The organism is Kitasatospora sp. NPDC058406 (assembly GCF_042722765.1).
GTDB lineage: Bacteria > Actinomycetota > Actinomycetes > Streptomycetales > Streptomycetaceae > Kitasatospora.
In genome coordinates, this window is the sequence record NZ_JBHXKE010000011.1 from 1 (window position 1) to 57,107 (window position 57,107).

The following is a 57,107-nucleotide window of genomic DNA, read 5'->3' on the forward strand; positions in this document are numbered from 1 at the left end:
GTGGTCGGGGGGGGGCGCCCGTCGGGGCCGGGCCGTGTCCGCTTCCCGTCGCCGGGCGCCCTTCCCCGGGGAATCGCGCCCGGCGTCCTCCCCCGACCACCGTGATCCCTGGACCGAGCAGTTCCCACCGAGTGCGCCGGAGAGCAGACCATGACAGCCGCCGCCGAGCCCGCGGCACCGTTCGCCGAGGCTCCACGCCAGCCCGACCCCGACGTACCCCGCACCATCACCGCCCCCGCCACGCCCGGCGACCGGGTGTTCCGCGGCATGCTGCGGACCGCGGGCCTCTCGGTCTTCGTGATCATGGGGCTGATCGCGTTCTTCCTGATCCTGCGCGGCGCCGATGCCCTGCGCGTGGTCGGTTTCGACTTCTTCACGGAACAGAAGTGGCAGACCCAGGCCGGTAACTTCGGCATCGCGGCCGTTCTGCCGAACGGCATCCTGATCGCCGTGATCGCGCTGGCGATCGCCGTTCCGGTCGCCATTACCACGGCGGTCTTCATCTCCGAGTACGCACCGGTGCGGCTGCGCGCGACGCTGATCTCGCTGGTCGACCTGATGGCGGCGATCCCCAGCATCGTCTACGGGCTCTGGGGGCTGTTCTTCCTCCAGCCGCAGATCATCGGGCTCGCGCGCTGGGCCTCCAACCACCTCGGTGACGTGATCCCCTTCCTCAAGGTGCGCACCGGCGACATCGCCACCTCCTACACCTCGTCGACCTTCGTCGCGGGCGTGGTGGTCTCCCTGATGATCATTCCGATCATCATCTCGCTCAGCCGTGAGGTGTTCTCGCAGGCCCCGCAGGGCGAACGCGAGGGCGCGTACGCGCTCGGCTCCACCCGCTGGGGGATGGTGCGCACGGTGGTCCTGCCGTTCGGGCGCGGGGGTGTGATCGGGGCCGTGATGCTCGGCTTCGGCCGCGCGATGGGCGAGACCATCGCCGTCGCGCTGATCATCTCGCCGAGCTTCAAGACCATGACCCACGTGCTGGAGAACGGGGGCAACTCGATCTCCGCGCTGATCGCGCTGCGGTTCGGCGAGTCGGACAGGCTGGCCCTCTCCGCGCTGATGCTGGCCGGCCTGGTCCTGTTCGGGATCACCCTGCTGGTCAACGTGGCGGCGAGCTTCGTGATCTCGCGCTCCCGTTCCGGCTCGGCGACGGTGGACTGAGCCGTGGCCGACCAGAGAAGCACGACCGACCGGGGGCGGCCGCCCCGAAAGGGCGCCGCGGCCGACCAGGACCCCGGGGCGGGCCGGAGCACCCGCCGCCGGGCCCGCCGACCGCTTCCGCTCCGCCGTGAAGGGACGCACCGATGACCACCCTCGACAGGCCGCCCGCCGTGGCACCCGCGACGCCCCTGCCGGACGAGCCGCACGCCGAACCGGACCGGAAGGACCCGCGTCCGGAGCGGAAACTGAAGCTCGGCGGGACCACCCGCGACGACTTCTTCACGATCGCCGGCGCGCTGGTCGGCGCGCTGGGACTGGACTGGGTGCTGTACGAGCGGGTGCTCCCGTTCAGCGGCGCCCTGGGCTTCCTGTTCTGCTGGTACGTGCTCTTCCTCGTCGGCTACTTCCTCCTCGGCCGGATGCAGTGGGGCCCGCTCCTGGTCCGTGAGCGACTGGTGGCCGTGGTCGCCTGGAGCTCCGGCCTGTTCGTCGTCGGGCTGATCGCCGACCAGATCGGCTACGTCGCCTCGAAGGGGTTCGAGGCGGCCCAGCACAGCAACTTCTTCACCGAGACGATGGTGAGCACGGCCTCGCTCTCCCCGATCACCTCCGGCGGCGCACTCCACGCGGTCGTCGGGTCGCTCGAACAGCTCGGCCTGGCCACGCTGTTCGCCGTCCCGCTGGGCATCGCCGCAGCCGTCTTCATGTCGGAGATCGGCGGCCGGCTGGCCCGTCCGGTCCGGACGCTGGTGGAGGCGATGACGGCGCTGCCGTCGATCGTCGCGGGCCTCTTCATCCTGGGCGTCGTCATCCTCACCTTCGGGTTCGAGAAGAGCGGTTTCGCGGCCTCCCTGGCGCTGATGGTGATGATGATGCCGATCGTCACCCGGGCCGCCGAGGTCGTCATCCGCCTGGTGCCGGGCACCCTGCGGGAGGCCTCGTACGCGCTCGGCGGCAGCCAGTGGCGGACCGTCTGGAACGTCGTGCTGCCGACCGCGCGGCGCGGTCTGGTGACCGCCGTCGTGCTGGGCATGGCGCGCGCGGTGGGCGAGACCTCGCCGGTCCTGCTGACGGCCGGTTTCACCTCGCGCCTCAACGCCAACCCCCTGGAGGGGCAGCAGATCTCGCTGCCGCTCTACATCTGGAGCTACGTCAAGCTGCCGGTCCCCGAGATGACCGCGCGCGCCTTCGCCGCCGGTCTGACCCTGATGGCGGTGGTGATGATCCTCTTCGTCACCGCGCGTCTGCTCGGCGGTCGCGGCCCCGGAGAGATGAGCCGGCGCCAGAAGCGCAAGCTCGCCCGCGCCGCCCAACCCGCTCGGGCCCCCCGGCCGGAGCAGCCCACCCCCGCCCACCTCGGCGGTCCCGTCGTCGCCACCGTGGAGCACTGATGTTCCGATCGACCACCCTCAGTACCGGAGGAGTTCCCATGTCGCGGGAGGCCGAACGCCGCCCCCTGGCACGCCCGTTGGCCGTGCTGATGTCCACCCTGCTCGCGGCCGGTTCGCTGCTGCTGGGGCAGGCCACCCCGGCGCACGCGGCCGTCGCGCTGACCGCCAGCGGCTCCAGCTGGGCGTACCCGGCGATCGACCAGTGGCGCCAGGACGTCGGGCCCCAGGGCATCCAGATCGACTTCAGCGCCGTCGGCTCGGCCCGCGGCCGCCAGGAGTGGTCCATCGGCCAGAACGACTTCACCGCCTCCGACGTGCCGTTCCGCACCAAGATCGACACCGGTGCGAGCGAGGAGGTCCTGCGCAGCGGCGGCGGCGGCGTGGAGAACCCGGTGTACGGCTACTCCTACGTCCCGATCACCGCCGGTGGCACGGCGCTGATGTACAACCTGAAGATCGGTGGCAAGCAGGTCCGCGACCTGCGGCTCTCGCCCCAGACCATCATGGACATCTTCACCAGCAAGATCACCAACTGGAACGACCCGAAGGTCACCGCCGACTACGGCCGGACGCTGCCCAACCTGCCGATCACCCCGGTGATCCGTTCGGACGGCTCCGGCGCGACGGCCCAGTTCACCCGGTGGATGAGCCACACCTTCCCCGCCCAGTGGGAGGAGTACTGCAAGTCCGTCAACAAGGTCTCCTGCGGTGAGTTCACCGAGTTCTTCCCGCCGTCCGGCCGGATGACGGCCCAGAACGGCTCGGACACGGTGGCCGGCTACATCAAGGCCAGCTCGGGCGACGGCACCATCGGCTACGACGAGTACGCGTTCGCCAAGCGCAGCGACTGGCCGGTGGTGAAGGTCCTCAACCCGGCCGGCTACTACGTCCTGCCGACCGCCCCCAACGTCGCCATCGCGCTCACCGCCGCGAAGATCCGCGGTGTCGACGACAACACCTCGCCGGACGACCCGAACTACCTCCAGCAGAACCTGGACGAGGTCTACACCAACTCGGACGCACGCTCCTACCCGCTCTCCAGCTACAGCTACCTGGTGGTGCCGCGGGCCAACTCCCTCAAGGCGCTCCCGCGTTTCAGCAACGACAAGGGCGGCGCACTGAGCAAGTTCCTCTCCTACGTGCTCTGCCAGGGCCAGGGCGAGGCCGACGACCTCGGCTACTCGCCCATCCCGCGCGGCCTGGTCCGCGGCGGACTGCTCCAGGCCCAGCACATCCCCGGCAACGCCAGCCCGGTCGACCCCAACACCCTCTCCAACTGCAACAACCCGACCTTCAACGCCGCCGGCCGGCTGACCATCCTGGACAGCGCCCCGCAGCCCAGCGCCTGTGACGCCAAGGGCCAGCCGCTGGACTGCAAGATCGTGGACGGCAAGCCGTCGACGGGCGGCGCCGGCAGCTCGGGCGGCAGCTCCGGCGGGGCCGCGGCCACCGGCGGCGGCGCGGCAGCGGGTGGCACCGCCGCCTCGGGCGGCGCGGCGGCGACCGGCGGCGGCGCGGCGGCCACCGGCTCCACCGGGACCACCGGCAACAAGGCCGGCACCGGCAAGACAGGCAACACCCAGACGCCCGGCTCCACCGGCGCGGGCGGTGCGGCAGCGGGCGGTGCGGCAGCCGGCGGCGCCGCGGCCACCGGCGGTGCGGCGGCCACCGGCGGCACGGGCGAGGTCGCGCCCGGCGATCCCGCCGCGGCCGCCGACCCGAACGGCGCTCCGGCCGACGGCGAGGCCGCGGCCGAGGACGTCGTCGACCCGCAGACCGGTCAGGTGGTCGCGCGCGGCCGCGGCGGTGCCGCCACCGAGGTCGCGGCCAACGTCGTAGAGGTCGGCGGACGCCCCGAGGACTGGACGCTGAGCACCCTCACCGCGCTCGAACTGCTCGCCGTGGTCATCGTCCCGCCGCTGCTCGGACGGCGCCTGCTGCGCCGTCGCGCGAACAACGGCGGCCGGTCATGACGGCCCCGGCGCTGGAGAAGCCGACGGCCCCGGCGCAGCCCGCGCCGGCCCCGGCCGTCGAGCCGGACACCCCCGGGACCGCGCCCAAGCCGGACGGGCCGGACGGGCCGTCCGGCCCCGGGCGGACCGCAGGGCGGATCCGGTTCCTCCAGGGGGCCTGGGCGGTGAGCCTGCTGGCGGCGCTCACCCTGGGCTTCGTCGGCTACCTCTTCACCCTCTCGCACGTCCAGGAGAAGCACTTCCAGTCGACCGCCTACAAGTCCTTCCGGGACCAGCTGGCCAAGGCCACCGCCCCGACCGGCGCGGCCGGGAGCGGCGATCCGGTCGCGCTGCTGGACATCCCGGCGATCGGGCTGCACCACGTGGTCGTGGTGGAGGGCACCACCGGCCGGGACCTCATGCGCGGTCCCGGCCACCGGCGGGACACCGCGCTGCCCGGGCAGACCGGCGTCGCGGTGCTCTTCGGCCGCGGCGCGACCTTCGGGGCGCCGTTCGCCGAACTGACCAAGCTCCGGGTCGGGGACAAGATCGAAGCCACCACCGGGCAGGGCAAGTTCACCTACACCGTCAACGTGTACGGCGACGAGGACCACCCGATCGCGGACCCGGCCCGCAACCGGATGGTGCTGGTCACCGGGGACTCCGACTGGATCCCGCGTTCGACGGTGATGATCGGCGCCCGGCTGGACGGCGAGCCGCAGGCCAACCCGGGCGGCCGGCCCCGCACCGTGCCCTACGACAAGGCGCTGGCCGCCGACAAGGGCGCGCTGGCCACGCTGCAGCTGTGGACGCTCGGCCTGCTCGGCGCGGTGGTCGCCGCGATCGTGCTGGCCCGGTACTGGCACCGCTCGGCGGCCTACCTCAGCCTCGCGCCGGTGGTCGGCGCGCTGCTCTGGGCGGTCTACGAGAACGCCGCCGCCCTGCTGCCCAACCTCTACTGACGCGCGCCCGGAGGACCGTACCGATGACGGATGCACCGATGACCGACGTACCGCCCGGCCAGGCCACGGGGGCCGGACCGTCCGAGACCACGATCACCCTTCCCGCCGTCCCGCCCGGCCCCGGCGCGTACGCCGGGTACGAGGGGCAGCAGCTGCTGTACCCGCAGGACGCGCACTACGAGACCCACGGCGAGGAGCCCGTGCTGGCCGGGCTGGAGACCCGTGACGTCTCCGCCTGGTTCGGCTCCCACAAGGTGCTGGAGCGGGTCTCGCTCGCCATGCCGGCCGGTGAGGTGACCGCGCTGATCGGCCCGTCCGGCTGCGGCAAGTCCACCTACCTGCGCATCCTCAACCGGATGCACGAGATGATCCGCGGCGCCGCGCTCTCCGGCGAGGTGCTGCTGGACGGCGACGACGTCTACCGGCCCGGCCGGCGCCCGACCGAGGTCCGCCGCCGGATCGGCATGGTGTTCCAGCGGCCGAACCCGTTCCCGGCGATGTCCATCCAGGACAACGTCTCCAGCGGGCTGAAGCTGGCCGGCATCAAGGTCGCCAGGGACGAGCGCGAGCACCTGGTGGAGACGAGCCTGCGCCGGGCCGGCCTCTGGGACGAGGTCGCCAGCCGGCTGCACACCCCCGGCGGTTCGCTCTCCGGCGGACAGCAGCAGCGCCTCTGCATCGCACGGTCGCTGGCCGTCTCGCCGGACATCCTGCTGATGGACGAGCCGTGCTCGGCGCTCGACCCGACCTCCACCCGGCGCGTCGAGGAGACCATCGCGGAGCTGCGCGGGCGGCTCACCATCGTGATCGTCACCCACAACATGCAGCAGGCGCAGCGGGTTTCGCAGTCCTGCGCGTTCTTCCTGGCCACCCACGACACGCCCGGCCGGATCGTGGAGGCCGGTCCGACCGAGCAGGTGTTCCAGAACCCGCGCGACCAGCGGACCTCGGACTACGTCAACGGGCGCTTCGGGTAGTCCCCCGGAGCCCTGCGGAAGTCCCCTGCGGGGGGCTTCCCGCGGGAGTCGCTCGTGCACCGGCCGGCGGGCCCCCTCCGCCGGCCGGTGCGGTCGTTCGGGGGCCCGGACGACCGCTCGGCGGACCGGGGCCGGTGGACCGGTGACGGTGACGGTGGCCGGGGCCGGCGGTGGGGGCGGTCGGGCCGGGGTCAGCGTCGGGGGTGGTCGAGCAGCTGCTCCAGCACCGCCGCCACACCGTCCTGCTCGTTGCTCACGGTGTGCAGCGGCACCGCCGCCAGCACCTGCGGATGGGCGTTGGCCACGGCGTACGCGGTGCCGGCCCAGGCGAGCATCTCCAGGTCGTTCGGCATGTCGCCGAAAGCCACCACCTCGCTCCGGTCGATCCCGCGCGCCGCGCACCAACGAGCCAGCGTGCTGGCCTTGGTGACGCCGGGCGCACTGATCTCCAGCAGCGGGATCGGCGCCGAGCGGGTGATCTCGGCCAGGTGGCCGGCCGCCTCCCGGGCCTCGCCGAGCAGCTTGTCCGGGTCCAGGTCCGGGTGCTTGGCGAGCAGCTTGAACAGCCCCTGCACCGCCCCGCCCGTGCCCAGCAGCTCCTCCGCCGGACCGATCGGGTGGTTCTCGTCCTGGCCCCACATCCGGACCTCGTACCCGGGCTCGCGGGCGAACCCGGCCGGGTACTCGAAGGCGAACGCGGTGCCCGGGAGCTTCTTCCGCAGCCGCTCGACCACGGCGAGCGCGGCCTCGGCCGCCAGCGGGAACGACTCCAGCAGCTCGCCGCGCCGCACGTCCACCACCGCGCCGCCGTTCGAGCAGATCGCCACCCCATGGCCGCCGATGTGCGTGCTCACCTGCTTCATCCAGCGCGGCGGGCGGCCGGTCACGAACACCACCTGGACCCCGGCCGCCTCCGCGGCTGCCAGGGCGGCGGCGGTGCGCTCGGTGACGGTTCCGCCCGAGCAGAGCAGGGTGCCGTCCAGGTCGGTGGCTATCAGCCGGGGAGCGGTGCGCGGTGTGGTCACCGGTCCATCTTCGCCCACCGGTGCCGGGAGGTCACCGGCGCGGGGGCCGATGTGGCCCTCGTCGCGGTGACCTCCCGGCGTCCGGGTGTCCGGCCGTGCGGTGGGTGGCGCCGTGCTGCCGTGGCGCCGTGGTGCCGTGGCGCCGTGGTGCCGTGCGGTGCCGCGGTGGTGCTACGCCACGGTGAGGGTCAGGCCGGCGGTGTGCAGCTGCCCGCCGGTCCGGAACTGCAGGAAGAGCCGCCAGTCCCCGGCGGCCGGCATCTCGGCGTGGAACGTCAGCGTCGGGCCGCCGGTGCCGTTCGCCTCCGCCCTCGTCTCCGGGTGGAGGTGGGCGAAGGCCTGGTCACCGGCGCGGAACGCGGTCAGGTGGGCGAAGGTCTCCAGGTACGGCTGGAGGTCGGTGACCGGGGCGCCGTCCCTGGCGAAGGCCACCTTCAGCTCGCCCGCCCTGCCCGCGACCGGGGAGCCCTCGACCGTGACGGTGTACCCGTCCACCGTCGTGGTGCCGGTCGCGGCGGGCAGCCTGGCGGCGGCGTCGGCGCCCTCGCCGGGGACGGTCACCGTCCGGCTGAGCACCAGGCCGCTGCCGCTGCCGGGGCCGCTGTCCGGGACGAACGAGGCGTACGTCCGCCAGGTGCCGGGGGTGAGCGCGGCCAGCGGGGCGGTCCAGGTGCCGTCGGCGGCCATCTCGGGGTGGAGGTGCTGGAAGCCGGTCAGGTCCGACCGGACGGCGTAGAAGTGCATCCGCTCGGTCTGCTCGGTCCGGTAGGCGGTGAGCCGGGTGCCGTCCGGCGCGGTGACGGCGAACCGGTACGCGGCGGGGGTCCCCGCAGCGAGCGTCCCGGTGTCGGAGGTGAGGCGGTAGCCGTTCCGCTCGGCGGACGGGGCGGCCGTCGTGGGGGTGGAGGAGGCGGCCGGCTCCGGCACGGCGGGCACGCCGTGGCCTTGGTGGGCGCCGGTGGGGGCGGCGGCGGCCGTGGTGGTGGTACCGGCGGTGGGGGCGGCGGCGGCCGTGGTGGTGCCGTGCGCCGCCCCGCCGTGGTCGGTCCCGCTCGTCGCGGCGGAGCCGCAGGCGGTCAGCGTGACCGCCAGGGCGGCGGCGCCTGCGGCGAGCGCCAGGGCGCGTGCGCGGGGGTGGGCGTGCGGACGGGAGTGGTGAGTCATCGTTCGAGGTGTCTTCCGGTGTGTGCGGGCAGGACGCGGCGCGCCCGGGCCCCGTCGACGGGGAGCCCGGCGCGGGCCCGGTCAGGTCCGGGAGACGCACACCTGGGAGAGCAGCCGCCGTCCGGCGGGCGGAGCACGCGGACCGTCGGCCCGCCGCCCGCGCGGCCCGTCCGGCGGGCGCAGCGCGATCAGCACGACGGCCGCCCCGGCCGACAGCGGGGCGGCGGGCAGCCCGGCGCCGTCCCGGTCGCGGGCGGTGACGCAGGACGCCGCCTGCGGCGCGTCCCCGTGAGCCGTTCGCGGCCCGGCCGCCCGGGGGTCGCTCCCGGGCGGCCCGTCGGGCGCGTCCGGCGCGTGGTGGTGCCCGGCGACCGCCGGCACCGAGGGCACGGCCGGCGCGTGGCAGCCCCCGGCCGCCGTCGGCGAGCCGTGCATCAGGAACAGCCCGGCGAGCAGCGCGCAGAGCAGCAGCGACCGGGCCACGGCCCCGTGCCGCACCCCCGCCCGCACCCGCGCCCGCCCACCGTCTGCCGTCACGCGCCCGAGAATACCCCCGGCCGGTATTCGGCCCCCGTAAGCACGCGCGGCGCGGCCACGTTTCGGTCCCCGCTGCGCCAGTTCCGGCCGATTCGCCTGTTCCCGGGGTGTCCCGCCCCCGCTGACCGGGCAGGACTCTCCTCGGCCACCCCGTCGGCAGGAAGAGCCATGCCAACTCGCCAGCTTCGAGACGAGCGCCCACCGACCACTCCCGAGGAGGACCCGTCGCCGTCCCGCGAACCGGTCCTGATCGGCGACATCCTCTTCGAGACCCTCACCGACCTCGCCCGCCGCGGCACCCCGACCACCCCCGTCCGCCTCCCCGCCCAGCGCCCCCACCCCTGACCCCGCAGGCCCGACTCGGCGGTGGCGACCACCTCACGTCGCACTGGCATCGGGCTCGCCGGCATTTCACCCCGACGAGGGCGTCGAGGGGCGCCGCGCCCTGGTGAACCTCTGCCGTCCGGTGCCGGCGGCGAGCTCGCCGAGGCGCTCGCCGATCACTGAGACGCCAGGACGGGGCTCCCGTTCGTAGTACCAGGGCTTGCGTCGGCGCAACAGGTCCTCACCGTGCTCGCTCCAGGTGAACCCGGGCTTTCGCAGCAGCTTCCGGAACACCGCGTCGACCGTCTCCGGGTGGGCAGCGGCCAAGCGGCGGATCGGCAGCGGCGCGATCGACTCCTCGCGCAGGTAGGCGCGCAGCACGTCCTGGTACTGACGGCGACCCGCGCGGGCCGGGTCGCCGAAGAGGCTCCGCAGCATCCCGTAGTCGGCGTAGAAATTGAGTCCGTCGACCTCGTCGTAGATGACGCCGACCGTGTCCGAGTCCGCGAGGGCTTGCGGCAGTGAGAAGGCCGGCAGATCGATTCCCGGCAACCGCCTGCCCCGGGCCCGCTCGGGCCGCTCGGCGACGGCGGCCTCCTGGCGGTGCCGGTAGTAGGCGTTGAGACGCTCTTCGACCTCGGCCGGCGGAAGGACCAGCTCGTCGCTGCCGCAGAACGAGATGAACGCGGCCCGGTCCTCCCGCATCGACGCCCATCCCTGCTCGATCTTCTCGGGGTTGCGGAAGACCAGTTCGGGGTGGCCGGTCGCCAACTGCAGGGCGGCCCGGGCGATGTCGGCGGCGCTGGACCTGGGGTAGTACGACATCGCCCCGGAGATCAGCCACGTCCCGTCTGCCGAGTGGACGGGCACCACGCACGCGAGGAGGAACCCGCCCCTCGACACTCCCCGGAACGCCGCCCGCCCGACGTTCGAGTACGTGCGGTACTCCAGGTCGTCGACCAGGTTCAGCAGGACGACGGCGTCCCCGTCCTTGCAGCGGACCTCGAAGACGCCCTCGACCGGGTCACGCCAGCCGAGCAGCATCGCCCGGTCGGCCTCGGTCAAGTCCCGCCGTGCGGCGACGAACCGGTCCACCACGGTCGAATCGCCCGGCAAGCGGTACCGGAGGATGAAGTGGTCGATGATCCGGATCGCCGCGCCCTCGTCCAACTGCCCTTCGGGGCCCGCCGCCTCCAGTAGGAGGGGGTTCAACCACCGGTCGAAGCGCGCGCTCTGGGCGAAGACGACGAGGTCGCCCTTGAGTTCGGAACTTCGCTCGATCAGACCTCGCAACGACGCCTCGTCCTCACTCCGTACGACAGCAGTCATGCGAGCCCTCCCGGTCTTGAGGTTCCGACTACCTGCTCGTGCTCGTCGTAGGTGTCGGCCGTCGCCTCGTCGACCAGTGCGGCGAGTTCTCGCCTGCTCAACGTGCCCATGGCGGCACGCTAGCCGATCTGCCCGGGCGCTCTCGCGCGCAGTCCGAAAGTGCGCCGATCCGCGCGCGTATCGCAGAATGGGTAACCTCGACACCGTCGGCGCTGTATAGGCAGCGAACGGCTTGCTGTGGGGTGGCCGTCCGAACCGCGCGAGCAGCGCCGTGGAGCGAGTCTGGGGGACTCGATCCACGCCTCCCCACCCGAGGCTCTGGGACGCTCGTAGGCCGAACAAAGCGGCCGGGACATACACCACGCCGCCGGGGTTCGCATGACTATTCGGAATCCGACGGTAGTCGAGCCGAAGCGTGGCTAAAGTCCTTCCCGTGTCAGACGATTCCGCCGAATCCCCGGCGATGCCGGACGACGGACTGATCCGTCGTGTGAAGGCGCTCGCCTGCACTGCCCCGCTACAGGCGATGGAAGCCAACAAAGGCCTCCACGACCGCGTCGACGCGCGACCCTACAGCGTGGTCGAACTGGCTCTGCACACCATCGACCAGGTCGCCATGGCGATGGACTTCCAGGCCGGCGCGGAGCACAGGAAGGTGATCGAACAGGTCCAGCGGTTCGCAGCCGTCCAGGTGCCGCAGCACAGCGACCAGCAGCACCACGACGTCGCCGAATGGGTACTGAACAAACTGATCAACATCGGCACGATCGACCGCGGGTTCACCTGGAAGTACGGCCGTCTCGACCAGCAGGGCCGCTACGGGCACTACGACTTCGAGTTCAAGCTCGTCGTGGAGCACTCCGCGCCCGACGGAGGCGTGTTCCTCCGGGTGACGGACGAGGCGATCAATGTGCTGGTGGGCGCGCTGGACACCGACGTGGAGTCCGCCCAGGTAGCCGCCGAGCACAAACTCGAATACCTCATCAGACGCAGACGACTGGAAGACGCCAAGCTCGCCGCCGAGCAGGCGAGGTACCGCACCGTGCAGTACGGGGAGCACCTGCGGCAGTTCCTGGAGGCAACCCGGCGCGATGTCCGGACGGTCGACTGGGAACGCGAAGTACCCGAACTGCTGGAGGAATCGCTCGAACACATCGAGGGGCGCTACCGGCACGAGAACGCCATCCTGCTGAACATCACCGCGCACCGCGACGAGACCCACGATCCACGGCGGAAGCAGCAGGCGGCTGAACTGGTGGACATTGTGCGGGACTGCATCCGCCGGCACATGCAGTTGCAGAACCGGTTGCAGACCGCCGGTGCGTTCTTCCGGTCGGAGCAGGACCGCCAGCGATTCTCCGGGCCTCCGCAGCGGGCGGCGATCGACGTCTTCAACCAGTTGCTGGTGCCGGTGCTCGGCCTGAGCGTGCGGGACGCGATCGACCCCGTCGCCGACTTCTTCCGCTCTGGGCTGCCACCGGCGCCGCCCACCGTGACCTCGATGACGACACTGGTCCAACGGCTGCTCCAGGGCCGCTCGGACCGGGCCTTCTTCGCCGGCACTGTGCCGGAGCCCGACCTCCAGGACCTAGCCGACCCGCCGCAGTTCAGCGAGGACGACCTGCGGGCCGCCAAGCACCTGCTGGACCTCGCGCTCGACGAGCCGACGACGCTCAGCGACCTGCTCTCCGCCGCCCGGGAACTCGGGCCGACGGTGGAGCGACTGGTCCTGCACGAGGCGGTGCACGCCTTCAGCCCCGCTGTCAGCGAGGCCGTGCTGCGCGGCGACCCCAGCATGCTCATCGCCATCGTCGAAGAGGGCGGGCTGACCAGCCCCGCGCTCGGCGGCGGCGAACTCCTGCTCTCCCGGGTCGGTCTCCAGGACCCGGTCGACGAGGCCGACCACGACGCCCCGAGCGGTTTGGAGTCCGACCAGTGACGCCCGTGTACAGCCTGGACGAGGCCGAGGACGCGGCTAGGCTCATCGCCTTCGCCCTGCGCCCCCGGCTGCGGCCCGCTAAGGACCGTGCCTACCGGGACTTGCTGCGCCGGTACCGGACGGACGGACCGTTCCGGCAGCTGGTGGAGCGCACGGCCCGCGGACTCGGCCTGCGGGTGCTCGGCGCGGCGGAGGACATCGGCGTCGCGCTCGCCGCCGCGCCGAACTCCGTCTTCGAGACGCGGATGGAGGACTACGTGCGGATCGCCAAACAGCGCGGCGAGAGCGAGAAGCTGCTCCATGGCGTCATCCACCTGGCCGTGGCGGCGCTGGCGTTCCCCCGCTCCGACGACCTGGCCAGCGACTCCTACACCGGCCGGGTGAGCGCCGAGGCCGTGGACAAGGCCGTCCGGGACACCTGCGACCGCCTGCGGGAGAAGGCCGCCCAGTCGGAGGCCGGGATCGACACGCCCTCGGATACCCCGGAGCTGGAGAAGGTCTGGAGCGCCTACGCCCGTCGGCCTGAGGCCTCACTGACCAAGGACCAGCGGTTGGCGATGAACTCAACCCGCGGCATGACCACACGGGCGCTGAACTTCCTGGTGGACCAGGGATTCCTCACGGTGGCCGGTTCCGGTGAGGAGGGCTGGTACCGCACCACCACGCGCTACCAGCTCCAGGTCCGTGAGCTGGCGGCCACCGCAGCCTTCGACGAGTTGCTCAGTCTCGGCGTGGTGCCGATGTCCTCCGGGCGCCTTCGCATGGCCCCCGGGCAACGGAGCGGTGGGGAGGCCCCCGGCGACCGGGACGATCGGGCCGGGGAGCCGGCGGGGACGACCGGGGAGCTGCTCGATGTATGAGCTGTCCCGTGTCCTGCTGCGCGGTGTAGGCCCGCACGCCGCGCGCTACGAGGACGTCCTGCTGGACTTCAGCGGCGTCGGCGCACCGGTCGCCAACGGCCAGCAGGGCGATGTATTCGACCTCGAAGAGCCGCTCCGGCGCCCGTCGCCGGCGAGCGTGCTCTTCCTGGAGAACGGGGGCGGCAAGTCCGTCCTTATCAAGCTCATCTTCTCCGTCGTGCTCCCCGGACGGCGCCAGGTCGTCGGCACCCGCAATCCCCACCTCCTCGACGGCTTCGTGCTGCCTGACGATGTCGCGCACGTGGTGCTGGAGTGGACCCACGCGCGCACCGGCAAACGGCTGATCACCGGGAAGGTCAGCCAGTGGAGGGACCGGAGGACGTCGACTGACTCGTCCAACCTGGTCGAGCGGTGGTACCACTTCCGTCCAGGGAAGACGCTCGACCTGGAGTACCTGCCGATCGAGACCGAGGGCAAGTACCTCAGCCTGGCCCAGTACTGCGAGGAACTGCGACTCGCCCAGGATGCCGATCCGGCGCTCGGGTACCGGCTCTTCCAACTCCAGGGCGAGTGGACCGACCGGCTCGCCGCTCTGGGACTCGACCCCGAACTCTTCCGCTACCAGAGGGCGATGAACAGCGACGAGGGAGAGGCGGCCGATGCCTTCTCCCTGGGGACCGACCTCGCGTTCGTCAACTTCCTGCTCACCGCCGTCCTTCCCACGGAACCGGCCCTGGACCTGGCCGAGCTCCTCTCCACGTATGGGGCGAAGCTGGCGGACCGGGGCAGCATGGAGCTGGAGAAGGAGTTCATCGAAGGCACACTCGCGCTGCTGACATCGCTCGCCCAGGCCCGGGAGGACCGCCGGGCGGTCGACCTCCGGCTCACCGAGGCCCGGTCGGCACTGGACGGCTTCATCCACCGGGTCCGGCAGCGTGCCTCCGCTGAACGGGCCGAACTGGCGCGCACGGACGCAGAGGCCGTCCGCCTGAAGGGCGAGGTCCGCAATGCGGCGGACGGGCGGCACCGCGCGGAGGCCGTCCTGACCGAGCTCCGCCGGCGTCTGGCCGAGCTGAGGTTCTCCGAGTCGCAGCGCGTGCAGTCGGCCGCTGAGCGGGACTGGCGGGAGGCTGGGGCGGTCGAGCGGGCTTGGACGGCCGTACCGGCGGTCCTGCGGGACCTGGAGGCGACCACCACGGCTAGGCGGCTGCGCGAGCGTATCGCCGAGACCAAGGAGGCCGCTCTCCCGGCCCTGTCCACGCGGGACTCCGCCGCACGCACGCTCTCGCGCGCACTGAACGCCATGGTCCGGGACCTGGAAGCCGACATCGCCGGACACGAGACGAAGGCCGCAGAGCACGACCACCGGGCTACCACCGCGCAGGCCGCACACGACGAGGCGGTCGTCGAGGTCGGCGAACGGAAGGCGCGCGCCGGGACGGCGGACCGGCTCATCGCCGACGTCGAGGCCGAGATCGGCGCGGCGGTCCGGAGTGGGCTGGTGGCCGAGGGTATGTCGGTCGCCGATGCCCGGGCCCTCGCCGAGTCCGGCGTGCGGCTGAACCAGGAGCGCGTAGCCGGATGCGAGGCGGAGATTCGGCAGCTGGAGGAGGGGCACGAGCAGGCCCGCAAGGAGCACGAGGCCGCCCGGAGGGTCCAGGACGCCACCGAGCACGCGTACGACATCGCCTGCCGGGAGTTCCAGGCGGTCGACACGGCCATGCGCAGGCTCGCCGCGGAGCTCCACGCCGCCGACCTGTACAGCGGCGAGCCGGCCGACCTCGATGGCGAGGCGGAGGCGCTGTCCGACCGGCTGGCCCGGGCCCGCGACGAAGCGGAGGCGACCAGGCTGGACGTCCGGATGGCGGCCGCCGGCGACGAACGGGCGCTGACCGCGTTAGAGGTCACCGACCTCCTGCCGTCGTCCATCGAGGCGGTGGGGATCTGCGACCTCCTCAACGCCGGCGGGGTATCTGCGTGCACGGGCTGGGAGTACCTGGCCTCCGTGCCCGGCACCGAGCGTCGTGAGGAGATCGTCGGCAGGGCTCCCCACCTCGTCACCGGCGTCCTGGTGAACGAGGCCGACCACCTGGGCCTCGCGGCCGACATCCTGGCCGCAGAATGCTCCCGGCCCACCGGCTTCATCGCGTTGAGCACCACGTCCGCCGTCCACGAGGAGAGCGGGCCGCCCCCTGGCGTGGGCCTCGTCGTTCCACCGCACCCGGCCCTGTACGACGAGCGGGCCGGGGAGGCCGAGCGCCTCGCCTTGAGCCGGCGCCGAGACGAGCACCAGCACCAACTCGCCGAACTCGACTCGACGCTGCGCACGCACAACGCGTTCATCGCCCGGCTGACGCACTGGCGCCAGGAGTGCCCGCCCGGCAGGCCGGCCGAGCTCGCCGACGCCAAGGCGGAACGGGAGGAGGCCGCCCTGGCCGCGCGCCTGGCCGTGGCGACGGCCGAGGAAGCGCGCGACGCGCTGGCCGGGCACCTGGACACGGCCCGCGAAGAACTCCGCCTCCTGCACCGGGCTCGGCCCGGTCTCGACCGGCGCTTCGAAGCGCTGAAGGCGCTCGCGGCCCAGGAGGAGAGGATTCCCGGTTGGCGCGAGGAGGCGGAGGCGGCGCGCGAGGCCGCCGCCGTCCACCAGAGCGCCGCCGAGGCCGCCCGGACGACCGCCGAGGACGCACGGCTGGCGGCAGCGGACGCCCGTAGGACCGCCGACGCCCTGCGGGCCACAGTGGACAGGGTCACCACGGAGCTGGCGGACCTCCCGGACCGCGCCGGTGCGGGCGACGACGAGGACGGCCCCGCCGCAGCCGATGCTTCCGGGCATCCGCTCGAAGTGCTCCGGCACGCGTACCGCGCCGCCGCTGAGGAGTACGCCAGGGTGGCGGTGGGCGCCGATCTGCTGGCCGATCTGCGCTACGCGGAGGTGGAGGAGCGGGCCGCGGCGGCGGGGCTGTCCCCCTATCAGAAGGGCGAGCTGGCCACCGCGCTCACCCTGCTCGGTGGCCCCGACGGCGCGGACACGCCCTCCCGCAACGCGGCTCGGCTCCGGGCGGAGCAGCAGACGGCCATTCTCCGCGACCGGCTCGACAGGCTCATCGCGGTGACCCTGCGGCACCGGAGCGACCTGGATGCCTTCCCCGCACCGGCGGCGGACGCCCCCGTCGGCCTCGACCCCTTCGGGACGCCGGAGGACGTCCCGGACGGCGAGGGGCTCGTGCTGGCCGCCGAGGCGGCACTGGCCGAGGCGTCGGAGCACGCCGCCGCTCTGACCGCCCTCCTGGACGCCGCGGTGCAGGCCCACGCGACGGCCCGCCAGGCGACCCGCGACTTCAAGCTGCTGGTCGACGTCTTCGGGGACCCGTCGGAACAGCCGCCGGCCGAGCCCGCGCCGACGGCGTACGAGGGCGATCCGGCCGGTGCCCGTGCGCAGCACACCCGGCTGCACGGCGAATACACCGGTACGCAGGCGGTCTCGGCGGCGGCCCTGGAACACGAGCGGGGACTCGCCGACCGCCTCTCGGGCCATGCGAGCGACGCCCGGTTCGAGAAGCTCCAATCGCCCGGCCGCCGCGTCATCGTCGCTACCGACCGCGCCGTCCTTCCCGCGCTCGCCACGGAGTGGGCGGACGACCTCAGGCCCCGGCTGCGCACCCTGGAGATCGACCTCGCCTCGATCACCCGCCACCGCACCCAGATCGTGCGGCAGTTCACCCAGCAGGTTCAGGAAGCCCTGCGCACGCTCCGGCGCGCCCAGCGGCTGTCCAGGCTTCCCGAAGGGCTGGGCAACTGGTCCGGCCAGCAGTTCCTTCAGATCGGCTTCACCGATCCCAGCGAGGAGGTGCTCCACGCCAGCCTGGGCCACGTCATCGACGAGGCCGCGAGCGAGGCCAGGAACCGGCAGGGCAAGCGGGACGCCCGCCAGCTCCTCCTCAAGGGGGTCGAGACCGCGGCCGCGCCCAAGGGCTTCCAGGTCACCATCCTCAAGCCGGACGCCCTCCTCGGGATGGAGCGCGTCAGGGTCTCGGAGACCAAGGACATCTTCTCCGGCGGCCAGATCCTCACCGCCGCGATCGTCCTGTACTGCACGATGGCCGCACTCCGGGCCAACGACCGGGGCCGGGTGGGCCACCAGCACTCCGGTGTGCTGTTCCTCGACAATCCGATCGGCCGCGCGTCCGCGCTCTACCTCCTGCGCCTGCAGCAGTCGGTGGCCAAGGCGCTCGGCGTCCAGCTCGTCTACACCACCGGCCTGTACGACCGGACCGCCTTGGACGTCTTCCCCCTGGTCATCAGGATGCGCAACGACGCCGATCTCCGGGCCCGGCGGCGCTACCTCTCGGTCTCCGACCAGTTCACGAACCGCTTGCGGTCATCCATTCAGGGAGATGTGCAGGGGGCCATCGCCGCCACCCGTTACTACACCCGTCCGGACGGGGAGGGGACGACAACCGGGTGACCGCGCTCGACCAGCTTTCGAGCAGCCTCCTGGCCCGGCTCTACCGGCGCGCCGAACACCGGCGCTGGAAGGGCCACTCGAACATGCAGATCGGCGGGGCCGACGTGCTGGCCGACTTCCACATCGTGTTCAAGGGCGGCCCGACCAGCGAGGAGGACGAGACCGTCCTCACCAGGTGCCTCGATGCGCTGGTGGCGGCCGACCGCGTCAGGCTCATGGCCCGACGCGCCAACGCGCCCTTCCCTCCGGGGCTCCACCTCCTGGCGACGGCTCCCGCGCCCGTGCCGGCTCCGCGGAAGGAAGCCCCGCTGCACCCTGCGCTCTACCGTCTGGTCAAGGGGCGGCGGGACGGCACCGAGCGCCAGCGCGTCGCCTACACAGCCATCAGCCGCTGGCTGCACGAGCTGCCCTACCTGGTCGCGCCCGACCTCGCGGTGCCGCTGCGCGAGCGCGCGCTGGAGATCTTCGGGAAGCCGGAGTACATCTCCTGCTTCCCGGAACCAGAGAAGTGCCTGGACCAGAAGGGATTCGGCGGGCCGCTCTTCCAGGACAAGGCGGCGTTCTTCGAACTGATCAGGGCGTTCCCGACAAGCCCCCCACTGCTCAGCAGCCACTTCTCGCACGACATGCGCAACCGGCACACCTCGCTCGGCGCCGGCGACGTGCTCCTCGTCGTGGAGAACTCGGCCACCTACACCTCCCTGGTCCGCAGGCTCCGGGAGGTGGAAGGCCGGATCGAGCACCGGATCGGCTGCGTGGCCTGGGGCGTCGGGAAGTCGTTCAAGGCATCCGTCGCCAGCATCAAGGACCACCACCTCTCCGGAGCCGTGCCGGGCCACCAGGAGTTCAGCGAGATCCGCTACTTCGGCGACCTGGACAGCAGCGGACTGGACATTCCCCTCCAGGCGTCCGCCAGGGCCGTGGAGCTGGAGCTGCCACCGGTGCGCCCCACCCCCGTCCTCTACCGCGAACTGGTTCGGGTGGGCGTCGACCTTCCCGGCAAGGAGAGCAGCGGACCGGAGGACGCCAGGCGGCTGGTGGGCTGGCTGGACGGCAGCAGTGACTTCGAGCCGGTCGTCGAGGCCCTGGTGAAGGGGCGCCGGTGGGCGCAGGAAGCCGTTGGACTGCGCCACTTGACCACCACCGACGACTGGATCTCGGACATGCAGTGAGCCCTGCCCTCGTCGCCAGCGGCCCGCCGCGTAGAGCGCGACCCAACCGTCGGGAGATGGCTGAGCAGTGAAAAGGCCATCGACGATGCGGTGGACCAGGTGATCCGGGAGACGCCTCACAGTGAAGTCCTTGTACAGGATGACGAGGAGACGGACGAGATCGCAGGGTCAGACCGCAGGCGTGTGGGGTGAACGCAGCAGTCATCTCCGATACGTCGGATGAGTGCTGCTTCACTATCGAGCTGGATTGGGTGAAGCAGGGCGAGCCGGGCACCACGGTCGTCGATGACCACCGGAAGCCGTTTTACGTCATGGGTTCCGGCGGGTGGCCCCGCTATATGTCCAGAGGCGCCCCCTGGCTGTCGACGGCCTCGTCCGGGGCGGCTGAGGTTCGGGATGAGGAGGACCTCCGGGAGACCGAGGACGCCCCCGTGCTGCCGGACGAGCAGGTCCGCGAGGCGGTCGACACGCTGTTCCGGGCAATCCGCCCCGAAGCCCGCCTGCACCTCGGCGAGGCCGAGGCCCGCGCGCTCGCACCCCTGGTCGCCCAGTGGGGGAACGCGACGCGACCCACGGCGACCTCGCCCACGCCCTGCTGCCCGGCCTACCCATTCCGCCGCACTCCCCGACAGGCTTGCTCCGCAGCCGACTTGAACGCAAGATGCCACCCGCCCAGGCCCCGTGCGCCCTGCAGCCCCTCGATACGTCGAGTGCGCCAAGTGCCACGACCCAAAACCCCCGCCCCGGCATCTGTTGCCCCTGTGCGGGCCTCGCACCCCGTACCAGCGAGGTCAGCGGTAGGGCTGTCGTAGCAACTGCAGGGGCCGCGGGTGTCAGAGCTGCAGTGACTGGCGCCGGAAGCCATGCGCACACCACCGTCTGACGTGCATGGATCAACGCTCAGTGGGGGTGCCCCGGCTAGGGTCAGTGGCATGCATCTGAGCACGGTGATCCTCCCCATCCACCGGTGGAGCGAGGGGCAGAAGATCTGGCGGCGGGCCGAGGAGCTCGGGTTCCATGCCGCGTACACCTATGACCACCTGTCGTGGCGGTCGTTCCGGGACGAGCCGTGGTTCGGGGCGGTGCCGACGCTGACGGCGGCGGCCACGGCGACCGAGCGGATCCGCCTCGGCACGCTGGTCACCTCGCCGAACTTCCGGCATCCGGTGACGCTGGCGAAGGAGCTGATCACGGTCGACGACGTCTCGGGCGGGCGGCTGACCGTGGGGATCGGGGCCGGCGGGACCGGCTTCGACGCGACGGCGACCGGCCAGGAGGCGTGGTCGCCGCGGGAGCGGGCGGACCGGTTCGGGGAGTTCCTGCCGCTGCTGGACGAGCTGCTGCGCACCGATGCCACGACCCGCGAGGGTACGTACTACTCGGCGGTCGAGGCGCGGAACATCCCCGGCTGCGTGCAGACGCCGCGGGTGCCGTTCTACGTGGCGGCGACCGGACCGCGCGGGCTGAGGCTGGCGGCGGAGTACGGGCAGGGCTGGGTGACGTACGGGGACCCGCGCGGGCCGGCGGACGTGCCGGTGGAGCAGGCGCCGGCCGTGATCGCCGCGCAGATCGAGAAGCTCCGGGCGGCCTGCGGGGCGGCCGGGCGGGACGCCGGTGAGCTGGAGAAGGTGCTGCTCCAGGGGTCCACGGCGGAGAAGCCGCTGGCCTCGGTGGACGCCTTCGTCGACTGGGCGGGCAGGTACCGGGAGCTGGGGATCACCGAGCTGGTGATCCACTGGCCGGTGCCGGACTCGATCTTCGAGAACGACCCGGCGGTGTTCGAGCGGATCGCCACCGAGGGCCTCGCCCAGCTGGGCTGACCGCGCGTCCGCAGGACCCGACGGCCACCGGCCGATCCCGCGTGCCGGGGGAGCCGGCCGGTGGCTCCGCGGGCGGGGTCCGCGCGGATCCCCTAGGGGACGACGGCCCGGGTGTCATACCGCAGCAGCAGACAGGCTCGTCATCGGAGCTCATGGCCCCGGTGGCGGGTGCGCACTACGTTGGGCCACGTGTCCACTGTCATCAAGACGGACGGCCTCACCAAGAGGTTCCCCCGGGTCACCGCCCTCGATCAGCTCACCGTAGAGGTTGAGCCCGGGGTGGTCGGTCTGGTGGGGGCGAACGGGGCGGGCAAGTCCACACTCATCAAGATCCTGCTCGGGCTGGCCCCGGCGACCTCGGGGACCGGGCAGGTGCTCGGTCTCGACATCGCCACCCAGGGCTCGGAGATCCGCGAGCAGGTCGGCTACATGCCGGAGCACGACTGCCTGCCGCCGGACGTGTCGGCCACCGAGTTCGTGGTGCACATGGCGCGGATGGCGGGGCTGCCCGCCGCCGCGGCGCGCGAGCGGACGGCGGACACGCTGCGGCACGTCGGGCTGTACGAGGAGCGCTACCGGCCGATGGGCGGGTACTCGACGGGCATGAAGCAGCGGGTCAAGCTGGCGCAGGCGCTGGTGCACGACCCGAAGCTGGTGCTGCTGGACGAGCCCACCAACGGGCTGGACCCGGTCGGCCGGGACGACATGCTGGCGCTGATCCGCCGCGTGCACACCGACTTCGGCATCTCGGTGCTGGTCACCACCCACCTGCTGGGTGAGCTGGAGCGGACCTGCGACCACCTGGTGATCATCGACGGCGGCAAGCTGCTGCGGTCCTCGTCGACGGCCTCCTTCACCGGTGCGACGGCCACCCTGGCGGTCGAGGTGACCGACCACCCGCGTGACGCGGGGCTGGACGCGAGCGCCGCCGTGCGCGCGCGGCTGGCCGCGGCCGGGCTCGCGGTGGAGACGGAGGGGCCGCGGATCCTGTTGGTCCGGCTGGCCGGCGACGACACGTACGACACCATCCGGGACGCGGTCGCGGGCCTCGGCCTGGGGCTGGTCCGGCTGGAGCAGCGCCGCCACCGGGTGGCCGAGCTGTTCACGGACGGCGGCGCGGGCAGTGGCGCCGACGGCGATGCGGACGGCGTCGCGGACAGGGCACCGGCCGGCGGCGACCGCCGGCAGAACGAGGGGGGTACCGCAGATGTCGCTGTCTCCTGACACCAGGCCGACCGACACCGGAGTCATCCACGACATCGGCTACCGGGGCTACGCAGGCCCTCGGCTGGGCCGGGCGTACGCCACGCGCTCGCTGTTCACCCAGAGCCTGCGCGCCGCGTACGGCCTCGGGCGGTCGGGCAAGTCCAAGGTGCTGCCGATGCTCGTGCTGGGCGCGGCCGCCGTGCCCGCCGTGATGATCGTCGTGATCACCGTCGTGGCCAGGCAGGACAAGCTGTCGATGGACTACGCGGAGTACCTGAGCGCGGTCGGGCTGGTCGTCTCGATCTTCCTCGCCTCGCAGGCGCCGGTGCTGTTCTCGCGGGACCTCCGGCACCACACCGTGCCGCTGTACTTCTCCCGCCCGATCACCCGCGCCGACTACGTCCGGGCCAAGTACGCCGCGATGGTCTGCGCCCAACTGCTCCTGATGCTGGTGCCGTTGCTGGTGCTGTACGTCGGTGCGCTGCTGAGCGGGCTGAGCTTCGGCCACGAGACCGAGCACTTCCTGTACGGCTTGACCGCGGCGGTCCTGTACGCGCTGGTGCCGACCTCGATCGCGGTGGTCATCGCCGCCGCCACGCCGCGGCGCGGCTTCGGGGTGGCCGCGATCATGGGCTACCTGGCGGTGAGCACGGTGGTCGTCGCGATCGTGATCGGGATCAGCGGCACCACCGCCGACGGAGGGGCCTCGGACTCCGCGCAGTGGGCCGCGCTGCTCTCGCCGGGAGCGCTCGTGGAGAGCCTGACCAACCAGGTGTTCGACCTCGGCAGCGGTCCCGAGCGGCTGCACGCGCCGGGCGGGCTGGGTGTGGTCGTCTTCGCCGCCGTCGCCGCCGTGATGGTCGCGGGTTCGTACCGGCTGCTGCTGCGCCGCTACCGCGGCATCTGATCAACCGAGTATCTGAGAGGGCGCCATGGCCACCATCACCATCGACAAGGTTTCCCGCTGGTTCGGGAACGTGGTCGCCGTCAACGACGTCAGCATGGCGATCGGTCCCGGTGTCACGGGTCTGCTCGGTCCCAACGGTGCCGGGAAGTCGACCCTCATCCACATGATGAGCGGATTCCTCGCTCCCTCCACCGGGGCGGTCACCCTGGACGGCGCGCCGATCTGGCGCAACCAGCAGGTGTACCGCCAGATCGGGCTCGTCCCCGAGCGGGAGTCGATGTACGACTACCTCACCGGTTGGGAGTTCGTGCTCGCCAACGCCGAACTGCACGGACTCCCCCACCCGGGTGCCGCCGCCCGCAAGGCGCTGGCCCTGGTCGAGATGGAGTACGCGCAGGAGCGGAAGACCGGCACCTACTCCAAGGGCATGAAGCAGCGCGTCAAGATGGCGTCGGCCCTGGTCCACGACCCCGCCGTGCTGCTGCTCGACGAACCGTTCAACGGGATGGACCCGCGGCAGCGGCTCCAGCTGATGGAACTGCTGCGCCGGTTCGGGGCGGACGGCCGCACGGTGCTGTTCTCCTCGCACATCCTGGAGGAGGTCGAGCAGCTGGCCCGGCACATCGAGGTCGTCGTGGCCGGGCGGCACGCCGCCTCCGGCGACTTCCGGAAGATCCGCCGGCTGATGACCGACCGCCCGCACCGCTACCTGGTCCGCTCCAGCGACGACCGCCGGCTGGCGTCGGCGCTCATCGCCGACCCGTCGACGGCCGGCATCGAGCTCGACCTCCAGGAGAAGGCGCTGCGCATCCAGGCGGTGAACTTCCAGGGGTTCACCACCCTGTTGCCGAAGGTCGCCCAGCAGGCGGGCATCCGGCTGTACACCGTGGCGCCCGCGGACGAGTCGCTGGAGAGCGTCTTCTCGTACCTCGTCTCCGCCTAGCCCCCGGCGTACCGGCCCGGAGCCGCACGCACAGTCGCCCGCACAGCCGCACGTACGCGCCGCACGCACAGCCGCACCCGGCTCCGCAGCCGGATCCGGACGCGTGAACCGGAACCGCGCGTTGAACCGGAACCGCACGCCGAACCGCACGTCGAACCGGACCCACACGGACCCCAGGAAGGCCGACCCACCATGAACCCGACCGTCGCCAGGCTGACGCTGCGCGGCCTGCTGGGCCGCCGCCGCGGCTTGCTGCTGCTGGTGGTCCCCGCCCTGCTGCTGCTCGTCTCGGCGATCGCCGCCGGCGCCAGCGGGGACAAGCACGACCTGACCGTCAAGATCCTCGGCCAGCTCGGCCTCGGCACCCTGCTGCCGATCCTCGGCCTGGTCGTCGGCACCGGCGCCATCGCCACCGAGATCGACGACGGTTCGATCGTCTACCTGCTGGCGAAGCCGCTGCCCCGCTGGAAGATCATCACCACCAAGCTGGTGGTGGCGATCGGTACCACCTGGGTCTTCGCGGCCGTCCCGACGCTGCTCGCCGGGCTGCTGCTGTACGGCACCCGGGACGGCCTGGCGGTCGGCTACACCGTGGCCACGCTGGTGGCCGGGGCCGCGTACAGCTCGCTGTTCCTGCTGCTCGGCGTGGTCACCCGGCACGCGGTGGTGGCCGGCCTGGCGTACGCGCTGGTCTGGGAGTCGCTGATCGGCAACTTCGTCGAGGGCGCCCGGACGCTCAGCGTCCAGCAGTGGGGGCTGTCGGTGGCCAAGGCGGTGGCCGAGGAGGGCGCGATCACCGCGGACGTGGCGCTCGGCGTGGCCGTGCCGCTGCTGCTGGTGGCCACCGTGGCGGCGGCGGTGTTCGCCTCGGTGCGGCTGGCCGGGCTGACCCTGGCGAGCGAGGAGTAGCCCCGGGAGGGCGACGCACGCCGGGCCCCGGGCCGGGCGGAGCGACGGAAGCGGAGCGAGGACGGGGTCGGCCCCGGCAACTGCTGCCGGGGCCGACCCTCGTGCGGCCGCCGTCGCGGACCGTGCGGTCGCCTCAGAGCGTGCGGTTGCGTCCGGCGCCCCAGCCGGCGGCGGCGACCACGGTGACCAGCACCAGCATCAGCGCCAGCGGCACGGTCCAGCCGCCGGTCAGCTGGCGCAGGGCGCCGGCACCGACCGGACCGGCCGCGGCGACCAGGTAGCCGATCGCCTGCGACATCCCGCCCAGCTGGGCGGCTCCGGCGACACTGTCGGTCCGCAGCACGATGAAGGCGAGCCCGAGGCCGAGCGAACCGCCCTGGGCGACGCCCAGGATGGTGGCCGCCACCCACGCGCCCGGCACCGGCGCGATCAGCAGGACGGCGACGCCGACCCCGTTCAGCACGGCCATCACGAGGGCGAGCGCCCGCTGGCTGGTCATCCGGCCGGCCATCAGCGGGACGAGGAAGGCGCCGACCACCTGCACCAGGTTGGAGTAGGCGAAGACCAGGCCGGCCTCGCCGCGGTCCATCCCCTGGTCGGCCAGGATGGTCGGCATCCAGGCGACCAGGGTGTAGACCAGCAGCGACGAGATGCCCATGAAGAGGCTGATCTGCCAGGCCAGCGGCGAGCGCCAGATTCCCTCGATCGGCCGGTTCGCCGAAGCCGGGCCGGTCGCAGCCGTCGCGGTCGCCCTCGCGGTCGCCGTCACCGCCGAGGGACCCGTCGGGGCGGCGGCCGTCCGGCCGGCCCGCGCCCGCAGCACCTGCGGCAGCCAGGCCACCGCGGCGACCAGGGCGAGCAGCGACCAGGCGCCGAGCGAGGCCTGCCACCCGCCTCCGAGCACGTGCTCCAACGGCACCGACGTACCGGCCGCGAGCGTCGCGCCGACCAGCATGGTGGTCGAGTAGACGCCGGTCATCGCGGCGGCCCTGCCCGGGAACTCGCGCTTGACCAGGCCGGGCATGGAGACGTTCAGCACGGCGATGGCCACGCCGATCACCACGCACCCGGCGTACAGCGCGGACACCGAGGGCAGCACCCGCAGCAGCACGCCCGCGCCGAGCACGAGCACCGCGCCCAGCACCACCCGCTCGGTGCCGAACCGCCGGGTCAGCCGGGGGGTGAGCGGCGCGCCGACGCCCTGGAAGAGCACCGGCACGGTGGTGATCAGACCGCTCGCGGTGGCGGACAGCCCGAAGGTGCGCTGGATCTCCCCGACCATCGGGGACACCGCCGCCAGGCAGGCGCGCATGTTCAGGGCGACCAGCAGGATGCCGGTCAGCAGCAGCGCGGGGTGGGCCAGCCGGCTGCGGACGGGGAGCGCGGAGGAGGTGGTGACCACCGGCTGCTGGGCACGGGTGACGGCCATGGGGCGTGCTGCTCTTTCGGGAAACGGTTCCGGGAACGCCGAAGGGCGGGATGCCGAGGGGCGGGAACGCGGAGGGCGGAAGGGGCGGGCGCGGAGGGGCGGGCGCGGAGGGGCTCGGGGCCGCTTACTTCCGGGCCGCGATGGCGGCGAGGAGCTGCTCGACGGCCGCGGTCGGCTCGGCGAGCAGCGCGCGACAGGCCGCTTCGGCGCGGTCCGGGTCACCGCTCTCGATCGCGTCCACCAGCGCCTCGTGGGTGGCGACGACCACCTCGGGCATCTCGTGGTCGCCGAACGCCGTCCGCATCGACTCGCGCACCGAGGCGCCGAAGTAGCGGTACACCTCGGCCAGCGCCGGGTTGTGCGCGGCCTCGACGACGGCGGTGTGGAACTCCAGGTCGTGCTCGACGGTCGCCTCGCGGCCGGCCCGCTCGGGGTGCGCCGCGATCACCTCGACCTCACGGGCCAGCGCGGCCCGCATCCGGACGATGTCCTCGGGGGTGTGCCGCAGCGCGGCCAGCCGGGCGCCCTCGGCCTCCAGCGCGGCCCGGACCTCCAGGACGTCGCGGACGCCGGAGCGCTGGACGCCGCGCAGGACGGACGCCGGGTCACTGGTGGAGCGCACGAAGGTGCCCTCGCCCTGACGGGAGACCAGCATGCCCGCGTGCGCCAGCACCCGGATCGCCTCCCGGACGGTGTTCCGTCCGACGCCCAGCCGCTCGGCGAGTTCGTGTTCGGTCGGGATCTGCGACCCGACCGGCCAGACACCGGAGCTCAGCTGCTCGCGCAGCTGCTCGATCGCGGTGTCCACGAGGGAGCGCCGCCCGGCGGTCTGCAGCGTGTCGTTGCTGCTGTTCGCACTGGTCACGGCGGTTCCTCCCCGGTCTGCGGCTGCCCTGGAGGAGCCGGTCATCGGTCATCCTACAACTGCTTGCCCGGTCATCCTACAACTGGGGATGAACGCCGGGGGAACCGTTGCGTCCGAACCGGCACACCCGGTCGGCGAGGTCGGGCCCGGGCCGGTGACGGCGGCGGGGCCGGGAGCCGCCGGGCCGGGTCCCCGGTGCGGCCCCGGCCCGTCCGATCAGGTCGCGTCGCGCGGGGTCCGGTTCGAGTTCCCGTTCCGGTAGGGGATCTCGAACCGCCCCCACACGTCGGAGGGCGAACCGTCGGCGTCCTCGAACCGGTTCTCGGCCCCCCTCCCGGTCGGAACGGCGAACCAGGTCGCGTCGTCGGGGTCGACCTCCAGGCCCAGTGCCGCGGAGATCTCCGCCAGGGCCGAGGCGAGGCGGGGGCCGTTCGCGGCGAACACCGCGTCCTGGCCGCGCCCGCGGAGGTCGAACGGCAGCCAGGCGTCGGAGTGCGTCGTGAGTCCCACGTTGAAGAACCCCTCGGACGCCTCCGCCCCCAGAGTGAACAGCCCCTCCGCCGCCCGGGCGCCGCGGCCGGTCTCCACGACGCCGTCGCAGGACGCGAACAGTTCGACGGTGCCGATCTCGCCGGGGGCGAGAGCCGCCTTGATCTGCGCCGTCAGCGACTCGGGAGCCCCCGAGTCCACCACGGCGAGTGCGCCGACCCGGAAGTCCGACCGGACCAGGAAGTTCCGGCGACCCGGCTGCGGAACGGACACGGCCACCCGCCCCAGGCACGGGGTGCCCAGCCGGTGCCGGTCGAGGGCCCGCAGGGCCAGGACGAACCGGCGCACGGCCTCGCCCACCAGGTCGGTCCGGTGTCCGGGTTCACCCCAGGACCATCGCGCTACGGGCGTGCTGGCGATCAAGAACGGCCTCCAGGCATGAAGTTGGCGCCGGGTGGATACGTGATCGTGCCGTCCTCGACGCGGGGTCCGCCAGGCTCCCCCTGGTGTCGACGACGAACGGGCGTGACGAAGATATGACGTACCCGGGCGCTCGGGTGGTTGCCCCCCGTGGCGGTGGAACCGTGCGTCCGGCGTTCGGCCCCGGCCCGGCGGCCGGCTCCGACGACGAGCGGCCCCTGAGGCCGGCCCTACCGGTGGTCTGGTATGACGGAGCCGGTCCACACCCCTGATTCGAGGAGAGCGTCCGCATGGTGTTCAAGAAGCTGCTCGGTGCCCTGGGCGTCGGCGGTCCCGGCGTCGACACCGTTCTGACCACGCCGGTCGTGCAGCCCGGTGGGACCCTGCAAGGGACGGTCGAGCTGACCGGGGGGACGGTGGAGGCCGACATCCGGGGGATCACGCTGACGCTGGTCGCCCGGGTGGAGGTCGAGCACGAGGAGGGCGAGAGCACCGGGCTGTACCCGTTCGCCCGCTTCTCGGTGACCCAGCCGCTGAAGCTGGCCCCGGGCGAGAACCGGTCCGTCCCGTTCGCCGTCCAGGTGCCGTGGGAGACGCCGGTCACCACCATCGCGGGGCAGCGCCTCCACGGCATGCAGCTGGGCGTGCGGACCGAGGTCGACATCGCGGGCGCGCTGGACAAGGGCGACTCCGACCCGCTGGAGGTCGAGCCGCTGCCGGCCCAGCGCCGCATCCTGGAGTCGCTGCTCCAGCTCGGCTTCCGGTTCCGCTCGGCCGACCTGGAGGCCGGGCACATCCGCGGCACCGCTCAGACGCTGCCCTTCTACCAGGAGATCGAGTACTCCTCGGCGCCGCAGTACGCGCACGCCTGCAACTCGCTGGAGGTCAGCTTCGTCACCACCGCCCACCGGGTGGAGGTGGTCCTGGAGGCGGACAAGCGCGGCGGGCTGTTCGGGGGCGGCGGGGACGTGATCCGCACCCACGCGATCGACCACGGCCAGGCCGACCAGGACCTCACCGCGCTGGTCGACGGCTGGATCCGCTCGGCGCTCTGATTCGCTCGGCGCTCTGATCCCGTCGGTACGGCGGCCAGGCCAGGCCAGGCCATGCCTGAGCCGCTGACCCGACCTGACCCGACCCGACCTGACCCCCGGCCCCGGACGGGCCGGGGGTCAGCCGTAGGAGACGTTGCCGCAGATGTCGTCGTCGCCGGACCGGGCCTCGTTGACCACCTCGGCGGGCAGCGGGACCGGGGCACCGGACGAACCGCCGGCGGACGCGGACGCCGAGGCGGCCGAGGCGGCGGCACCGGCGGCGTAGTCCCGGCCGAGCAGCACGCTGATCCCGGCCGCCTGACCGGGCGTCACCGCCGCGCCGGGGAACAGGGCGGCGACCTTCTCCGCACCGGCCCGCTGTCCGGTCCCGTACTCGACCGTGGTGGTCGCCCGGGCGGTGTTGCTCGCGCTGCGCACCCCGGTGACGGTGACCCGGGCCGCCCGGAGCGTCTCGGCGGCCCGGGCGGCCAGGCCGGGGGCGGTGGTGCCGTTGAGGACCGCGACCCGGATCGGCGGGCCCTCGGTGGTGAGCGGCGAGGGCGAGGGCGACGCCGTGGGGGAGGGTGCCTCGGGGGGCGGCGAGCCGGGTGCGTCGTCCTGCCGGCCGGTGGCGTCCTGGCCGTCGATGGTCCGGTCGGCCTGGAGGGTGTTCCACAGGCTGTCGACCGCCGGGTGGACCAGGTCGATCCGCGCGCCGTTGTAACGCCACGGCGTGGTCAGGAACTTGACGTCGTGCAGGTCGATGTCCTGCAGTGAGAGGGCGAAGTCCACCAGCTTGGCCGCCGAGTCGAGCCCCGGATCCACGGTCATCGACCGGGTCGCCGCGTCGGCCAGCGGCAGCAGCGTTCCGGGGCTCAGGCCCTGGCTCTTGATCTTGGCCAGCAGTGAGGACAGGAAAGCCTGCTGACGCTTCATCCGGCCGATGTCGGAGTCGTCCCCGATGCCGTGCCGCAGCCGGACGTAGTCCAGGGCCTGCTGGCCGGAGACCCGCTGGCGGCCCTTGGCGAGCACCACTTTGCCCTTCCGGCCCAGGCCGGGGTTGATGTTCCCCTCGTGGATGTCGTTGGGCAGGCAGACGTCGACCCCGCCGACCGCCCCGGTCATCGCGGCGAAACCCTGGAAGTTGACCTCGATCGTGTGGTCGACGCGGATGCCGGTGAGCTTCTCCACGGTGTTCTGCGTGCAGGCCGGGTTGCCGGACTCCGTGTTGCCCACCGAGAAGGCCGAGTTGAACATCTGTCCGGGCTGTTCCTTGGTCCACTTCCCGTTCGGGAGCCGGCACCGGGGGACGGTCACGAGGGCGTCGCGCGGGATGGAGATGCCCACCGCGTGCCGGTGGTCGGCGTAGACGTGCAGCAGGATCGTGGTGTCGGAGCGGGCGCCGCCCTCGTTGCCGCCGCCGAGGTCGCTGTTCCGTCCGGCGCGCGAGTCGGAGCCGATCAGCAGCACGTTGACGGGCCGGTTGCCGTGGGCGTCGGGGGCCGGCGCGGGCGGACGGTCGGTGGCGATGGCGTCCGGGTCGAACGAGCGGATGTTGCCGTTCAGTTTGTAGTACACCGCGCCGCCTGCACCGGCCAGGACGACGAGCACCCCGGCCACCGACCAGGCGATGATCCGCCGGGCGCCGCGCCGCGCGTTCCGGGCGGGGTGCCGGCGGGTGTTCCGCGGTCCCTCCGGCCGGGCGTCCCGGCCCGGCCGGCCTCCGGCCCACCCGTCGGGGCCGACCCGCCCGGGCCGGCCCTGGACGCCGCCGCCCTGGACACCGATGCCCTGAACGGTGCCGCCCTGGACGGTGCCGCCCTGGACGCCGCTGCCCTGCGTGGTGCTGCGCTGGGCGGTCTTGCCCGGAGTGCCCCGGCTCTGGGCGGCCCGACGGGCCTCGGCCCGGCCGCCGGGGCGCGGTGCCGGCACGCGGCCGGGACCCTCCTCGGACCGGTCGGTCCGGACGCCTCCGTCGGCGCGCCGTCGCCCGCCCGGTTCCGGCAGGCTCTCGCTCCACTGGCCTGACATGGCGCGGACCTCTCAGCGGCGGAAGCGGCAACCCTGGGAGCATACAAACTTCTCCGGTGCCGCTCGGCCGCCGAACCCGGCCGCGCCGGTCCGACCCGCCGGTTCGCCGTCACGACTCACTCCAACGGCTGAACCGGGAGGCCCGGCAGCGGAGTTCACCCCAACGGGTAGAGACGCTCCAGCACGGCCGCGACGCCGTCCTCGTCATTGCTCACGGTGACCTCGTCGGCGACCGCCAGCAGCTCCTGGTGCGCGTTGGCCATGGCGACGCCGTGCGCGGCCCAGCCGAACATCGGCACGTCGTTGGGCATGTCGCCGAAGGCGATGGTGTCGGCGGCGGTCACGCCGAGCCGCCGGGCGGCGACGGCCAGCCCGGTGGCCTTGGAGAGACCGACCGGCAGCAGTTCGACGATGCCCGCACCGGCCATCACCACGCCGACCAGATCGCCCGCGGCGCGGCGGGCGGCCTCGGCGAGGGCGTCGTCGGTCAGGCTGCGGTGCTGGATGTACAGCTTGGAGATCGGGGCGGTGAACAGCTCGTCCTTGGCGGCCCGGACGACCGGCAGGTCGGAGCCGATCTGCAGCTGGTACCCGGGGCCGGCCAGGACGGCGCCCTCCAGACCGTCCTGGTTGGCGGCGACGGCCAGCGGGCCGGTCTCCGCCTCGATCTTGGCGATGGCCAGCGCGGCCAACTGCCGGTCCAGGGTGAGCGAGGTGAGCAGCTTGTGCGCGCCCGCGTCGTAGACCTGGGCGCCCTGGCCGCAGACCGCTATGCCCCGGTAGCCGATCTCGTCGAAGACCGGGCGGGCCCAGGGGGCCGAGCGGCCGGTGACGATGATGTGGAGCGCCCCGGCACCGGTGGCGGTGGCCAGCGCGGCGCGGGTGCGCGCGGAGACCGTCTCCGCACTGCTCAGCAGGGTGCCGTCGAGGTCGGTCGCGACCAGCCGGAAGGGCAGGCCGCCGCCGTCGGCGGGGGAGACGGGGCTGGGGCTGGTGGTGCTCATGGGCCGTACGTCTCCCGGGAGTTGCTTCGGGTGTCACCGCGGTGTTCCGCCGACCCGCGGTGCTGTGCTGCTGGTCCTGCCGTCCTGCGGGGCCGCTGCGCCTGGGGTGCCGCGCTCCTGCGGGACGACGGTCGTCCTGCGGTCCGCGGTGCCGGGGCGATGTGCGCCCCGGCACCGCGCCGCGGGGTGCTACTTGACGGGCTCCAGGACGGTGCGCCCGCCGAGGTACGGCCGGAGCGCCTCCGGGACCACGACCGAGCCGTCGGCCTGCTGGTGGTTCTCCAGGATCGCCACGATGGTGCGCGGGACGGCGACCAGGGTGCCGTTCAGCGTGGCCAGTGGGCGGACCTTGCCCTCCTCGCGCATGCGGATGCTGAGGCGGCGGGACTGGTACTCGGTGGTGTTCGAGGTCGAGGTGACCTCGCGGTACTTGCCCTGGGTGGGGATCCACGCCTCGATGTCGAACTTGCGCGCGGCCGAGGAGCCGAGGTCGCCGGAGGCGACGTCGATGACCCGGTACGGCAGCTCCAGGGCGTTGAGGAAGTCCTTCTCCCACTGGAGGAGCCTGCGGTGCTCGCTCTCCGCGTCCTCGGGAGTGGTGTAGACGAACATCTCCACCTTCTCGAACTGGTGGACGCGGATGATGCCGCGGGTGTCCTTGCCGTAGGTGCCGGCCTCGCGGCGGAAGCAGGACGAGTACCCGGCGTAGCGCAGCGGCAGCTTGTCCGCGTCGATGATCTCGTCCATGTGGTACGCGGCGAGCGGGACCTCGCTGGTGCCGACGAGGTACCGGTCGTCGCCCTCCAGGAAGTACACGTTCTCGGCGGCCTGGCCGAGGAAGCCGGTGCCGTCCATGGCGGCCGGGCGGACCAGGGCCGGGGTGATCATCGGGGTGAAGCCGGCCGCGGTGGCCTGGGCGATCGCCATGTTGACCAGGGCGAGCTCCAGCAGCGCGCCGGGGCCGGTCAGGTAGTACGACCGGGCGCCGGCGACCTTGGCACCGCGCTCGGTGTCGATCGCGCCGAGGATCTGCCCCAGCTCGACGTGGTCGCGCGGTTCGAACCCCTCGGCGGCGAAGTCGCGCGGGGTGCCGATCTCCTCCAGGGTGACGAAGTCCTCCTCGCCGCCGACCGGGGCGGCCGGGTCGATGAGGTTCGCCAGCGAGCGGAGCAGGCGCTCGGCCTCGTCCTTGGCCCCGGCCTGTTCGGCGTCGGCGGCCTTGACCTCGGCGGCCAGCTCCTTGGTGCGCCGGAGCAGGGCGGCCTTCTCGTCGCCCTGGGCCTTGGCGACCAGCTTGCCGAGCGACTTCTGCTCACTGCGCAGTTCGTCGAAGCGCGTGCCCGAGGACCGGCGGCGCTCGTCGGCGGAGAGGAGGGCGTCGACCAGGTCGACGTCCTCGCCTCGGACGCGCTGCGAGGCGCGCACTCGGTCAGGGTCCTCACGGAGCAGGCGAAGGTCAATCACGGGCCCAAGCCTACCGGGCGGGGGCCCGTCCACCGGTACCGGTTTTCCCCTGGGGATAACTCGCGCCGACCTGTGGATAACTGCTGTGGGGAACCGTTCGGCGGAAAGTTATCCACAGGCTCGCAGGCCTGCCTGTGGATGGCGGAGTGGCCTCGGTGGGCGGTGAGTCGAACCTGGGAATTGAGGTTTCAAACCTCATTTGACCTTCCCGGGGGAGGGAATTGAACCGCTCGGACGGGTGATTTGCTGGCACCCGGGTGACTCTGGTCGGATTAGTCATCTCTGCGACGCAAACCGATGATCCGACCGATACCTGCAGTGGCTATACCGGTTTGTCGACTCATCCCCAGACCTGTGGATAACTTTCGGCTGTGGACAGCGCACACCCCTGTGGACAAGCGCGTTACCGCGACGGCCGGCCTGTGGACAAGCGGCGGGCGGTCGACGGACGGCCGGTGCGGTCACCCGCACCGGCCTCCGGACCCTGTCGAAAACGGTCGGAAAAGGACAGGGAGATAAAAGCCGACGTTCAGATGTCGCCGCGGCCGTCGAGGCAGCGGGAGAGCCAGTCGGACGCCGCGCTGAAATCCGCGTCCGTGGTGCCCGGCCGCTGGTGCCGGGAGACCTGCTGATCGGCGCGCGGATAGGAGCCGAGGAAGCGCACCTGCGGGCAGATCCGCTTGAGGCCCATCATCGCCTCGGCCACCCGGCGGTCGCTGAGGTGTCCCTCGCAGTCGATCAGGAAGCAGTAGTTGCCGAGCCCCTCACCGGTCGGCCGGGACTCGATCCGCATCAGGTTGACCCCGCGCACCGCGAACTCCTGGAGAAGCTCCAGCAGCGCGCCCGGGTGGTCGTCCGGCAGCCAGACCACCATCGAGGTCTTGTCCGCGCCGGTCGGCGAGGAGACCCGGCCGGGCCGGCCGACCAGGACGAAGCGGGTGGTCGCGCTCTGCGCGTCCACGATGTCCTTGACCAGCGGGTCCAGGCTGTAGATCGGCGCGGCGAACTCGCCCGCGAAGGCGCCGTCGTAGCGGCCCTCGGCGACCAGCCGGGCGCCGTCGGCGTTGGAGGCCGCCGCCTCCCAGTGCGCGTCCGGCAGGTTGGCGGCCAGCCAGCGGCGGACCTGGGCCTGGGCCACCGGGTGGCTGGTGACGGTCTTGATGTCGGACAGCCCGGTGCCGGGCCGGACCAGCAGCGCGAAGGTGATCGGCAGCAGCACCTCGCGGTAGATCATCAGCGGCGCGCCGGCGGCCAGCTCGTCGTTGGTCGCCGTCACGGCACCCTCGACCGAGTTCTCGATCGGCACGAACGCGCCCGACGCCTCGCCGCCGCGAACGGCGTCCAGGACCAGCTGCACCGAGTTCATCGGCACCAGTTCCCGGGTCGCCGCCTCGGGCAGGGTGCGCAGGGCCGCCTCGGTAAAGGTGCCCGCCGGCCCGAGGTACGTGTAGCGGGTTGCCGACATGACGCCTCCAAGGGGACAAGGGGACCGTGCGGGGAGAAGGGGCGGCCGTGCGCCGGGCGACCGGCGCGGTGGACTGCCGTGAACCGGCGGACCGCCGTCGAACGGCGGGCCTCCGGGGGCCGGCGGCCCGCCCTGCGGGGCGGACTGCCGAAAGGAGTCACCTTAGTCACTCCGCCCGCCGCCCACGATCGCGTTTCGCTCCGTGGGCGGCGCAGTGGTAGGCCGGGGCCGGTCAGTCCACCAGGGACTGCCCGACGTAGCCGCCCTCCGGCGCCCCCGGCGGGACGGCGTACAGCCCGCTCGCCTCGTGCCGCAGGAAGCGGGAGAGACCGTCACCCCGGGCCAGCTTGCGCTGGACCGGGGTGAACCCCTTGCGGGGGTCGGCCTGGAAGGCGAGGAAGAGCAGCCCCGCGTCCGGCGCCCCGTCGGACGACAGGCCGTCGTGGTACGAGAAGCCGCGCCGCAGCATGGCGGCCCCGCCGTTGGCGGCCGGCGCCGCCACCCGGATGTGCGCGTCGGCCGGGACGGCCAGCGAACCGTCCGGTCCCTGCGCGCCGAGGTCCACGGGGGTGGACTCCACGGCGCCGGCGGGTGCGCCGAGCGGTGCGCCGTCCGTCTTGCGCCGTCCGATCACCCGCTCCTGCCGGTCGACCGGTAGCGCCTCCCAGTTGTCCAGCAGCATCCGGATCCGCCGGAAGACCAGGAACGATCCGCCGGCGAGCCAGGCCGGCTGGTCGCCGCCGGCGGCGCAGAACACCTTGGCGGCGAAGCCCTCCTCGCCGGGCTTGGGGTTGTTGGTGCCGTCGATCTGGCCCATCAGGTTGCGGCCGGTCATCGGGCGCGGGGTGGCCCCGGGCGTCCGGGCGAAGCCGGACGCCTGCCAGCGCAGCGCCGCGGTGCCGGCCGCCTGGCGCTGGAGCACCCGCAGGGCGTGGACGGCGACCAGCGCGTCGTCGGCGCCGATCTGGACGAACAGGTCGCCGTCGCCGCGGGCCGGGTCGAGGGCGTCGGCAGGGAAGGCGGGCAGCGGCTCCAGCCCGGCCGGGCGGCGGTCGACCAGCCCGGCCTTGTCGAACAGGCCGGCGCCGAAGCCGAAGGTGACGGTGAGCGAGCAGGGCCCGGCGTCGAGGGCGACCTGGTTCTCGAACTCGTCGGCCGGTTCGCCGGCGGCGAGCCGGGCGGCCGTCCGGGACCAGCGCCGGAGCAGGGCGCGCAGCCCGTCCCGGCCGGCGCCGTCGGCCAGGTCGAAGGCGGCCAGCTGGACCCGTGCCTGCTGCGGTTCGAGGATGCCCGCCTGGCGCTCGCCGTGGAACGGCACCCGGGCCGGGCCGAGGGCGGGGGCCGCGCCCTCCGGTCCGGACGGCGCGGCGTCCCCCGGGCCGGTGCGGTCCAGGGCGACCGCCCCGGCGGCGCCCGCGCCCACCCCGACCACCAGGCCGGCCCCGGCCGTCCCCAGCAGCGTCCGCCGGGTGAGGCCGGCGCCGGCCGCGGGCGCGGCCCCGACGGTGTCGCTCCCGGCGGCACCCGCGTTCCCGCCGTTCCCGCCGTTCCCGGCGGCCCCGTTGTCCCTGGCGCTCTCGGCGCTCCTGGTGCTGTTGGTGCTCTCCATGGCGATGGTCCGATCTAACCGATCTTCAGCTGCTTGATCTCGGTGGTCTGGTCGATGTCGGAGGATCTGACCAGCACCGACACCACCCAGTTCCCGGTCAGCGGCAGCTGCGCGGTGCCGGCCCAGCGCCCGGTGCCCTCGGCGGTCAGCGGGACGGTGAGCGGGCCGAGGTCGCGGTCCGGCAGGGTGAAGGCGAGCTCCACCTCCGGCACCTCGACCGGCTGCCCGTCGGCGCCGTCCAGCTTCAGGTGCACCTCGTTGGACCCGGTCCGCGCCGGGTTGAGGGTGACGGTCGCGGTGCCCCTGGCGTTCGGCGTCCGGCCCTTGGTGTCGTACGGGAGCTTGAGCTCCGTGGTCCGGCCGGGCACCGTCTGCGGTGCCGGCGCGCCGGTCGCGGGTGCCGCGCCGCCGGGCACCGGTGCGGTGCCGCCGCTCGCGGCCCCGGCCGCGATCTCGCCCGCCACCCGCCCGGGCGGCGAGTTGGTGAGCATCGTGGTGACCACCAGCACGGCCACCGCGACGCCGGCCTCGACCAGCACCGACCGGCGCAGCCCGGCCCGGTTCGGGGTGAGTCCGCGGTCCCGGCCGGCGTTCTCCCGGGCGGCCCGCTGCCGCGCCAGCTGGGCCTGCCGGACCGGGTCGTCGGCGGCCGACGCCCCGGCGGCGCCCTCCACGGCGCCGTCCGCAGCGCCCTCCGACAGCCCGGCGGCCAGTCCGGCGGCCGGGACGGGGGCCGGGAGCAGGACGGCCGACGCCTCGGCGGGGGCGGCCCGCAGCCGGGCCAGCCAGGAGCGGGAGAACCAGGCGACGCCGAGCATGGCGACCACGAAGCCGCTCTTCACCAGCAGCAGCCGCCCGTACTCGGTACCGGTCAGCGCGCCCCAGGTGCCGAGGCCCCGCCAGGACTGGTAGACCCCGGTGCCGGCGAGCACGACGACCGAGCCGAGCGCGATCTTCGAGAACCGGTCGGCGACGTCCGCGCCGATTCCCTCGCGCAGGCCGACCAGCATCGCGGCCAGGCCGCCGAGCCACAGCGCCATGGCGATCAGGTGCAGCATGCCGAGCGGCAGCGCCAGCCAGACCTGGATGCCCACCGAGGCGTGGTCGGCGCCGACCCAGGTCGCCGAGAGGGCGACCGCGAGCACCAGTCCGGCCACGCCGAGGCCCAACCGGGCCTCGCGCTGCGGTCGTTCGGCGATCCGCTGCTCCAGCTCCCGCAGCTCGGCCTCCTCCAGGTCCTCGTCCGATCCGGCGGGCCCGCCGTCCGTCGGCTCCGCCGGTTGCGCCGTCCCGGCGCCCGCCGGGCGCGCGGCCGGCTGGCCGAGGTGGCCGACCAGCAGCGACAGGAAGACCCCGCTCGCCGCGAGCAGCAGCAACCGGGCCGCCAGCGCGGTGCCGATCCGCTCGTCCAGCGTGGCGCGGATCAGGGACAGGTCGAAGGCCTTCGCGAGCCCCGAGCCCCGCTCGTACGGGCCGCGCAGCATCAGCACCGCGACGGTGGAGACCAGCAGGGCCACCCAGCCGGTCATCAGCAGCCGCTGGACCGGGCGCCGGGCCACACCGGCGGGCCAGCAGGCCAGCACGAACCCGGCGGCGCCGACGAGCAGCGCGAACGCCCCGTACGCGACGGTACGGCCGGTGCCGTAGAGCGCGGCGACCACGTCGTCCGCCTCGGCGCTCTGCAGCGCGGCGGTGGAGACGGTGGTGGCGGAGGGGGCGCCGATGGAGAAGGTGAACGCCCCGCCGATCGGGTGCGAGTCCTCCGAGACGGCCCGCCAGGCGACCGTGTAGGTGCCGTTCGCCAGCCCGCCGTTCAGCCCGACCCGGGCGGTGTTGTCCTTGCCGTCCGCGTGGACGGGGCCGCCCGCGTCGACGGTCCTGCCGGCGGGGTCGAGCACCCGCACCGAGTCCCCGGAGAGCGAGACGGCTTCGCTGAAGGTCAGCGTGACGGCTTGCGGCGCGGTGGGGAGCACCGCGTTCTGCACCGGGTCGGTGGTCTGGAGGGTGGCGTGCGCGGCGGCCGGTCCGGCGCCGGCGAGCATCAGCGCGAGCACCGCGCCGAGTACGCCGAGCAGTCCGGCGATCCGGCGTCCGAGGAGCGGTGGCAGCACGGCCTTCAGCATCTCGTGGATCCCTTACTGCTGGCCGGGGCGGTAGGTGAGTTCCTTGACCGGCACCTTGACCGAGATGGTGCCCGTCCGGGAGAAGGTCAGGTCGATTTCGAGCTCGTCGCCCAGGGCGGGTGACTTCTGCCAGTCCGTGATCATCAGGTGGGTGCCGCCCCGGGCGAGCTGCAGCGCGCCGTGCGCCGGGACGGGCAGCTTCTCGACCTGTTCCATGGTGGTGGCGGTGGAGCGGTGCATGGTGACCGAGCCGGCGCCGGGGCTGGAGACCTTGACCAGCTCGTCCTGCTCGCCGCCGTCGTTGCGCACCGTCAGGTAGCCCGCCGCCATCCCGCCGGCCGGCGGCAGCGGGATGTAGGAGTCGGCGACGCTCAGCCGGGCCGGTCCGCCGGACACCGCGCCGCCGTCGTCGCCCCGGTCGCCCGTCCCGCAGGCGACCAGGAAGGCGCCGCCGCCCAGTGCCGTCGCCAGCACCGCCCCGGCGAGCGCCGTCCGGCGGAAGCCGACGGCGGTGCGGGTCCCGGTGGCGCGGCGGACGGCGGGCCGGTCGGAGCCCTTCATGCGGCGACCCCCCTGGCGAGCAGCGGCAGGTCGTGCTCGAAGACCTTCTCCTCCGTGCCGCTGAGGTAGAGGACGTGCGCCTTGTCGTCGGAGGGCAGGAAGGCCAGCACCTGGGCGCCGTGGGTGGAGGTGACGGTGCCGTCGCCGTTGACCACCGGGTCCTCGATCATGATGCCGAGCGCCCTGGCGGCCGTCTTCACCTTGGCGAGGTCGCCGGTGAGGCCTATGAAGTCGCTGCCCATCGAGTCGAGCCAGGTGCGCAGCACCTGCGGGGTGTCGCGCTGCGGGTCGGTGGAGACGAAGACGACGTTGACCTTCTGCCGCTCCTCGGCGCCGAGCGCCTTCATCGCCACACCGATGTCGCCCATGGTGGTCGGGCAGACGTCCGGGCAGCTGGTGTAGCCGAAGAACAGCAGGGTGGCCTTGCCGCTGGTCTGCTTGCGCAGGTCGTACGGCTGGCCGGCGGTGTCGGTCAGCTGGAGGTCCGGCTTCTCGAAGTTCTTGCCGAGCACGGTGCCCTGGTAGGGCGAGTCGGCCTTCAGCTTGTTGACCTTGGCGGGGCCGGGGGAAGCGCCGTCGGATCCGCAGGCGGTCAGCGTGAGTGCGGCGGCCAGCGCGACGGCGACGGCGCCGGCCATCCGGGCGGTGCGGGCGGGACGGGCGGTGCGGTGGGTACGAGGCATGGGAGGGTCCGATCGTGCGCGGTGGATCACCGGCGGGGCCGTACCCGGGACGCGGGTCACGGGTACGGCCTGCGGCGGGCACGGCCCCGCCGGTGCTGGGGTCAGGAGGCCGGGCCGCTGCTCTTGCGGCGCAGGCCGAGGATGCCGAACGCGGTGCCGATCACGCCGACCACGATGCCGACGACGCCCAGCACCCGGGCGGTGGAGTCGCTCGACCCGGAGTCGGCGGCGGCCTCGTCCTTGGCGCCGGACTCGCCGTGCCCGTGGCCGTCGGCGGCGGCCGTCGGGGAGGCGGTGGCGGTCACGCCGTGGCTGTCGGCGGAGGCGGCCTTGGTGAGCTTCAGCACCGGCGCGGGCTTGGCCGGCTCCGGCTGGCCGTCCTTGGCCTCGTCGATCCAGCGGACGATGTCGCCGTTCTCGTAGCTCTGCAGCGCCTTGAAGACCAGCTTGTCGGCGTCGGTCGGCAGCGGGCCGAGCGAGACGCGGAACTCCTGGAACTGGCCGGGGGCGATCTTCACGCCGGCGTCGGCGGTCCAGGTGATCTTGGAGACGGCCTCGTTGACGTCGTTGCCGTGCACCTTGATCGGCTTGTCGAGCTTGGCCTTCTCGACGGCGGTGGTCCAGCCGGGCAGCGGCTGGGTCCGGACGGAGGCCAGCGGGTGGTCCAGCGGGAGGTTGATCTCCAGCTTCACCGTGCCGGCCGCGTCGTTCTCGTTCGGCACCCGGAAGTCGACGGCGGTGTAACCGCCCTGCTCGGCGCTGCCGGGGTTCACGGTCACGTGGGCGAAGGCGGGGCCGGCCAGGACCACCACGGAGGTGGCGGCGGTGAGGGCGACGGCGGCGATACGGCGGGAGGGAAGGGAACGCATGGTGTTCGTGGTCTCCGATCGGAGGCTCGGCGGGCAGGCCCGCTCCCGGGCACGGGGCTTCCGTGCCACGGCGGGGCCGCGCGGCGTGGGGAGGAGTGGGGGGAGGGGCCGCAGGACCGCACGAGCGGGCGGGTACGGCTCGACTGCCGCGTACACCCGGATCCGGTACCGCTGGGGGAGGCACCGGGGACGGCGGGTCAGTACGCGAGCGCCCCGAGCGGCGGACCGCGCCGCACCACGCTGTGCCGCAGCGCGGCACCGGCCGGCACGCGGTCGTCCCCGTCACGGCCGCCGGACCGGCGGACCGGGCCGCCGGGCGTGCCGAGCAGGCCGCGCAGCAGGACCGAGGCCAGGACGAAGGCCGTCCGCAGCGGTGTCGCCCAGTGCTCCCGGGCCGCGGCGGCCGTGATCCGCACCAGCCGCCAGAGGGCCGCCTCGCCGCGCCGGAGCCACCAGCCGGCCACCAGGGCGGCGGCCAGGTGGCCCGCGAACATCGACGGCGTCATCCCGAGCACGCCGCTCTGCCACCACGGTGCGGTCGCGTACTCCTGCGGGTCCAGACCGGCACCGGCGACCAGCTGCTCGGCGGTCGGACTGCCGGGCAGCCCGATCAGCGTGCCGGGCCGGGCCTCGTTGCAGATCAACCGGCCGGCCACCTGCGGCAGGGTCAGCGGGCCGGAGCCCACCGCGCCACCGTGGTGCGAGCCGGACCCGGCACCGGCGCCCGCGTGGCCGCCGAGGGTGTGGAAGAGGACGTGCAGTCCGAACTGCGCCGCGCCGAGCGCACCGGCGATCGCGGTGAGCGAGCGCTCCCGCCCGCCGAACGCGACGGCCGCCACCAGGACGGCCGTGAAGCCGGTCGCGAGGGCGGCCGGAGCCACGTTCCCGCCGCCCGCCAGGGCGTGCCCGGCGGCCGCGATCAGCGTGCACACCAGGGCGAACGGGACCGCCCGGGCAAGCCGCAGGTCCCAGGCGGCGACCCCCACCGGAGCGTCCGGTACGGGGGCGCCCGGGTGGGGGGCGGCGGCTGGGGCAGTCATGGCCGGGCCATCATCTCATCGCCTACCGCTGCCGGATCGGCAGGGTGGGAAATCCCTACGAATGCCCCGTTCGGCCCCGGCGCACGGGCCCGGACGTGCGCCGCTCGGCACAGAGCCGGGCCCCAGTCCATCCGCCGAACGGGCGGTAGCGGACCTCCGGCACGGTTCACCCCGGCATCCCCCGGAGATACCTCGGTTATATGTGGAGCCGCAGCCAGGAGGGACCTCCCGTGGACATCTGGTGGACTCTGCACCTCAAGCGCGACCCGGCCAGCGTGCCGCTGGCCCGCCGCATACTGCTCGGTGCGATGGCGACCGCGGGCGTCGACCCGCAGATCGCCCACGACCTCGGTGTCGCCCTCAGCGAGGCCTGCGCCAACGCCGTCGAGCACGGGACCGGCGACGGGCCCGACGAGGGCTACCAGGTCACCGCCTCGATCAGCGGCGACCTGCTGCGGATCGAGGTGACGGACTCGGGGCCCGGCCTGCCCGCCCCCGCCCCCGGCGGCCACGCGTCGCGCCGCCCGTCCCCGGTCCAGGCCCCGCCGGCCCGGCCGGCACCGCGCCGCCGCAGCCGGCGCGGACGCGCCACCGTCCCCGGTCCGCTGCTCACGGCGCACCGCCCGCGCCGCGACGGCCGCCCGTACGACACCCACGTCCTGCCGGGCGGGTGCCCGGACGCCGACCCGATGCCGACGCTCCGGCCGGTCGACCTCGACATGCTGCCCGAGCTCACCGCGGAGTCGGGCCGCGGCCTCTTCCTGATCCACGCGCTCACCGATCACGTCCGGCTCCGCAACCATCCGCTCCGGGGGGCCATCGTGAGCTTCGACAAGATCCTCAAGTGGCAGGACGACGCCCTGCTGCGCGCCGCGTCCTGAGCAGGCTCGGCCGACCCTGCGGGTGCGCTCGGGACGTGCCGCCCAGAACGGCGCCGCTCGGGACGGTGCCGCTCGGGACGGTGCCGCCGTGAGGGGCCGACGGTGGGACGCGGGAAGGGTGCGCACGGCCCGTGCGCACCCTTCACCGAGTTCCCCGGAGTACCCGTCCCGGTCGCTCCGGTCGTCCCGGTCGTCAGGCGTGCGCGCCGGCCTTGCGGCGGCGCAGCACGAACAGCGTCCCGGCCCCCGCGGCGAGCACCGCGGCGCCACCGGCGGCGATCGGTAGCGTGTTGGAGCTGGAGCCGGTCTCGGCCAGGTGCGGACCGGCCGGGGTGGAGGTCTTGGGGGAGGCGGCGGCCCCGGTCGCGGTGGCCGACGGGGCGCCCGGGGCGTCGGCCACCGTGAAGTGGTCGGCGGGCTTGTGGACGCCGGAGAAGGTGACGCACCCGTTGCCGACCGGGCTGCCGGGCACGTCCTTGGCGGGGAGGTACTCGGACCAGCCGCCGAGTTCGGCGTGGTACTTGGCGACGGGGGCCTGGGCGGTGGCGGCGATGCGGACCTGGAGGGTCAGCTTCTGGCCCTTGGCGAGCTTGTGGGTGCCGAGGTCGAGCGGGGTGGACCCGGCCAGCTCCAGCGGCTTCCAGTCACCGCCGGGGAGCTTCACCTGGCCGGTGAACGCCTCCTTGCCCCAGGTCAGGGGGTTGAGCACCGGCTCCTGCCCGATGTCGGTGACGAACAGGTAGGTGGAGAACTTCTGCAGGTCGACCGACCCGGTGTTCTCGACGGTCGCCGTCATCTCCTGGGCCGCGCCCCCCTTGGTGAGCGTGGTGCCGGCCAGGCCGGTGCCGGTGACCTTGAGGTCGACCAGCTGGTAGCCGCCGGGGCACGGGATGCTCGGCGTCGGGAGCGGCGCGGTCGGGCGGCCGGTGGGCGTCGCCGACGGGGTGGCGGAGGAGCCGGGGCTCCGGGTGGTGCTCGGGGACGTGGTGGCCGACGGAGTGCCGGTGCCGGTCGGCGACGCGGAGGTGCTCGGCGTGCCGGACCCGGTCGGGGAGGCCGTTGGGGAGGCCGTCGGCGAGGCGCTCGTGCCGGTCGTCGGGGACGGCGAGACGGCGGCGGCACCGGCGGTGGCCGCGCCGACCGTCGTGCCGAGGGACAGTGCGAGCAGCGTGGACGCAGCCAGAAGGCGGGATGAGCGCACGGTCTTTGCTCCAGGTTCGGGCGAATTCTGTACGAGTGCGGGCGATTTGACGCCTGATTCCGATGATCGGAACGTCGCAGGAGCGGCACCCTATCGACGGGTGGGCGAAGGGTTTCGGTCGGGGTGACCGAATGCGGTCGTCATGCGCCCTACCCTGGCGCGATGGGTGTGGGCGAGTGGGATCTCCGGCGGCTGAGGGTGCTGCGGGCGGTCGACGAGTGCGGGACGGTGACGGCGGCGGCCGAGCGCCTGCGCCTGTCGCCGTCGGCGGCGTCGCAGCAGGTGTCGGCGCTGGCCCGGCAGGTGGGCGCCCCGATGCTGGAGCCGTACGGCCGGCGGGTCCGGCTCACCCCGGCGGCGCGGCTGGTGCTGCGCCACGCCGACCTGGTCTTCGGCCAGTTGGAGCGGGCCGAGGCCGAACTGGCGGGCTATCTGCACGGCGAGGCGGGCGAGGTGCGGGTGGGCGCGTTCGCGACCGCGATCGGCGGGCTGCTCGTCCCGGCGGTCGTCCGACTGCGGGACGCCGCACCGGGGCTGACGGTGCGGGTGGTGGAGGCGGAGGCCGCCGAGGCGGTCCGGTTGCTGGCGGCGGGGGACGTCGACCTGGCGCTCTCGCTGGCCGTCGGGCCGGGCGGCGTCGACCCGCGGTTCGTCGGGACGGTGCTGCTGGAGGATCCGCTGGACGTGGCGCTGCCGCCCGGGCACCCGCTGGCCGGGGTCCCCGGACTGAGGCTGGCCGACCTGGCGGAGGAGCCGTGGATCTACGGCGCCGCCGGGCCGTGGCGGGAGATCACCCGTGCGGCCTGCGCGGAGGCGGGGTTCGCGCCGGAGCGGGCGCACACCGCCGCGGACTGGACGGCGATCCTGGCCATGGTGGCGGCCGGGCTCGGGGTGGCGCTGGTACCCCGGCTGGCGTCGGCGGGGCGCGGTGGCGGGGCGGCGGTCCGGGCGCTTCCGGCGGACCTGCCGGCCCGCCGGGTGGTCGCCGTCGTCCGGGCCGGGACGGAGCGGACGCCACCGCTCCGGCGGGTGCTGGCGGAGCTGGCGGCGGTGGCGGCGACCGTTCAGGTGGAGTGAACGGTTTGCTCAGTTCTTTGTGATGGACCTGACCGGTCGGGCGGGGCGAAGGTGGGTCCATGACCGCCGACGCGCACGATCCCGCCGCTGCCCCTGGCGCCTCCGCCCCGGCCTTCTCCGACGCCGGAGCCGGTGCCTCCTCCGATGCCCTCTCCGACGCCGGAGCCGGTGCCTCCTCCGATGTCCTCTCCGACGCGGCCGCCCCGCCGTACGCGGGCGGCAATCCCTACGCCGACTACCGCTCCGCCGAGTTCGGGTTCACCGGGCTGACCGACCTCGCCGACCGCCGGCTCGGCGGCGCGGTGATCGCCGCCAACGACGAGCTGTTCGCCGAACGGGAGAACCTGCTGCTGCCCGGGCCGGCCGAGTTCCGCCCGCACACCTTCGGCAACAAGGGCCAGATCATGGACGGTTGGGAGACCCGCCGGCGGCGCGGCACCGGCGCCGCCCGTCCGCACCCGACCGACGAGGACCGCGACTGGGCGCTGATCCGGCTGGGCGTCCCGGGCGTCGTGCACGGCGTTGTCGTGGACACCGCGCACTTCCGCGGCAACCACCCGCGGCAGATCGGCGTCGAGGGCGCCGAACTCCCCGGCACCCCGGGCCCGGAGGAGCTGCTGGACCCGGCCACCGCCTGGCACCCGCTGGTCCCCCGCTCGCCGGTGCGCGGCCACGCCGCCAACGGCTTCGCGGTCGCGGACCGCCGCCGCTTCACCCACCTGCGGCTGAGCCAGTACCCGGACGGCGGCATCGCCCGGTTCCGGGTGCACGGCGAGGCCCGCCCCGACCGGACCTGGCTGTCCGCGCTCGGCACCTTCGACCTGGCCGCGATCGAGAACGGCGGCGCCGTCGAGGACGCCTCGGACCGCTTCTTCTCCGCCCCGGTGAGCCTGGCCCTGCCCGGCAAGTCCCGCGCGATGGGCGACGGTTGGGAGAACCGGCGACGCCGCGACGACGGCCACGACTGGGTGCGGCTGCGGCTCGCGGGCCGGGGGGCCGTCCGGGCGGTGGAGATCGACACCGGCTACTACGTCGGCAACGCGGCCGGCTGGGCCGCGCTGTACGGGCGGGACGACCGCGCGGCCGACCCGGAGGAGTGGTTCGAACTGGTGCCGCGCACCCGGCTGCAGCCCGACGCCGTCCACCGGCTGGTGCTCGACGCGCCGCGCCCGGCCACCCATGTCCGGCTGGACGTCTTCCCGGACGGCGGGATCGCCCGGTTGCGGCTGTACGGCGGCCTGGTCTGACCCCCTCGCCCCCCGGTTGCCGGGGCCGCGGAGCCGCCGGACGATGGGGGCATGATGCACCAGATGCGTGCCGAGTACGGCGACGGCGGCGAGTCCGGCGGGGTGCGGCTCTGGCACATGGTCCGCGGGACCGACAGCGTGGCGATGTGCGGCCGCGAGCTGGACGCGGGAGCAGCCGCCCGGGAGGCGGTGGACTGGGGGCACACCCCCGAGCTCTGCTGCCACACCTGTGGCGCCTACTTCCTGCGCGAGGCGCCCTACCTGGGGTCCGAACACCCGTAGCGACCGCGCCGTGAACGGCGGCGAACGCCCTGGTCGGCGGGCGGGTGACGGTCCTGCCCCGGCACGGGCGGTCCGGCCGGCGCGGGCCGGGGCTACCGTGGTCGGCATGGAGGAGTCCCTGGTCCGGCCGCGGTCGCTGACCCGCGAGGCCGCCGCACTGCGGGCCGGAGTGCCCACCCTGGCCGTCCACGTCGACCGGCTGGTCGCCCGGATCGAGCAGGTCGACCCGCTGATCCACGCCTTCGTGTCCGAACCCGGCCGCCCGGACCGGCTGCACGCCGAGGCCCGCGCGCTCGCCGCCCGGTACCCGGACCGGGCGGCCGCGCCGCCGCTGTACGGGGTGGCCGTCGGGGTCAAGGACATCGTGCACGTGGACGGCCTGCCCACCCACGCGGGGTCCGCGCTGCCGCCGGGCGTGCTGGCCGGTCCGCAGGCCACCGTGGTGGACCGGCTGCGGGCGGCGGGCGCGCTGGTGGCGGGCAAGACGGTCACCGCCGAGTTCGCGGCCAGTGCGCCCGGACCGACCCGCAATCCGCACCACCCCGGGCACACCCCGGGAGGGTCCAGCAGCGGGTCGGCGGCGGCGGTCGCGGCGGGGCTGGTGCCGCTGGCGATCGGCACCCAGACGGTCGGTTCGGTGATCAGGCCGGCCGCCTACTGCGGGGTGGTGGGCTTCCGGCCGACGTACGGGCGGATCCCGATCGACGGGGTGATCCCGAACGCGCCGAGCTTCGACACCCTGGGCCTGTTCACCGCCGATCTGGCGGGTGTCGCGCTGGCCGCGCCACTGCTCTGCGACGACTGGGCCGGCCGGCGCGACCCGGGCGACCCGGCCGGACCGGGAGGCTTCGAGGGCCGGGACGGCCCGGGCCGGACGGCCGACGACGGGCCCGTCCTCGGCGTCCCGGTCGGGCGCTACCTGGAACGGGCCCGCCCGGAGGCGCTGAAGGCGTTCCGGGAGCAACTGGACCGTTTGAGCGCCCGGGGACTGACGGTCCGCCGGCTCGACCTGCTGCCCGACTTCGACGAGCTCGTCCGGCAGTTGCAGGTCATCAACCGGTTCGAACTGGCCGCGAGCCACGCCGACTGGTTCACCCGGTTCGGGGGCCTCTACCGCCCCGAGACTGCGGCGGGCATCCGGCACGGCCGGACGGTCGATCCCGGCGACCGGGAGGCGGCGCTGCAGGCCCGGGAGCGCTTCCGCGACCGGCTCACCGAGCAGCGGCGCCGGGCCGGGGTGGACCTGCTGATCGCTCCCTCGGCGACCGGTCCGGCCCCGTCGGGCCTGGACAGCACGGGCGACGCGGTGATGTCGCTGCCGTGGAGCTACGCCGGCCTGCCCGCGCTCAGCCTGCCCGCCGGGGTGACGGCGGAGGGCCTGCCGCTGGGGCTCCAGGTGATCGGCGAGGCGTGGGCGGACGAGCGACTGCTCGCCCAGGCGGCCGTGCTGGAGCGGGTGTTGGACGGCGCCTGACGGATCGTCGGGCTGCCGGGCTGCCGGGCTGCCGGTCGTTCGTTCGGTCGGGCGGGTCGCGGCCCGGCGGGTACGGGGCGCCGGCGCCGGGCCGGGCCGGGCCGGAGGCGTCAGGCCAGGGCGGGTGCGTCCGGGTCGGTGGCGTCGGCCCGCAGCCGGTGCAGGACGGCGCGTCCGGCCCGGTCGTACGGGGTGCCGTCGTCGAAGAGCAGCGCCTGCGAGTTGGCGCTCTCCATCAGGGCGATCAGGGTGAAGGTGATGTCCTCCGGGTCGGCCCCGGCGCGGAGTTCGCCGGTGGTCCGGGCCTCCGCCACCAGGCCGAGGACGGTCGCGCGCCACTCGTGCCAGCTGGCGGCGATGGCGTCGCGCAGCGGTCCGGGGCGGGCGTCGAACTCGGCGGTGACCTCGTAGAAGAAGCAGCCGCCGGGGAAGACCCGGGTCCGTGAGTAGGCCAGCCAGGAGTCGCAGAGCCGCCGGACCTTGCCGAGGCCGGGGGCGTCCCGGACGACCGGTTCGAGCACCGCGTCCGCGAAGATCCGCCGGGCGGCGCGGATCGTGGCCAGCTGGAGCTCCTCCTTGGAGCCGAAGCCGGCGAACACCCCGCTCTTGCTGAGGCCGAGATCGGTGGCGAGCCGACCGATCGACAGCGAGTCCAGTCCTTCGACGGAGGCGATCTCGACGGCGCGCCGCAGCACCGCCCGCCGGGTCTCCTCCCCGCGCAGGACCCGTCCGTCCGTGGTCGATCCGGCCACCGTTCACCTCAGTTCTCGTCCGGTTCCCGTGTCGCCAGGGTATCGGGGTCGAGCCGCCGGGATCCCAAGAAAAAGCACGAACGGTCGTGCTAATATCTTGGCAAGTTCGGCTCCTGCCCCTCGGCATCGACAGGGAGACCCTCGTGGACCCGGCCGTCGCACTGATCCGTACCACCCTGAACGCCGCCTCGAAGGCCGCGCCGCGGCTCGCCGGCCGGGCCGCGTTCGAGCTGTACCGCCACCCCGTCCGGCGCGGCCGGGTCCGCACCCGCGAACGCGAGGTGCACGACCGGGCCGTCACCGAGACGCTCACCGTCGGCGGCGAGCGCGTCGTCGTCCACCGCTGGGGCGACGGTGCCCGGCCGGTCCTGCTGCTGCACGGCTGGCAGTCCCGTTCCTCCCGGTTCGCCGACTTCGTCCCCCGGCTGAACGCGCTCGGCCTCACCCCGATCGCCTTCGACGCCCCCGGGCACGGCGACTCCGGCGGTCGCACGACCACCGTGCCGGGCTACCGCGACATCGCGCTCCGGCTCCAGGAGCGGTACGGCGACTTCGAGGCGGTGGTCGCGCACTCGCTGGGCGTCAACGCGGCCTTCCTGGCGCTGCGCAGCGGCCTGCGGGCCGGCCGGCTTGTCGCCGTCGCGGGGGTCGCCGAGGTCTCCTACCTGCCTGCCGCGTTCTGCGCCCGGCTCGGCCTGAACGCCACCGTGGAAGCGGAGGTGGGGCGCCGGGTGGAGAGCGGTGCGATGTTCCCCGGGGTGACGGACGTCGCGGCCCACTTCGACGCCGCCCGGAACCCCGAGGAGATCGGCCTGCCGATCCTGGTGGCGCACGACGAGGACGACGACGTGGTGCCGTTCGGGCACGCCCGCCGGTTGGCGGCCGCCTACGGGGACCGGCTGGAACTGCTGGTCACCCGGGGGCTCGGCCACCGCCGGATCCTCACCGAGCCCGCCGTGATCGACAACGTGGTGGGCTTCCTGGCGGCCGGGCACGGGTCGCAGACCGGCGGCGCCCCCGACGTCGCCAGCGCCTCCGACGCAGGCCGTGCCTCCGGGGCCGGACACCAGCGGGGAGCGGCATGAGTCTGCTCGAACTGCACACCCGCTCACTGGAGTTGGCGGCCGGACTGGTCGACACCGTCCAGCCGGAGCAACTGGTGCTCCCGACGCCCTGCACCGGCTGGTCGCTCCGCCGGCTGCTGGAGCACGTGGTCGGCCAGCACCGGGGCTTCGCCGCCGCCGCCCGCGGCGCCGGGCCCGACCTGGCGCTCTGGCGGGACGTCCCGGTCGAGGGCGACCCGGCAGGTGCCTTCCGGCGGTCGGCGGCGCAGCTGACGGCGGCGTTCACCGGGGCGTCCGCCGCTCCGGGCGGGTCCGTGCTCTGGCTGCCGGAGATCCGCGACGGCGGCCCGCTCCCGCTGGACCTGGCCGTCGGCTTCCACCTGCTGGACACGCTGGTGCACGCCTGGGACGTGGCGGCGGCCCTGGGGCCCTCCACCGCGTCCGGGATCGTGACCGCGGTGGAGGCCGAACCGCCACTCGTGGGGGCGCTGCTGGCGGTGGCCGAGGCCGTCCCGGCGGCTCCGGCGAACCGGGGGCCCGGCCGGGCCTTCGACGTGGTCGGGTCGCCGGACACCGCCGCCGGGCCGTTCGCCCGGGCGCTCGTCCTGCTCGGCCGCGACCCGGCCTGGTCGACGCCCGAGCGGTGACGCCACGGACGCCGGGGCCAGGGGCTCCGGCGTCCGGTGGCGGGGCCTGCCGGCCGCCCCGTGCGGCCTACCGGGCGTCGCGCTTCTCGTCCGGGAACCGCGGCCCGCCGATCAGAAACAGCAGTGCGGCGGTCGGAAAGCCGATCGAGGCGGCCACCAGCACGATGAACTCCCAGAACATCCGTCGCTCCCAACCTTCGCCCCGCGCCCTCGGCCGTGCCGTCGTCGGCGCCGGAGACGGCATCCCTCGAAGGAGATCCCAAACCGGACCGGCCCTGATCGGCCGAATTGTCCACTCGTTATCCGACGGTATGGCCGAATTACCCCCACGGCCACCGGGCGGCGCGCCGTGGCAAGCGCAGGGGTCTGGGCGCACGCCCCGGTCGGACGCCACACTGTCGGGATGCAGGTACAGCTGGCAGGGGAAGCACGGCGGCCGGACCGCGAGAGCGAGGACTTCGCGGCCGCCACGTCGGAGGCGCTGGTGCTGCTCGACGGTTCGAGCTCGCCGACCGGTCTGGAGTCCGGGTGCCGCCACGGCACCGCCTGGTACGTCCGCAGGCTGGGGGTGCACCTGCTGGCCAGGCTCACCGACCGGGCGGACCGCTCGATCGCCGAGTGTCTGTCCGACGCCATCGCGGAGACGGCCGCGCTGCACGGCGGCCGGTGCGACCTCGCCCACCCCAACACGCCCGCCGCGATGGTGGTCGCGGCCCGGAGACACGGCAGCGCGCTGGAGTACCTGGTGCTCGGGGACTCGCTGCTGGTGCTGGAGCCGAAGGACGGCCCGCCGCGGGTGATCGGGGACAACCAGCGCTTCCCCGGCGGCGAGGAGCTGCGCCGGCAGGTCTGGTCGACGGTGCCCGGGTCGGCCGAGCGCGCCGCGCTCCACCTGGAGTACGTGCGGGCGGTGCGGGCCGTCCGGAACTCGGGCCGCGGCCCGTGGATCGCGGCCGCGAGTCCGAAGGCGGCCGCGCACGCCGAGACCGGGTTCGTCCCGCTGGCCGCGCTGCGCGCGGTGGCCGCCCTGAGCGACGGTGCCTCGCGGTTCACCGAGCGTTTCGGCCTGGGGAGCTGGGGCGACGCGCTGCGGCTGCTGGCCGAGTCGGGCCCCGCCGAGCTGATCGCCCAGGTCCGCGCGGTGGAGCGGACGGACGAGTCCTGCGAGCGCTGGCCGCGCGGCAAGACGCACGACGACGCCGCGGCCCTCTACGCGCTGCTCTAGCCGGAGCCGGCAGCGGGTACGGGACCGCGGCGTCGTCGTGCGTCGGCGCAGGCCCGCCCCGGCCGTCCCCGACGTGCGGGGCCGGCCGGGGCTGGGCCGGGTCGCGCCGGGTCAGCGGCCGGGTCAGTCGGTCGGGTGACCGAACGAACCGGACTGGAAGTCCCGCATCGCCTGCTCCAGCTCGCGGTGGCTGTTCATCACGAACGGCCCGTACCAGGCGACCGGCTCGCGGATCGGCTGCCCGCCCAGGATGATCACGTCCAGGTTGGGGTGCCGGGAGTCCTGCACGGCGTCGGCGGAGATGGTGAGAGTCTCACCGTCGCCGAACACCGCCGCCTGGCCGGTGCGGATCGGCCGGCCCTCGGCGCCGACCTTGCCGTCGCCGTTGAGCACGTAGGCGAGCGCGTTGAAGTCCTGCCGCCACGGGATGGTGACCTGCGCGCCCGGGGTGACGGTGGCGTGCAGCAGGGTGATCGGGGTGTGGGTGGAGCCCGGGCCCCGGTGGCCGTCCAGCTCGCCGGCTATCAGGCGGAGGATCGCGCCGCCGTCCGGGGTGGAGAGCAGCTTGACGTGGCCGCCGTGGATGTCCTGGTACCGGGGTGCGGTCATCTTGTCGGACGCCGGGAGGTTCACCCAGAGCTGGATGCCGTGGAACAGGCCGCCGGACAGCACCAGCGACTCGGGCGGGGTCTCGATGTGCAGGATGCCGGAGCCGGCCGTCATCCACTGGGTGTCACCGCCGCCGAGGTGGCCGCCTCCGCCGTGGGAGTCCTTGTGGATGAACTCGCCGTCGATCAGGTAGGTGACCGTCTCGAAGCCGCGGTGCGGGTGCCACGGGGTGCCCTTCGGCTCCCCGGCGGCGTACTCCACCTCGCCCATCTGGTCCATCATGATGAAGGGGTCGAGGTACTTGGTATTGACCTTCGCGAACGCGCGGCGGACCGGGAAGCCCTCGCCCTCGTAGCCTTCGGGGGCGGTGACCACCGAGAGGACGGGACGGGCGACGGCGGGGTCGGGGGTGGCGACGCGCGGGAGGATCAACGGGTTGTCGACGGTCACGGCGGGCATGTCGGCCTCCTTCGGGGTTTCCTCTGGCCTACGTCCACGAGATTAGTTCAATTCTCAACAAGAGGCAAGTTGAATTTTGAACCATCGGGTCGGGGTGGAGCCGCGGCCTCCCGCGCGCCCCTCCTAGCCGTACATCCGGCGCATGGTGAAGTCGACCATCTGTTCGACCGCCTTGGCGTCGAACACCATCCGGTGCTCGCCCTCCATGTCCAGTGCGAAGCCGTACCCCGTCGGCAGCAGGTCCAGGACCTCGGCGCCGGTGACGGTGAAGTGCTTGGAGTCCTTGCCGGCGTACCGGCGCAGCTCCTTCAGCGAGCTGAACATCGGGATCACCGGCGTCGGCGTGTTGTGCAGCGCCAGGAAGCCGGGCCGCTCGCCGCGCGGACAGTGCACCTTGGAGGTGATGAAGATGGCCTGGAAGTCCTCCACCGCCATCGAGCCGGTGGTGAAGGCCCGGACGGCGTCCGCGAGTGAGGGCGGCGACGGTTCCGGGTAGAGGGACTGCTGTGCGCCCGGCGGCTGCTCGCCGTACGGGCCGGGGCCGGGCATGCCGTTCATGCCCGGCTGCGGCCCCGCCTGCTGGTAGGGATCGCCCGGGTATGCGTTCTGGTCATAGCCGTACACACGGACAGGCTATCGGGAGCGCGGCCACCCGTGCGGGCGCCGATCCTGACAAGGAGTGGTCGGTCCGGGTTGTGGGACGTGACCACGTTCATAGCGAATTCCTCCGAGGATTCCCCGGTGAGGGCTTGAAACAAGTTACCGCCGGGTAGCATCATGATGCGTACTGGTGGGTACGGGGCGCCCGAACGCGGCGGTCTCCCGGAAGCGACGAACCGGAGAAAACGGCGATGGGTCACTACAAGTCCAACCTGCGGGACGTGGAGTTCAACCTCTTCGAGGTGTTCGGCCGCGAGCAGGTGTACGGCACCGGACCGTTCGCGGACATGGACGTCGAGACCGCGAAGAACATCCTGAGCGAGATCGCGCGCCTCGCCGAGAACGACCTCGCCGCGTCCTTCACCGACACCGACCGCAACCCGCCGGTCTTCGACCCGGAGACCAGCACCGCGCCGATCCCGGCCGCGTTCAAGAAGAGCTACCAGGCCTTCATGGACGCCGAGTGGTGGCGCCTGGGCATCCCGGAGTCGATCGGCGGCCAGGTCACGCCGAACTCGCTGATCTGGGCGTTCGCCGAGCAGATCCTCGGCTCGAACCCGGCCATCTGGATGTACTCCTCCGGCCCGGCCTTCGCCGGCGTCATCGCCGAGGAGGGCACCCCGGAGCAGCTGGAGGTCGCCAAGCGGATGACCGACCGCCTCTGGGGCTCCACCATGGTCCTCACCGAGCCCGACGCGGGTTCGGACGTGGGCGCCGGCCGCACCAAGGCGATCAAGCAGGAGGACGGCTCCTGGCACATCGAGGGTGTGAAGCGCTTCATCACCTCGGGCGAGCACGACATGTCCGAGAACATCATCCACCTGGTGCTGGCCCGCCCCGAGGGCGGCAAGCCGGGCACCAAGGGCCTGGGCCTCTTCATCGTCCCGAAGTTCGACTTCGACTGGGAGACCGGCGAGCTCGGCGAGCGCAACGGCGTCTACGCCACCAACGTCGAGCACAAGATGGGCCTCAAGGCCTCCAACACCTGCGAGATGACCTTCGGCGCCAAGCACCCGGCCAAGGGCTGGCTGCTCGGCGAGACCGTCGACGGCATCCGCCAGATGTTCAAGATCATCGAGTTCGCGCGCATGATGGTCGGCACGAAGGCCATCGCCACCCTCTCCACCGGCTACCTGAACGCCCTGGAGTACGCCAAGGAGCGCGTGCAGGGCGCGGACATCTCGCAGTTCCTGGACAAGACCGCCCCGCGCGTCACCATCACCCACCACCCGGACGTGCGCCGCTCGCTGCTCACCCAGAAGGCGTACGCCGAGGGCATGCGCGCCCTGGTGCTCTTCACCGCGTCCACCCAGGACGACATGGCCGCCGCCCGCCTGCGCGGCGAGCACGACGAGGCCGCCGAGCGCCTCAACGACCTGCTCCTTCCCATCGTCAAGGGTTACGGCTCGGAGAAGTCCTACGAGCAGCTCGCCCAGTCCCTGCAGACCTTCGGCGGCTCCGGCTACCTGCAGGAGTACCCGATCGAGCAGTACATCCGGGACGCCAAGATCGACACCCTCTACGAGGGCACCACGGCCATCCAGGGCCAGGACTTCTTCTTCCGCAAGATCGTCAAGGACGGCGGCCAGGCGCTCACCGCCCTGTCCGAGCAGATCCAGAAGTTCCTCGCCTCGGCCGAGGGCGGCGACGCCCTGGCCACCGAGCGCGAGCTGCTCGCCAAGGCCGCCGGCGACCTGGAGGCCATCATCGGCAAGCTCCTCGCCGACCTCTCCTCGGTCGAGCAGGACGTCAAGAACATGTACAAGGTGGGCCTCAACACGACCCGCCTGCTGATGGTCTCCGGCGACGTCGTGGTCGGCTGGCTGCTGCTCCGCCAGGCCGCGGTGGCCCTGGCCAAGCTGGAGGCCGGTGCCCCGGAGAAGGACGTCGCCTTCTACCAGGGCAAGGTCGCGGGGGCCCGCTTCTTCGCGAAGAACATCCTGCCGACCGTCACCCCGCAGCGCCTGATCGCCGAGGGCATCGACAACGAGATCATGGACCTCCCGGAGGAGGCGTTCTGACGCCGCCCGCACTGACCGCCTGACCCCACCCTCACGCCGAAGGGCCCGGTGCACCCCGGGCCCTTCGGCGTACCCGGTTCCGGCGGGGCGGCCCCGGCGGGGCGTGCGCGGAGGCGGACGGTAGCCTGACGCCGAGCCATCGGGGCGGGCGTCAACTCCCCTGCGGCGGCCGGACCCGCCGGGTCCGGACTTCCGTCCGGCCGTCAGTTCACGGTTGCGTCAGCGTTCTGCATCCGTTGGGCTGCTCCGAGTGTCATGTCCGTGTACGGGCATATGCTCAAGGTGCGAAGCCGTTCCCCCATTTCGGCTCCGGCCCTCCCTCGACCCAGGAGCAGCATGTCGACCGCCGCCCGCCAGGCCTTCTTCGACCGGACGCACACCGATGACCTGATCGCCTTTCTCGGAACCTCGCCGTCGCCCTACCACGCGGTCGCGAGCGCTGCCGAGCGACTGGAGAAAGCGGGTTTCCGGCAGGTCCTGGAAACGGACGCCTGGGACGCGACGACCGGGGGCCGGTACGTGGTCCGGGGCGGCGCGCTGATCGCCTGGTACGTCCCGCACGGCGCGGGCCCGGAGACACCGTTCCGGATCGTGGGCACCCACACCGACTCGCCGAACCTGAGGGTCAAGCCGATCCCCGACACGGGTTCGGCGGGCTGGCGCCAGGTCGCGGTGGAGATCTACGGCGGAGTGCCGCTCAACACCTGGCTCGACCGGGACCTCGGCCTCTCCGGCCGGCTCACCCTGCGTGACGGCAGCAAGCGGCTGGTCCAGCTGGACGAGCCGCTGCTGCGCGTGCCGCAGCTGGCGATCCACCTGGACCGGCAGGTCAACGAGGGCATGAAGCTGGACAAGCAGCGTCACCTCACCCCGATCTGGGGCCTCGGGCCGGTCGACGAGGGCTCGCTGATCGAGTACGTCGCCCGGCGGGCCGGGGTCGAGGCGGCCGACGTGGTCGGCTGGGACCTCATGACGCACGACGTCCAGCCCGCCTCCTACCTGGGCCGGGACCGCGAGCTGCTGGCCGGTCCGCGGCTGGACAACCTCCTCTCGGTGCACGCCGCCGCCGTGGCACTGGCCGCCGTCGCCACCGCGGCCGAGACGGACGGCGTCGAGCTGCCCTACATCCCGGTGCTGGCCGCGTTCGACCACGAGGAGACCGGCAGCGAGTCGGACACCGGCGCGCAGAGCCCGCTGCTCGGCAACGTGCTGGAGCGCACCGTGTACGCGCGCGGCGGCGGCGTGGAGGACCGTGCCCGGGCGCTGGCCGGCACCGTCTGCCTCTCCTCCGACATGGGGCACGCCGTCCACCCGAACTACAGCGAGCGGCACGAGCCGGGTCACCACCCGATGCCGAACGCCGGGCC

47 protein-coding genes (1 of these 47 running past the window's edge) are annotated in these 57,107 nt (G+C 73.4%); 26 read left to right on the forward strand and 21 right to left on the reverse strand.

The features are described from left to right. Positions 1-150: 150 nt before the first annotated feature. From pstC to ACFWOG_RS03965, 5 genes are all read left to right on the forward strand, one after another. Positions 151-1,170 (forward strand): phosphate ABC transporter permease subunit PstC, encoded by a 1,020-nt coding sequence (gene pstC, locus ACFWOG_RS03945; RefSeq protein WP_329884713.1) that lies wholly within the window; start codon positions 151-153, stop codon positions 1,168-1,170. 143 nt (positions 1,171-1,313) lie between these two features. Further along, a complete protein-coding gene (gene pstA / locus ACFWOG_RS03950) occupies positions 1,314-2,561 on the forward strand; it encodes a phosphate ABC transporter permease PstA (RefSeq protein ID WP_380354477.1) in 1,248 nt (415 codons plus the stop codon). A 38-nt stretch (positions 2,562-2,599) separates the two neighbouring features. Next, positions 2,600-4,534 (forward strand): phosphate ABC transporter substrate-binding protein PstS, encoded by a 1,935-nt coding sequence (locus ACFWOG_RS03955; RefSeq protein ID WP_329949668.1) that lies wholly within the window; start codon positions 2,600-2,602, stop codon positions 4,532-4,534. After that, positions 4,531-5,475: a class E sortase gene (locus ACFWOG_RS03960; protein WP_329949669.1), complete on the forward strand. Its 945-nt coding sequence runs from the start codon at positions 4,531-4,533 to the stop codon at positions 5,473-5,475. Before ACFWOG_RS03955 ends, ACFWOG_RS03960 begins: the two co-directional genes overlap by 4 nt. 200 nt (positions 5,476-5,675) lie before the next feature. Next, on the forward strand, positions 5,676-6,452 hold the full coding sequence (locus ACFWOG_RS03965) for a phosphate ABC transporter ATP-binding protein (protein ID WP_329884993.1): 777 nt from the start codon (positions 5,676-5,678) through the stop codon (positions 6,450-6,452). Positions 6,453-6,643: 191 nt separating this feature from the next. On the opposite strand, the gene ACFWOG_RS03970 is transcribed toward ACFWOG_RS03965, so the two are convergent. The 3 genes from ACFWOG_RS03970 to ACFWOG_RS03980 all read right to left on the reverse strand — a co-directional run bounded on the left by ACFWOG_RS03970 (position 6,644) and on the right by ACFWOG_RS03980 (position 9,178). Then, a complete protein-coding gene (locus ACFWOG_RS03970; RefSeq protein WP_329884709.1) occupies positions 6,644-7,477 on the reverse strand; it encodes a Cof-type HAD-IIB family hydrolase in 834 nt (277 codons plus the stop codon). A gap of 171 nt (positions 7,478-7,648) precedes the next feature. Continuing rightward, complete coding sequence (locus ACFWOG_RS03975; RefSeq protein WP_380354481.1) at positions 7,649-8,641, reverse strand: hypothetical protein; 993 nt, start codon at positions 8,639-8,641, stop codon at positions 7,649-7,651. Between the two features lie 81 nt (positions 8,642-8,722). After that, positions 8,723-9,178: a hypothetical protein gene (locus ACFWOG_RS03980; RefSeq protein ID WP_380354484.1), complete on the reverse strand. Its 456-nt coding sequence runs from the start codon at positions 9,176-9,178 to the stop codon at positions 8,723-8,725. Positions 9,179-9,346: 168 nt separating this feature from the next. Here ACFWOG_RS03980 and ACFWOG_RS03985 point away from each other — a divergent pair, with 168 nt between their 5' ends. After that, on the forward strand, positions 9,347-9,523 hold the full coding sequence (locus ACFWOG_RS03985) for a hypothetical protein (RefSeq protein WP_329884706.1): 177 nt from the start codon (positions 9,347-9,349) through the stop codon (positions 9,521-9,523). Positions 9,524-9,589: 66 nt separating this feature from the next. Here the strand turns inward: ACFWOG_RS03985 and ACFWOG_RS03990 are convergent, their stop codons facing one another. Beyond that, positions 9,590-10,831, reverse strand: a complete 1,242-nt coding sequence (locus tag ACFWOG_RS03990; protein ID WP_380354488.1) for a hypothetical protein — start codon at positions 10,829-10,831, stop codon at positions 9,590-9,592. Between the two features lie 433 nt (positions 10,832-11,264). Between ACFWOG_RS03990 and ACFWOG_RS03995 the strand changes: the two genes are divergently transcribed. The 9 genes from ACFWOG_RS03995 to ACFWOG_RS04035 all read left to right on the forward strand — a co-directional run bounded on the left by ACFWOG_RS03995 (position 11,265) and on the right by ACFWOG_RS04035 (position 25,055). Further along, positions 11,265-12,770, forward strand: coding sequence for a hypothetical protein (locus ACFWOG_RS03995; RefSeq protein ID WP_380354491.1), 1,506 nt, complete (start codon positions 11,265-11,267; stop codon positions 12,768-12,770). Beyond that, positions 12,767-13,630: a hypothetical protein gene (locus ACFWOG_RS04000; protein WP_380354493.1), complete on the forward strand. Its 864-nt coding sequence runs from the start codon at positions 12,767-12,769 to the stop codon at positions 13,628-13,630. The genes ACFWOG_RS03995 and ACFWOG_RS04000 overlap by 4 nt, the downstream gene beginning before the upstream one ends. Beyond that, positions 13,623-18,098, forward strand: coding sequence for a hypothetical protein (locus ACFWOG_RS04005; protein ID WP_380354496.1), 4,476 nt, complete (start codon positions 13,623-13,625; stop codon positions 18,096-18,098). Before ACFWOG_RS04000 ends, ACFWOG_RS04005 begins: the two co-directional genes overlap by 8 nt. Then, on the forward strand, positions 18,095-19,270 hold the full coding sequence (locus ACFWOG_RS04010) for a hypothetical protein (RefSeq protein ID WP_380354499.1): 1,176 nt from the start codon (positions 18,095-18,097) through the stop codon (positions 19,268-19,270). Before ACFWOG_RS04005 ends, ACFWOG_RS04010 begins: the two co-directional genes overlap by 4 nt. 863 nt (positions 19,271-20,133) lie before the next feature. Continuing rightward, positions 20,134-21,090 carry an LLM class flavin-dependent oxidoreductase gene (locus tag ACFWOG_RS04015; RefSeq protein WP_380354502.1) on the forward strand — a complete coding sequence of 319 codons (957 nt, stop codon included), beginning with the start codon at positions 20,134-20,136 and terminating at the stop codon, positions 21,088-21,090. Positions 21,091-21,279: 189 nt separating this feature from the next. Further along, on the forward strand, positions 21,280-22,314 hold the full coding sequence (locus tag ACFWOG_RS04020) for an ABC transporter ATP-binding protein (protein WP_380354505.1): 1,035 nt from the start codon (positions 21,280-21,282) through the stop codon (positions 22,312-22,314). Beyond that, positions 22,298-23,203 (forward strand): ABC-2 transporter permease, encoded by a 906-nt coding sequence (locus ACFWOG_RS04025; RefSeq protein ID WP_329949679.1) that lies wholly within the window; start codon positions 22,298-22,300, stop codon positions 23,201-23,203. Before ACFWOG_RS04020 ends, ACFWOG_RS04025 begins: the two co-directional genes overlap by 17 nt. A 25-nt stretch (positions 23,204-23,228) precedes the next feature. Continuing rightward, positions 23,229-24,146, forward strand: a complete 918-nt coding sequence (locus tag ACFWOG_RS04030) for an ABC transporter ATP-binding protein (RefSeq protein ID WP_329949680.1) — start codon at positions 23,229-23,231, stop codon at positions 24,144-24,146. 192 nt (positions 24,147-24,338) lie between these two features. Beyond that, positions 24,339-25,055: an ABC transporter permease gene (locus tag ACFWOG_RS04035; protein WP_329949681.1), complete on the forward strand. Its 717-nt coding sequence runs from the start codon at positions 24,339-24,341 to the stop codon at positions 25,053-25,055. A gap of 133 nt (positions 25,056-25,188) precedes the next feature. On the opposite strand, the gene ACFWOG_RS04040 is transcribed toward ACFWOG_RS04035, so the two are convergent. The 3 genes from ACFWOG_RS04040 to ACFWOG_RS04050 form a co-directional block, all read right to left on the reverse strand. Further along, positions 25,189-26,484 carry a CynX/NimT family MFS transporter gene (locus ACFWOG_RS04040; RefSeq protein WP_380354510.1) on the reverse strand — a complete coding sequence of 432 codons (1,296 nt, stop codon included), beginning with the start codon at positions 26,482-26,484 and terminating at the stop codon, positions 25,189-25,191. 124 nt (positions 26,485-26,608) lie between these two features. After that, a complete protein-coding gene (locus ACFWOG_RS04045) occupies positions 26,609-27,349 on the reverse strand; it encodes a FadR/GntR family transcriptional regulator (protein ID WP_329884694.1) in 741 nt (246 codons plus the stop codon). Between the two features lie 216 nt (positions 27,350-27,565). Further along, complete coding sequence (locus tag ACFWOG_RS04050) at positions 27,566-28,261, reverse strand: hypothetical protein (RefSeq protein ID WP_380354513.1); 696 nt, start codon at positions 28,259-28,261, stop codon at positions 27,566-27,568. A 287-nt stretch (positions 28,262-28,548) separates the two neighbouring features. Between ACFWOG_RS04050 and ACFWOG_RS04055 the strand changes: the two genes are divergently transcribed. Continuing rightward, complete coding sequence (locus tag ACFWOG_RS04055) at positions 28,549-29,313, forward strand: sporulation protein (protein ID WP_329949685.1); 765 nt, start codon at positions 28,549-28,551, stop codon at positions 29,311-29,313. A gap of 117 nt (positions 29,314-29,430) precedes the next feature. On the opposite strand, the gene ACFWOG_RS04060 is transcribed toward ACFWOG_RS04055, so the two are convergent. The 10 genes from ACFWOG_RS04060 to ACFWOG_RS04105 all read right to left on the reverse strand — a co-directional run bounded on the left by ACFWOG_RS04060 (position 29,431) and on the right by ACFWOG_RS04105 (position 42,141). Then, positions 29,431-31,224, reverse strand: a complete 1,794-nt coding sequence (locus ACFWOG_RS04060; protein ID WP_380354515.1) for an LCP family protein — start codon at positions 31,222-31,224, stop codon at positions 29,431-29,433. Positions 31,225-31,478: 254 nt separating this feature from the next. After that, positions 31,479-32,327, reverse strand: a complete 849-nt coding sequence (locus tag ACFWOG_RS04065) for an HAD family hydrolase (protein WP_380354518.1) — start codon at positions 32,325-32,327, stop codon at positions 31,479-31,481. Between the two features lie 189 nt (positions 32,328-32,516). Further along, on the reverse strand, positions 32,517-33,791 hold the full coding sequence (gene serS, locus ACFWOG_RS04070; protein WP_380354520.1) for a serine--tRNA ligase: 1,275 nt from the start codon (positions 33,789-33,791) through the stop codon (positions 32,517-32,519). 529 nt (positions 33,792-34,320) lie between these two features. Next, positions 34,321-35,256, reverse strand: coding sequence for a prephenate dehydratase (gene pheA, locus ACFWOG_RS04075; protein ID WP_329884688.1), 936 nt, complete (start codon positions 35,254-35,256; stop codon positions 34,321-34,323). Between the two features lie 232 nt (positions 35,257-35,488). Then, positions 35,489-36,865 (reverse strand): iron uptake transporter deferrochelatase/peroxidase subunit, encoded by a 1,377-nt coding sequence (efeB, locus tag ACFWOG_RS04080; protein WP_380354524.1) that lies wholly within the window; start codon positions 36,863-36,865, stop codon positions 35,489-35,491. Between the two features lie 14 nt (positions 36,866-36,879). Continuing rightward, complete coding sequence (locus ACFWOG_RS04085) at positions 36,880-38,988, reverse strand: FixH family protein (RefSeq protein ID WP_380354527.1); 2,109 nt, start codon at positions 38,986-38,988, stop codon at positions 36,880-36,882. Between the two features lie 12 nt (positions 38,989-39,000). Continuing rightward, positions 39,001-39,549: a copper chaperone PCu(A)C gene (locus ACFWOG_RS04090; protein ID WP_329949691.1), complete on the reverse strand. Its 549-nt coding sequence runs from the start codon at positions 39,547-39,549 to the stop codon at positions 39,001-39,003. Then, positions 39,546-40,232: an SCO family protein gene (locus ACFWOG_RS04095; protein ID WP_380354530.1), complete on the reverse strand. Its 687-nt coding sequence runs from the start codon at positions 40,230-40,232 to the stop codon at positions 39,546-39,548. Before ACFWOG_RS04095 ends, ACFWOG_RS04090 begins: the two co-directional genes overlap by 4 nt. 101 nt (positions 40,233-40,333) lie before the next feature. After that, on the reverse strand, positions 40,334-41,101 hold the full coding sequence (locus ACFWOG_RS04100; protein WP_329884683.1) for a YcnI family protein: 768 nt from the start codon (positions 41,099-41,101) through the stop codon (positions 40,334-40,336). A 197-nt stretch (positions 41,102-41,298) separates the two neighbouring features. Beyond that, entirely contained in the window at positions 41,299-42,141 is an 843-nt protein-coding gene (locus ACFWOG_RS04105) for a hypothetical protein (protein ID WP_329884682.1), read from the reverse strand. Between the two features lie 230 nt (positions 42,142-42,371). Here ACFWOG_RS04105 and ACFWOG_RS04110 point away from each other — a divergent pair, with 230 nt between their 5' ends. Beyond that, on the forward strand, positions 42,372-43,022 hold the full coding sequence (locus ACFWOG_RS04110) for an ATP-binding protein (RefSeq protein WP_329884681.1): 651 nt from the start codon (positions 42,372-42,374) through the stop codon (positions 43,020-43,022). Positions 43,023-43,215: 193 nt separating this feature from the next. Here the strand turns inward: ACFWOG_RS04110 and ACFWOG_RS04115 are convergent, their stop codons facing one another. Then, complete coding sequence (locus ACFWOG_RS04115) at positions 43,216-44,223, reverse strand: LAETG motif-containing sortase-dependent surface protein (RefSeq protein ID WP_380354535.1); 1,008 nt, start codon at positions 44,221-44,223, stop codon at positions 43,216-43,218. 162 nt (positions 44,224-44,385) lie between these two features. On the opposite strand from ACFWOG_RS04115, the gene ACFWOG_RS04120 reads away from it, so the two are divergent. The 4 genes from ACFWOG_RS04120 to ACFWOG_RS04135 all read left to right on the forward strand — a co-directional run bounded on the left by ACFWOG_RS04120 (position 44,386) and on the right by ACFWOG_RS04135 (position 48,303). After that, a complete protein-coding gene (locus ACFWOG_RS04120) occupies positions 44,386-45,300 on the forward strand; it encodes a LysR family transcriptional regulator (RefSeq protein ID WP_380354538.1) in 915 nt (304 codons plus the stop codon). A gap of 59 nt (positions 45,301-45,359) precedes the next feature. Further along, the gene (gene alc, locus ACFWOG_RS04125) at positions 45,360-46,547 is read left to right on the forward strand and encodes an allantoicase (RefSeq protein WP_380354541.1); all 1,188 of its coding nucleotides are present in this window, start codon (positions 45,360-45,362) and stop codon (positions 46,545-46,547) included. Positions 46,548-46,598: 51 nt separating this feature from the next. Further along, positions 46,599-46,829, forward strand: a complete 231-nt coding sequence (locus tag ACFWOG_RS04130) for a hypothetical protein (protein ID WP_329884678.1) — start codon at positions 46,599-46,601, stop codon at positions 46,827-46,829. Positions 46,830-46,935: 106 nt separating this feature from the next. After that, the gene (locus tag ACFWOG_RS04135) at positions 46,936-48,303 is read left to right on the forward strand and encodes an amidase (RefSeq protein ID WP_329949697.1); all 1,368 of its coding nucleotides are present in this window, start codon (positions 46,936-46,938) and stop codon (positions 48,301-48,303) included. 110 nt (positions 48,304-48,413) lie between these two features. Here the strand turns inward: ACFWOG_RS04135 and ACFWOG_RS04140 are convergent, their stop codons facing one another. After that, positions 48,414-49,055 (reverse strand): TetR/AcrR family transcriptional regulator, encoded by a 642-nt coding sequence (locus tag ACFWOG_RS04140; RefSeq protein ID WP_329949698.1) that lies wholly within the window; start codon positions 49,053-49,055, stop codon positions 48,414-48,416. Between the two features lie 143 nt (positions 49,056-49,198). On the opposite strand from ACFWOG_RS04140, the gene ACFWOG_RS04145 reads away from it, so the two are divergent. The 3 genes from ACFWOG_RS04145 (at position 49,199) to ACFWOG_RS04155 (ending at position 51,991) form a co-directional block, all read left to right on the forward strand. Further along, complete coding sequence (locus ACFWOG_RS04145; RefSeq protein WP_380354545.1) at positions 49,199-50,140, forward strand: alpha/beta hydrolase; 942 nt, start codon at positions 49,199-49,201, stop codon at positions 50,138-50,140. After that, positions 50,137-50,766, forward strand: coding sequence for a TIGR03086 family metal-binding protein (locus ACFWOG_RS04150; protein ID WP_380354548.1), 630 nt, complete (start codon positions 50,137-50,139; stop codon positions 50,764-50,766). The genes ACFWOG_RS04145 and ACFWOG_RS04150 overlap by 4 nt, the downstream gene beginning before the upstream one ends. A gap of 403 nt (positions 50,767-51,169) precedes the next feature. After that, positions 51,170-51,991, forward strand: coding sequence for an integrase (locus ACFWOG_RS04155; protein ID WP_329949701.1), 822 nt, complete (start codon positions 51,170-51,172; stop codon positions 51,989-51,991). Positions 51,992-52,114: 123 nt separating this feature from the next. Here the strand turns inward: ACFWOG_RS04155 and ACFWOG_RS04160 are convergent, their stop codons facing one another. After that, the gene (locus tag ACFWOG_RS04160) at positions 52,115-53,059 is read right to left on the reverse strand and encodes a pirin family protein (RefSeq protein WP_380354551.1); all 945 of its coding nucleotides are present in this window, start codon (positions 53,057-53,059) and stop codon (positions 52,115-52,117) included. A gap of 123 nt (positions 53,060-53,182) precedes the next feature. After that, complete coding sequence (locus ACFWOG_RS04165; RefSeq protein WP_380354552.1) at positions 53,183-53,683, reverse strand: SseB family protein; 501 nt, start codon at positions 53,681-53,683, stop codon at positions 53,183-53,185. Positions 53,684-53,910: 227 nt separating this feature from the next. Here ACFWOG_RS04165 and ACFWOG_RS04170 point away from each other — a divergent pair, with 227 nt between their 5' ends. After that, positions 53,911-55,740 carry an acyl-CoA dehydrogenase gene (locus ACFWOG_RS04170; RefSeq protein WP_380354555.1) on the forward strand — a complete coding sequence of 610 codons (1,830 nt, stop codon included), beginning with the start codon at positions 53,911-53,913 and terminating at the stop codon, positions 55,738-55,740. 336 nt (positions 55,741-56,076) lie between these two features. Continuing rightward, positions 56,077-57,107, forward strand: the 5' portion of a protein-coding gene (locus tag ACFWOG_RS04175; RefSeq protein ID WP_329884665.1) for a M18 family aminopeptidase. The gene runs 283 nt beyond the window's last position; the window shows 1,031 of its 1,314 coding nt (coding positions 1-1,031); its start codon is at positions 56,077-56,079; its stop codon lies off the right edge, out of view.

What these genes read in the sequence shown, in the direction of transcription:
- ACFWOG_RS04150 (WP_380354548.1), top strand. Translation starts at nt 50,137, where the DNA reads ATGAGTCTGCTCGAACTGCACACCCGCTCACTGGAGTTGGCGGCCGGA.
- ACFWOG_RS04025 (WP_329949679.1), top strand. Translation starts at nt 22,298, where the DNA reads ATGTCGCTGTCTCCTGACACCAGGCCGACCGACACCGGAGTCATCCAC.
- ACFWOG_RS04015 (WP_380354502.1), top strand. Translation starts at nt 20,134, where the DNA reads ATGCGCACACCACCGTCTGACGTGCATGGATCAACGCTCAGTGGGGGT.
- pstA (WP_380354477.1), top strand. Translation starts at nt 1,314, where the DNA reads ATGACCACCCTCGACAGGCCGCCCGCCGTGGCACCCGCGACGCCCCTG.
- ACFWOG_RS03985 (WP_329884706.1), top strand. Translation starts at nt 9,347, where the DNA reads ATGCCAACTCGCCAGCTTCGAGACGAGCGCCCACCGACCACTCCCGAG.
- ACFWOG_RS04085 (WP_380354527.1), bottom strand. Translation starts at nt 38,988, where the DNA reads ATGCTGAAGGCCGTGCTGCCACCGCTCCTCGGACGCCGGATCGCCGGA.
- ACFWOG_RS04040 (WP_380354510.1), bottom strand. Translation starts at nt 26,484, where the DNA reads ATGGCCGTCACCCGTGCCCAGCAGCCGGTGGTCACCACCTCCTCCGCG.
- ACFWOG_RS04055 (WP_329949685.1), top strand. Translation starts at nt 28,549, where the DNA reads ATGGTGTTCAAGAAGCTGCTCGGTGCCCTGGGCGTCGGCGGTCCCGGC.
- ACFWOG_RS04090 (WP_329949691.1), bottom strand. Translation starts at nt 39,549, where the DNA reads ATGAAGGGCTCCGACCGGCCCGCCGTCCGCCGCGCCACCGGGACCCGC.
- ACFWOG_RS04120 (WP_380354538.1), top strand. Translation starts at nt 44,386, where the DNA reads ATGGGTGTGGGCGAGTGGGATCTCCGGCGGCTGAGGGTGCTGCGGGCG.
- ACFWOG_RS04035 (WP_329949681.1), top strand. Translation starts at nt 24,339, where the DNA reads ATGAACCCGACCGTCGCCAGGCTGACGCTGCGCGGCCTGCTGGGCCGC.
- ACFWOG_RS04005 (WP_380354496.1), top strand. Translation starts at nt 13,623, where the DNA reads ATGTATGAGCTGTCCCGTGTCCTGCTGCGCGGTGTAGGCCCGCACGCC.
- ACFWOG_RS04130 (WP_329884678.1), top strand. Translation starts at nt 46,599, where the DNA reads ATGATGCACCAGATGCGTGCCGAGTACGGCGACGGCGGCGAGTCCGGC.
- ACFWOG_RS03975 (WP_380354481.1), bottom strand. Translation starts at nt 8,641, where the DNA reads ATGACTCACCACTCCCGTCCGCACGCCCACCCCCGCGCACGCGCCCTG.
- ACFWOG_RS04100 (WP_329884683.1), bottom strand. Translation starts at nt 41,101, where the DNA reads ATGCGTTCCCTTCCCTCCCGCCGTATCGCCGCCGTCGCCCTCACCGCC.
- efeB (WP_380354524.1), bottom strand. Translation starts at nt 36,865, where the DNA reads ATGGAGAGCACCAACAGCACCAGGAGCGCCGAGAGCGCCAGGGACAAC.
- ACFWOG_RS04105 (WP_329884682.1), bottom strand. Translation starts at nt 42,141, where the DNA reads ATGACTGCCCCAGCCGCCGCCCCCCACCCGGGCGCCCCCGTACCGGAC.
- pstC (WP_329884713.1), top strand. Translation starts at nt 151, where the DNA reads ATGACAGCCGCCGCCGAGCCCGCGGCACCGTTCGCCGAGGCTCCACGC.
- ACFWOG_RS04135 (WP_329949697.1), top strand. Translation starts at nt 46,936, where the DNA reads ATGGAGGAGTCCCTGGTCCGGCCGCGGTCGCTGACCCGCGAGGCCGCC.
- ACFWOG_RS04030 (WP_329949680.1), top strand. Translation starts at nt 23,229, where the DNA reads ATGGCCACCATCACCATCGACAAGGTTTCCCGCTGGTTCGGGAACGTG.
- ACFWOG_RS04095 (WP_380354530.1), bottom strand. Translation starts at nt 40,232, where the DNA reads ATGCCTCGTACCCACCGCACCGCCCGTCCCGCCCGCACCGCCCGGATG.
- ACFWOG_RS03990 (WP_380354488.1), bottom strand. Translation starts at nt 10,831, where the DNA reads ATGACTGCTGTCGTACGGAGTGAGGACGAGGCGTCGTTGCGAGGTCTG.
- ACFWOG_RS04160 (WP_380354551.1), bottom strand. Translation starts at nt 53,059, where the DNA reads ATGCCCGCCGTGACCGTCGACAACCCGTTGATCCTCCCGCGCGTCGCC.
- ACFWOG_RS04170 (WP_380354555.1), top strand. Translation starts at nt 53,911, where the DNA reads ATGGGTCACTACAAGTCCAACCTGCGGGACGTGGAGTTCAACCTCTTC.
- ACFWOG_RS03960 (WP_329949669.1), top strand. Translation starts at nt 4,531, where the DNA reads ATGACGGCCCCGGCGCTGGAGAAGCCGACGGCCCCGGCGCAGCCCGCG.
- ACFWOG_RS04065 (WP_380354518.1), bottom strand. Translation starts at nt 32,327, where the DNA reads ATGAGCACCACCAGCCCCAGCCCCGTCTCCCCCGCCGACGGCGGCGGC.
- pheA (WP_329884688.1), bottom strand. Translation starts at nt 35,256, where the DNA reads ATGTCGGCAACCCGCTACACGTACCTCGGGCCGGCGGGCACCTTTACC.
- ACFWOG_RS03955 (WP_329949668.1), top strand. Translation starts at nt 2,600, where the DNA reads ATGTCGCGGGAGGCCGAACGCCGCCCCCTGGCACGCCCGTTGGCCGTG.
- alc (WP_380354541.1), top strand. Translation starts at nt 45,360, where the DNA reads ATGACCGCCGACGCGCACGATCCCGCCGCTGCCCCTGGCGCCTCCGCC.
- ACFWOG_RS04155 (WP_329949701.1), top strand. Translation starts at nt 51,170, where the DNA reads ATGCAGGTACAGCTGGCAGGGGAAGCACGGCGGCCGGACCGCGAGAGC.